Genomic DNA, 57671 nt, shown 5'->3' with positions numbered 1-57671 from the left:
GAGTGGGTTGGCTTGTGATGTGGATGAGTTTGATCTGCACTACTATCAGTTATTCGTTTGGAATCAAAAAGAAAAGGAGATTGTGGGTTCGTATCGAATGGGGTTGGTGGATGAACTCGTAGAACAACATGGTTTACAAAGTCTCTACTCTAGAAGCTTATTTCAGTACGACGAGAGCTTTATAGATTCGCTTGATAATAGCATTGAAATGGGACGCTCCGTGGTCGCTAAAAAATATCAACGAAATCTGAATTCCCTGCTGATGCTTTGGAAAGGGATTGCCACCTTCGTCTATCGAAATCCTCGCTATACCCACTTATTTGGTCCGGTTAGTATCAGCAATGATTACAGCCATGTAGCGCGTCAGCTGATGGCGGCAACGCTCTCTGTTCACCATTATGATCAAGAAAAAGCGACTCTTGTGAAAGCAAAGACGCCGCTACGTAGCAGCGGAAATGTTTTTTGGCAGACGAATTTACTCTCATCACTCGCGAGTGTTCCTCTACTTTCTAAGGTGTTAGCGCGCATGGAAAAAGGAAAAGGGCTACCCGTGTTACTTCGTCAATATTTGGGCATGAATGGCAAACTGGTGTGCTTTAATGTAGACCCTGCTTTTCAAGATGCGCTTGACGGTTTGATTGTCGTGAATATGAAAGCGGTTCCTCTCAAAACACTCAGTAAGTATATGGGTAAGACAGAGGCGATGGAGTATCTAGCGACTACTAGCGACGCAAAGGGTAGACCTTAATAAAGGGAGATTGACTGATTTCCTTCAAACTTTACACCGCCGACTATATTCATATCTATTTATGTTGTGACGTTATTAACTCACAGCACTTTCAATTGTTAAACCAAGTATGGCAAAAAGTGCAGTTCTCAAAATTGGGTTGAATTTGATATTCAATTTGGGAATTCCTCCCTTCTTTCTACTTTAAAGCTTTATATTAAGCAATATCAATTGCTTATATTCATCTGTTAACTGGCATAAGCCTTGCTCCCTTACTCTATTACGCCGTAATTTCCCATTATTATTCAGGCTTAAGTGAGGTCGCGATCATGACAAGTTTTCTAAAAATAAAAACAATACCAATCGTGCTGGTACTACTAGTGAGTGGTTGTGGAGGAGGTGATGGTGGTAGTGGCTCAAGCAGTGGTGGGTCAGGCAGCGGAACTGCGTCAACAGTCAATAGCCCAGATGAAGAGGTATCAAGCTCTTCTACAGAGACAGGCCCGACTCAGCAAGAAATAGAAGCAATGGCAACTAAGTCACTCACCTATTCAGGCTCTAGTGGCGATTTTAGTTTTTCTAATCAGCGACAAGTCAGTGTTCGCTTAAGTTTTGAGTATCTTCAGCCTCATACCACCATTGAAATATATATCAAAGCGGATGAGCAACAGGCAGTGTTGCTAGAAAAAGGTCAGATGCAAAACGCTGATCTTTACGTTACAGCCTTACCTATTCCAAGTGACATCAGTGAGCTTCATGTCAGCCTTGATGGCAGTGACCCTTCAGACTTTATTATTGCGATTAACAGTGCAAATGTCGCATACCATTCTTTTGATTATTAAGGAGCGAGTTATGAGATACATAACCACAGCAATTAGGGGGATGGTATTTACTCTGCTTCCATTTTGGGCATATTCCGCGCCTTTTTTAGCTCAGGACTTAAGTGAATTCAGCCAAGATCTTTATCATCAATTTGGTTATGACGTTGCGATAAATAAAGATCGCGCCATTGTTTCTGTACCAGGTTCTTCGGGGTCGGAGGGGCAAGTGTGTCTCTATTTAGTGAACGACGAATCTTGGTCTGAGGAGCAATGCTTATCACCGACAACAAGCCAAGGAAATAGCGTTACTCTATTTGGGCGTTCCATTGATATCTCTGACCAATACGTAGTGATAGGAGCTAAAAGACAAGGGGCGGTAAGTACTGGCGTGGCGTATGTGTTTGTAAATAACAATGGAACATGGCACCAAGAGGCTGAAATAACCCCGCCCAATGGGGGAAACAATACAATGTTTGGCATTACTGTCAGTGTTGATGGAGATTACCTAGTTGTGGGTTCTCCGAGTCAAGGCGCCAACAATAATGGTGTCGTATATTCTTACGTGAAAAGCGAGTCAGAATGGAAGTTTGACCGTAGCTTTGAACCTGACTCACCAAATAAAAGTCGGCACTTCGGTTCTTCTATCCATTTTTCTCGCAGCTATTTAGCCATTGGCGACTACGAACATGGAAGAAATAAAGAGGGATCGGTAACTGTTTACTATCAAGAAGACGGCATTTGGACCAAGCAGGCAAGGCTTACTGGTGGCGCTGTCACTAAAAGCAGTGAATTTGGAAAAGTAACCGCTATTTCAAAAGATTATCTATTAGTTGGTGCACCTCAAGAAAACCACCCATCGCTAAAAAATAAGAAAAAATGTGGAGCGGTGTATGTTTATAAACGTAGTCTGACTCAATGGCAGCCTTTGGCGAAACTGGTCTCGGATGATCTAGACCGTAATGACAATTTTGGTAGTGCAGTGGCCATTTTTGATGATCACTTAGTTATCGGAGCAAATGGTAAAGATTCACGCAAAGGAGCCACGTACACCTTTAAATTTAGCCATGGGGTATGGGAGCAGGTTGATAAAATTAGCTTAAATAATGCCAGCAATAACGATGATTTTGGCTCCTCGGTTGCTATATCGGAAGATTACCTAGTTTTGGGGGCTCATAATAGATCGACTGGTCTCAAGTATTCCGGGTCATCGTATATTTACGACTTAGACAAAGATACCTCACCAACAAGTTATGAACTGGCGACTCTTGCTCTATCGACACAATTAATCGCCAATACTGGTGATACAGTGATTGAAGAAACAGACAGTGATGGTGATGGTTTATCGAATATTGATGAAACGGCTATATTGAAAACGGATCCTAATAACCCTGATACTGACGGCGATGGTATCGATGACAGACAAGAAGCGTTACTTTATTTGTCCGATCCTCTTGAACCCGATACGGATTCTGACGGTCTATCCGATCTCGAAGAAATCATTACATACAACTCTGATCCGACAATGGCCGATACCGATGGTGATGGGTATTCTGATGCTACTGAAGCGTTAATACTCAATACTGAACCTTCTTTAGTTGATTCTGATTTTGATGGGCTAACCGATGAAGAAGAGCTAACAATGACGGGAACAAATCCATCTCTATCAGATACTGACGGTGATGGTTTGACTGATACCCAAGAATTGTATCTATTCCAAACCAACGAAGACAACGCCGACTCTGATTCAGATGGATTCAGTGATGGTAATGAAGTTAACTATTACGAAACCGACCCATTGGATTCAAGTAGCAAACCCGTTAGCACAACAATTAGTAGTACGTTTAGCCCTTCATCGAGTGAAGAAGGCACTATGGCGTTTGAAGATGAATGGCCAATAACAGGGGACTATGACTTTAACGATGCGGTTGTGAATTACAATATAGAAGAGACTAAAGTGAATGGTCTTGTAAAAATGATCACTTTTAGGGTCAGACCCGTTGCAAGAGGGGCAATCTATGATAATTCACTGCGTTTGGTCATCAACACACCGATCAGTAATGTCGAGAGTGCGACTTCAAAATCTAGGGGCGTTACCCGTTCTCTTATGCCCGTTGCTGATATCAATAAAACTCAATTCATGCTCATTGAAGATTTAAAAAGTGCGCTGCCTCCACCGACAGGACATAAGCTTTCAAACACACTAACAGGTTCACAAAAAATAAATGGTCACCAGTTTGTAGTTACGATTGAATTCAAGTATCCAATGGATCCTGAAATACTTGGAGCGCCGCCTTACAATACTTTTATTGCCAGAGAGCTAGAACATGGTGAAATCATAGAAGTTCATTTTCCCGGCTTCCCCCCAACACGTCATGCATCGAGACGAAAATTTGGGTCAATACATGATGATTCAGATCCATCAGAAGACAGGTTCTATCAAACAGAAGAAAACTTACCTTGGGCGATGCAAATGCCGAGTTCGTGGCACTCTCCGAAAGAGAAGGTCGATCTTTCCAATGCTTATCCAGACATTCTTAATTGGGCAAAAAGTAAAGGGAAGCAAAATAAGAACTGGTATAAGAGCAAAAGAAAGTCCCAATTTATATTTGATGAGGTGGAAGACTTATAGCTAACGCAGACCGAGTTTAAAGTGAAGAAGTAGAGTTTGGGCAGGGGACAGAGCTTAGAGAACTCAGAAGGATAATATTCATCAATCTGTGATGAAGTAATCTTCTATGTCGCCAACAATATGTGTCATGATGCTTGTACAAAAATAATACAATCATCAAGGACGATATAATGAAAGACGAAACGCTATCGATTCACTTTGGCTACGAAACCGATCCAACAACCAAGTCTGTGGCAACGCCTATCTATCAAACGGTCGCATACGAGTTTGATGATGCCCAGCACGGCGCTGATCTATTTAACTTAGCCGTGCCGGGAAATATCTACACGCGAATAATGAACCCGACTAATGACGTATTGGAAAAACGCATGGCCGCACTTGAAGGCGGAATCGCGGGATTAGTTGTCAGTGCGGGTAGCGCAGCTATCACTTATGCGATTCAAACACTTGCAGAATCGGGTGACAATATCGTTTCAACACCTCAGCTTTATGGCGGGACGTATACCCTGTTTGCACATATGCTGCCAAAGCAAGGCATCGAGGTTCGATTTGCCAAAGATGATAAACCAGAAAGCCTTGCAGAGCTTATTGATGAAAAGACGAAAGCTGTGTATTGCGAAACTATTGGTAACCCAGCCGGCAATATCATTGATCTAGAGCGTATTGCAGAACTTGCTCATGCGCAGGGAGTCCCTGTGGTGGTCGATAATACGGTTGCAACACCAGTATTATGTAAGCCTATTGATTTTGGCGCGGATATTGTTGTTCATTCATTGACAAAATATGTAGGTGGCCACGGAACGACTCTCGGGGGCGTGATTGTCGATTCAGGTAAGTTCCCATGGGCTGAACATAAAGAACGGTTCCCTGTATTCAACCAACCAGAGCCTTCTTATCATGGTGTTGTGTATACGGAAGCATTTGGTGACGCTGCATTCATTGGCCGAGCACGTACGGTACCACTGCGAAATACGGGAGCAGCGTTGTCACCGATGAATGCCTTTATGCTCATGCAGGGGCTAGAAACGCTATCACTTCGTATGGAGCGCCACACTGAGAACGCTCGAAAAGTTGCAGACTACTTAAGCCAACATAATAAAGTCAGTTGGGTAAGTTATGCCGGTTTACCAACATCTGAATATTTCCCGTTGGCTGAAAAATACATGAAAGGAAAACCATCAGCAATTCTATCATTTGGCTTGAAAGGTGGTTACGAAGCAGGTGTTCGTTTTTATGATGCTCTTGAGATCTTTAAGCGATTGGTGAACATTGGTGATGCTAAGTCATTGGCTTGCCACCCTGCCTCTACGACTCATCGCCAGATGGATGAACAAGAGCAAAAGCGCGCCGGTGTATTCCCTGAAATGATTCGTTTATCTGTAGGTATCGAGCACATTGAGGATATTCTTGCGGATCTTGATCAGGCACTCAACGCATAAACACATTCATATAAAGAGAGAGCCAGAGTAACGGGTTCTGGTTCCTCTTTACTGACACTCGACTTTTAACGGCAATGCTCCCATGCATTCGCATCAATTTCATCAGCTTTAAATTGATTAGAAAAATGCTCCAGTAGCGCTGCAAGGTTACTGCCGTTATCTAGGATGGGGTTGATCACCAAATCGGGGCTAACTTGAATATCGCACCCTTGTGGTTGTGCATTCGTTGCGATCACAACAGGAACAATGAATTTATCTTGGTTTAATGGATGGTGCTCTTTTAATTCCAGAGCTAGATTATGCGCCACAGCAATATCATCGCTACTATATTCACTTTCTCCTACCTTGAATACCACAACAAACACTAAGCCACGATACAAAAAGACCACATCAATTTTAGCCTCACTATTGCATGGCTGATAGTCAAATATTATGTGTCCTGCAAGGTGCAATAGTTCATTGATTTGTGCTTGAATTAACTCGATTTTCTCAATGAAACGAGTAGGCGGATTGCCCTGCAAAGCAGAGATTATCAACTCACTATTAGTGCGAGAAAAATCATACAGCGAAGCAGAATAGAGAGAAGGGGAGGTCATAGCCAATACTTTAATTTTGTTGTTTTTCTGATTGTATCGAGTTGCGGTCATTGACTCAAGGCTGTGAATCTGAAGATATAAGACCATCAGAATAAACTACGAATAGAGACGTAGTAAACGGGAAGGATCATCATAACCCAAACCGATTTAATGCTAGTTTAAAGTTGATACTTTCAGTATATCTAATTGTTTTTGCAGAGTTTTAATTCAATATGGCTGATTGGCGCTGTTCGTGTGAAAAACGTTCAAAACCTTTTGGGTTCCCATGTGCTAAATGAAAATGAGTCATTACGAAGATGCATTTGTAAGTGTATGATTTATCACCAACTAAAATAATATCTGCAATTACTATTCTATAACGCTATAAAGCTTACCAATAACAGCGTAGGATCAGGCCACTTTTGACTTCAAACTAGGCCTGCACTTTAGTGCTCTATCATCAAAAATTATGAAACTAACCGCTAAACCGTCACTGAATAACGCATTACTTATCTCTATCTGTACACCGAAGTTTAAAGGTGATGAGGCAGCAGAATCACTTGCAGAGTTAGCTCGCTTGGTGACTACGCTTGGGTTTAAAGTGGTTGGAACTCAGTCGCAAAAACAAAGCTCAACTCAAGGGCTGAATGTATTGGGTCTTGGAAAACTCGCTGAAATCGCTCACCTCACTGGTAATAAAGGGTCGATTGAAGAGGAAGAAGATGAGTTCGATGAGTTTTTTGATGAGACTGACTTTGATGATATTCCATCCGAGAACTTACCGCTCTCGTGCGCGGATGTGGTGGTGTTTGATTGTGATTTAACCGCATCACAAATGCGTAATGTTGAAAATCAACTTGGCGTAGAAGTGTATGATCGTACGGGTATCATCATTGAAATCTTTAGCCGACACGCTCGAACTCGAACCGCTCGTTTACAAGTGGAAATTGCTCGCCTTAATTATATGGTGCCACGACTAAGAGAGTCGATGCGTGGTGATAATGAGCGCCAAATGGGTGCGGGTTCCGGCGAAACAAACTTTGAGCTGGATCGCCGTAAAGTACGTGACCAAATCGCCGAGTTGAAGCGTGAGCTTGTTAGTGTTCAGGCTGAGCTTAAAGGCCGCCGTAAACAACGTGCCGAGCTGTTTAGTGTCGCTTTAGTCGGTTATACCAATGCGGGTAAATCTTCAATGATGCGCGCAATGACAGGCAGTGACGTATTATCGGAAGATAAGCTCTTCGCTACGCTTGATACAACCGTACGAGCGCTTTACCCGGAAACGCAACCACGTATATTGGTGTCTGATACCGTTGGCTTTATTAAAAAGCTGCCACATGATCTCGTTGCTTCATTCCACTCAACGCTGGCTGAAGCTCATGACGCATCGTTACTTCTATATGTTGTTGATGCATCAGACAAGACGTTCCGTGCTCAGCTCGATGTTGTGCATGAGGTGCTAGGGGAAGTGGGTGTTGAGGGTATTGAAAAACTGTTGGTGCTGAACAAATCTGATCGACTGAGTGAAGAGCAACAACAAGCGCTGATGGAAGAGTTTCCTGATGCGATGATGACATCCACCCGCAACCCACTTGATATCACCAAGCTGCATGAGTACATCGTCAATGTTGCGGAGAATGGCATGGTTGAAGATGAGATTATTGTCCCTTACACAGCAAACGGCATAATTGGTGAGATCCGTTCTAGTATGAGTGTTACCAAAGAAGAGTATGAATACGATCATATAAAGATTTCAGTACGTTCAAGCTCAATTGACTTAGCAAGATTGAAAAAGCGAATGCTGACCGTTTAAACAGGGATATTCCCTTATGTATTAGCGTGCCTAAAACCGTGTAGTTTTGTGGTTCTCTTTCAATCTGTCGACGGCATTTATTTCAGGCTCTAACATTCGTTAGGGCCTTTTTATTGATGAATAACTAGCCGTTTGGTTAGGTAAAAAAGGGATTGGATCATGGCAACCCAAACCGATTACAACCCGGTTTATTAGAAGGTGACCTCTAGTTAACCTATTGTTTATACGTTATTTTATTGCTGCTAGTCCTTTTTTCGTCAGCTCACTAGCAAAACGCTCTTTAGCTTTAGGTTCACCATGTATCAAATGGATGCTCTTCGGCGAAGGTGATATCCCGTTAATGAATTTTAATAGATCACATCTATCCGCATGCGCAGAGTAACCAGACATGGTGTGTATCTGTGCATTGACTTCAATGACCTCATCATCAATATTGACGGTGTTACTGCAATCTTTACTTTGATTTTGAAGTTCACGCCCTAATGTTCCTTTCGCTTGGTAACCTGCAAAAATTACGTCAGTACGGCTATCCGGTAGTAAGGCTTTTAAGTAATTCATGATTCTTCCACCTTGGCACATCCCCGACGCTGCAACGACAATTGCAGGCTCTCCGGTAGATTTCAATCTGTTGACGATTCGTTGGTGGCTTCGATGATCGTTAATCGTAATACACTGCTCAAAGGCGAGTGGGTGACGGTTTGATTGCAGGTGTTGTTTCGCTTCATCTCCCCAAAGCTGTTTAAATCTTCGATAAGACTCAGTGACTCTTTGGGCCATAGGGGAGTCGAGGATAATCGGGATGTCGATATCTATCTGATGAGAGTTAATGAGCTGTTCAATATCAAACAGTAGCTCTTGAGTTCGCCCCACGCTAAACGCAGGAATGAGTATTGTGCCCCCATCTCTTAATGAGCGTTCAATGATCTCCCTGAGCCGACTTGATCTTGTGCTGATATCTTCGTGCTTAGAATCACCGTACGTCGTTTCAATCAAAAGGTGATCAGCACGCTCAGGAGGAACGGGATCGGGTAACAACGGAGTATTGGTTGGCCCTAAGTCGCCAGAAAAGACCACGACCTCTTGGTTGGAAAGGCGAACCTCAATATAAGCCGAACCGAGAATATGCCCAGCTTGTTGGAATCGAGCGTAAAGCCCGTTCGTCACATAGTTGGTAATCGGAAACCACTGATCGTATTCATGAGGGTGCAACATTCGGCGTATTTGATTGAGAACTTGTTCTGTTTTTCTGTTCGATAGACCAAGCTGAAGCTTTAAGCTGTCTTCGAGCATCAAAGGAACAAGCACCGATGTTGCTTCACTGCAATAAATAGGCTTGTTAAACCCAGAAGCAAGTAACCATGGTAGACGGCCGATATGATCGATATGAGAATGAGTCAGCAATAGTGCATCGAGATGTTTGGTTTCAAACTCAATCTCTAAAGGGCGAGAATCTGAACCTTGAAACAGCCCACAATCAACGAGAATAGCCTGAGCATCGGATCTTAGTTCATGGCAAGAACCAGTGATGGTGTCCTTTCCTCCGTGATGAATGATTTCCATAGTTCACTCCCCAAATGGATACTCAATCACTGTGCCTGTAGTTTCGGCCTCAAACAATGGGTGGAAAAAGAATTGCGACTATTAAGAGATTTTCTAGTGACGAGATAACTTGTGGAGCGTGAAAAAACTGAAGGTTTCACGCAAATAAAAAGGGCCAACTCTTTCGAGTTGGCCCTTTCCAAACGTTTGGTGGAGCTGGCGGGAGTTGAACCCGCGTCCAAAAATCATTCATCATTGGTACTACATGCTTAGTCGATCTTTAAATTCACCAAGTACCTGCGAACCGACACGCTAGTAAATGACTATCCTGAATTAAATTTCGAACTTCATCTCTCAGGCGGGAGAATCCGATCTAGCTAGTTTGGGTTTGACTCTCTGTTATTCCCCGTCTTACAAGCGGAAGCTAGGGCAGAAAGGCTCTCAACAGGTTATTAAGCTGCTAGTGCGTAGTTTTCGTCGTTTGCGACTATATTTTGCGGCTTTTAACGTGGCCAACCGCCCCACGGCATGCACCTCAGACTTCAAAATTCTTGTCGAATCCTAAATCAGCCCCAAGTGTTATTTGCATAGTACCAGAAAAGCTTTGCCTGTCTAGACTTGTGCGTTTAAGTGCTCAATATTAACGCAGATTACTCTTCATAATCCGTGCTTTATCGCGAGCCCAGTCTTTTTCTTTCATATCAGTACGTTTATCGTGCAGTTTTTTACCTTTCGCGACACCTACTTTTAGTTTCACCCAAGAGCGAGACCAGTAGAGAGCAGTAGCGATCAGTGTCATACCTTCACGGTTAATACGACCAATTAGGTTGTCGAGTTCTTTACGAGAGAGTAGTAGCTTACGTATGCGTGTCGGGTTAGCGACAACGTGCGTTGATGCTTGAGTCAATGGTGTGATTGTCATACCACTAATAAATGCTTCGCCGTCACGAACATACACATAGCTTTCTGCGATATTAGTTTTACCTTCGCGCAGAGATTTTACTTCCCAGCCTTGTAGCTCCAAGCCAGCTTCAATTTCATCATCAATGAAATATTCGTGGCGAGCTTTTTTGTTTTGAGCGATGGTATTGCTACCCGCTTTATTCTTTGATTTCTTTGCCATAGTGCCTGCATTATACGGCTTGGATTTCGGTTAGGAAATCCTTATTTGCTCTAAGAGAGAATAAACGTAGAATTACAGCTATAAATGATTATGTAAAGCAGTACTGGAGTTAACATGAAACAAGTGAGTCGTTCGGCATTAGTCTCGTTTAGTGCTGAGCAGATGTACGCATTAGTGAATGATGTCTCAAGCTATCCTCAATTTTTACCCGGATGTTCAGGCTCTCAGGTTCTTGAATCAACCGAAACGTCAATGGTTGCATCTGTTGATGTGTCAAAGGCAGGTATCAGCAAAACATTCACCACATCGAATCAGTTGAATCATGGCCAATCAATAATAATGAATTTGGTGGACGGTCCATTTAGCTCGTTAACCGGCGGCTGGTATTTTACTCCGCTAGATGAAAGCGCTTGTAAGGTTGAGCTTAAGCTAGAGTTTGAATTTTCTAGCAAAATGATTGAGCTAGCGTTTGGTAAAATCTTTAGTGATTTGACTAGCAATATGGTCAGTTCTTTCACTAAGCGAGCTAAAGAGGTCTATAGCTGTTATGAGTATTGAATCTGAGATGATCCATGTAGAAGTGGTGTATGCGCTTCCTCAAGAGCAACGCGTGTTTACTTTGGTTGTAAATAAATCAATGAGCGTGGAAGAGATTATTGTTCAATCAGGCGTGTTGGCGCTGTATCCCGAGATTGATTTAAAGCAGAACAAAGTAGGAGTGTTCAGTCGAAATATCAAACTTGATGCAACGATTCAAGATAAAGATAGAATTGAGATTTACCGCCCGTTATTGGCTGATCCAAAAGAGATCCGAAGAAAAAGAGCTGAGCAAGCCAGCAAAGCAGCCAAAGTGAAGGCCGCTAAAGAGAAGGCTAACAGTTGACGAAAGGCGTCAGTTCAATAAGTGCTTTGCGCATGAATAACACCAATAAAAATGGCCCGTATTTCTACGAGCCATTTTTTGTATTCTATGTATGTAGTCGTTAGCTATTGCAACTAACTAGTTAATACTTTCGAAAAACTGATCCCCGGCTGGAAACTCACCGGCAATATCAACCAGTGTGCCTGAAGGGTCAAAGTTAACAACTAGGTTTTGTTGAACTGAGTCTTTGTGGCCAGCGGTATGGTGATAAATATAGTACCAAGTATCTGGGTAACCATTTTCAATCAGCATTGGAGAGCCCATTACGTAGCGCACTTGCTCTTTAGTCATACCAAATTTAAGTTGGTCGACGGCTTCTTGTTCTACGTAATTGCCCTGATTAATGTCAATTCTATAAACAAGTTTCTCTAACACAGAACAACCAGTTAGCATTGTTATTGCTAGCGGTGCGATGACTAACCATTTTTTAAACTGCATATCTTCTTTCTTTACAAATGAACATTAAACTGCGGTGATAATAAACAACCTAGGCGAAGAAGTAAAAAACTCCTTCACCTTTGGACTGTTTCAGACCGTGAATTTAGAGATAGGTTGCAAAGAAAGTTCAAATAGAACGAAAAGTGGAACTTATTGGGCCTAGTGCACCTCTAGGCCTATATATTAAATCGGTTGTTTATGCGGCAATTAATAGTTCTTTCGCATTTGCCAAAGTCGATTGAGTAATCTCACTGCCGCCGAGTAGGCGAGCAAGTTCAGTGATTCGCTCTTCAGTACCCAGACTGTGCATCTTAGTTTCTGTCTTTCCTGCCTTCGTTGCTTTAGCAACAAACAGCTGTTGATGGCCGCAGCCTGCAACTTGAGGTAAGTGGGTGACACAAAGAACCTGTGTCGATTGCCCCAGTGTTCTTAGCATCTTTCCGACTACGGCTGCAGTTGGGCCACTGATACCGACATCAACTTCATCAAAGATCAAACTAGGAGTCTCAACCTTTTGCGCCGTGATAACTTGAATCGCAAGTGAAATTCGAGACAGCTCACCACCTGATGCGACTTTAGCGATTGGTTGTAATGGTTGACCTGGGTTTGTTGAAACAAGGAAGCAGACAGAATCCATACCTAGTGGAGAAGGATGCGCACCTTCACTGTCGACCGAGATTTGGAACTTTGCTTTCTCCATGCTGAGTTCATGCATGCTTTGGCTGATAAGTTTATTTAGTTCTTTAGCGTAACGACAGCGAGACTTATTGAGCTTTTCGGAGGCAGATAAGAATGTTTGGTACTTACCTTCTAACTCTTGTTCTAGTTCATCGAGGCGTTCATCAGAACAATCTAACGCTTCGATCTGCGCTAGTAGATCTTGGTGGTGCTGATAGAGTCCGTCGGCCATAACATGATGTTTACGAGCGATCAACATCACTTTCGAAAAACGCTCTTCAACATACGCCATGCGCGCAGGGTCAACATCGATATTATCAAGATAACCACGTAGCTCCGCATTGACTTCTTCGATCTGAATTATCGCTTCTGCAACCATACTTGGTAACTCAGTAAGTGTTTCGTCAAGCTCAGCAAGTTGTACTAAGGACTGATTGGCCGATTGCAAAATACTAAGCGCATTAACTTCTTCACCTTCGTAGATAAGCTCGATAGCCTGTTGGCAGGTTGAGGCAAGCTCTCCACTGTTGGATAGGCGTTTGTGTTCTTGTTCGAGTTGTTCATATTCGTCCTCGCCAAGAGAGAGCTCATTTAGCTCTTTGATTTGATATTCAAGAAGTTGTTTTTGCGCTTGGTTTTGCTGACTGTTTTCTTTGAGTTTTTTAAGTAAGTTATCAGCCTGACGCCATTGTTGATAGGTATTGCGTGTGTTCTTTAGCAGGTTCAAATGCCCAGCATATTGATCGAGCATTGCCATTTGGTAGTCACTTTTCATCAATTGATGGTGTGCATGCTGACCGTGGATGTTGATCAGTAGCTGGCTGAGTGACTTTAATTGGGAAAGCGGAACAGGGCTGCCATTAATGAAGGCTCGCGAACGGCCCTCTTTTGTAATGGTACGACGCAAAATACACTCACTGCCATCAAGTAGATCGTTGTCTTCAAGCCAGCGAGAAGCAAGTAAGTTATTGTCTAATAAAAATGCTGCGCTTACTTCGGTTTTTTCTTCGCCTTGTCTCACCATTCCGGCTTCAGCACGCCCACCTAAACAAAGACCGAGTGCGTCAATAGCAATTGATTTACCCGCACCGGTTTCGCCAGTAATACTGGTCATCCCTTTTGAGAGCTCGAGCTGCAAAGATTTAACGATAGCGAAGTTGTTTACACTTAGGTGAGCTAGCATTTTATTTACCTGTACAATTAAACAATACTGTATAAGAAAACAGTATATACTGTTTCTTTATACAGTAAAGTTACAGAGGTAAGTTATTTTTGCTTATTGATTACTATGTGAGCAAGATCGACTGAGCAGGTAATGTCTAATGATCTAGCAATACGTACCGAGCTATCAACATTCCACGTGTGACCAAATCAAAACAGCTTACTAGACCATCCAAGCTTATTCCGTAGTACGTGGTAGTAGCTATAGTCTTTTGGGTGGATCAGCTTTAGAGCTGTAGGGCTTTGATAGATATGAATTTCATCACCTGGTGAAACAGGCAGGGATATTTGTCCATCACAGCTTACTTCTTGTGTTCCTCTGTTGTCTGGAGAGACAATAAGTTTGATTCGGCTATTCCCGTCCACAACTAATGGGCGGCTAGATAACGTGTGGGGAAACATTGGCACTAAGCTAATCGCGTTCAAACTAGGAGATAGAATTGGACCACCACCTGACAACGAATAAGCGGTTGAGCCTGTAGGTGTTGCCACGATAAGCCCGTCAGATCGTTGAGAGAACGCAAACGTATCATCAATATAGACTTCAAACTCAATCATGTGTGCAACTTGCCCTGGGTGTAATACGGCTTCGTTAAGTGCGGAGTTATGGCTCTTTACTTGCCCATGGCGATGAATTTCGGTTTCTAATAAGAAGCGGTTTTCTATTCGGTACTCACCGTTAAGAACGCCGAGTAAGTCGCCTTGAAAGTTGTCTGGGTCTAAATCAGTTAGGAAACCTAGGTTGCCTCGGTTCACACCGATAACGCAGATATCAAATCGAGAGAGCACTCTTGCGGCGCCAAGCATGTTGCCATCACCACCAACAACAATGGCAAGATCGGCTTTTTTGCCCAGATCAATTAGACTAGAAAAATTCTCTTTAGGGATATCATCAAGAATATCGCATAAACGGTCATCAATAAAAACTTGGTAACCTTCTGCGGTTAGCCATAAATAGAGCTCTTTATGTGTTTGTATTGCTTGCTGATCTCGCGGTTTTCCGATGATAGCAATCACTTCAAAGCATTTTTTCATAGGTTTTCCAGACTAATTAGACTTGAATCAAGAATCTTCATCCCCATAATAATGGCAAGTCACCCCTTTATGCGAATTTTTGTGCCCCTAATTGAGTAACAAATAGTATAGGTGCACGTTGGAATGAATTCTGGAGATATCATGAGCAACGAAGAAAACAAAATGAAAGAAGAAGAACTAAAGAATACAGAAAGCACAGAGCAACAAGCTGATGTTGTTGGAAGCGATGCTGATATCGAATGGAATGAAGAGTTACAAGTTGATGAGCAAGAAGCAAAGATCGCTCAACTTGAAGCTGCTCTACTAACAAGTGAAGCAAAAGTTCAAGATCAGAAAGACTCGGTATTACGCGCGAAAGCAGAAGTAGAAAACATGCGCCGTCGTACTGAAGTTGAAGTTGATAAAGCGCGTAAGTATGCCTTGAACAAGTTTGCTGAAGAGCTGCTACCTGTTATTGATAACCTTGAGCGTGCAATTCAATCTGCTGATACTGAAAATGAAGCGGTTAAGCCGGTTCTTGAAGGTGTTGAAATGACGCACAAGTCTTTTGTCGATGTGGTTGCTAAGTTTGGTTTAAAAGAGATTAACCCTGAAGGTGAAACTTTTAACCCTGAATTACACCAAGCGATGTCTATTCAAGAAAGCGCCGATCACGAGCCTAATTCAGTGATGTTCGTAATGCAAAAAGGTTATGAGCTAAATGGCCGAGTTATTCGCCCAGCAATGGTAATGGTGTCTAAATAATACCCATTATTTATAGGTTTTTCTGAAGAGGAGCTGATGCTCCTCTTTTTTTTTCCTAGTTGTAAACATTTCTGTTACTCAATTATTAAATCTTATCCACTGCCAATCTCTTACTAAGCTAGTTTTAAATTCCTTATGTTTATGTTTCATCGATATTTATCTCTGTTGTGGTGATCTATATGAAAGGTTGTTGGTGCTTTCCTTTGTGTCTTCACTGTGTATTATGACTGCCTTCTCGGCATTAGACCGAGTTTTTAACTAATAATTAACACATATGCACACACAACAACTGGAGTTGAACGATGGATAAGTCGCTCTCAAGCAAAATATTTATAGGACTTTTCACTGGTCTTATTTTAGGTACTGCAATTCAATATTTGTTTAGCGGTGTAACGTTCATGGATACATACCTGTTAGGTCTCGCTAACGGTGTTGGAACCATGTTTGTTGAAATGATCAAATTAATGGTTGTCCCATTGGTTTTCTTCTCAATCGTCTGCGGTATCGTTGATCTAAAAGATCTCTCATCGTTTGGTCGTTTAGGCAGTAAAACTTTTTCTTTGTACATTCTAAATACTGTTATCGCGATTATTCTAGCCCTTACTATTGGTATGATCTTTCAGCCAGGTGCTGGCGCTAACCTAGCGGGTACGGTTTCAGAATCTGTAGAGTTTGCGACAACTGACACGCCTGATATCTTCTCGTTGATTGTTAATATCGTACCAAGTAACCCAGCAGCAGCGTTTGCTAGTGGCGATATGCTTCAGATTATCTTCATGGCTATTCTGGTTGGTATTGGTATTCAAGCGATGAAAGAGCGCGGTGCACCAATCGCTAACGCTTTCAAACTTGGCAATGAGCTGATGATGAAGCTGATTGGTCTTGTAATGGGGCTTGCGCCATACGGTGTGTTTGCGTTGATGATTAATCTAGGTGCAACACTAGAAGCGGGTACATTAATGTCAGTGGCAGGTTATGTCGCTCTTGTTATCGCAATGCTTCTGTTCCAGATTTTTATCTTCTACCCAACAGTCGTTGCACTTACTACGCGTTGTTCTTCAAAAACGTTCCTACGTGCCGTTCGTGAGCAAATATTATTCTCACTTTCTACAGCAAGTTCAAACGCAACGATTCCTGTAACGATGCGTACGTTGACTGAAAAACTCGGTGTATCGAAATCGGTAGCGGGTTTTGGTGTTCCTCTAGGCGCAACGATGAACATGGCGGGTGTATCTGTTTACATCGCACTGGCAACTATCTTCGTCGCTAACGCATTTGGTCAGCCAATTGTAACCGCTGATCTGTTCATGCTTGGTTTCACTATCTTACTTCTTTCCATTGGCGCTGGTGGCGTACCTGGTGGAGGTGTTGTAATGGTCGGTGTTCTATTGCATCAACTAGGGTTACCACCTGAAGGTTTGGCAATCATTGCTGCCGTTGACCGTATCAATGATATGTTCTGCACATCATCTAATGTTGTCGGTGACACAGCAGTGAATACCATTGTTGCTCAATCGGAAGGTGAAGTTGCTGAAGATGCAGTAACAGCTGAGCCTTCACGCGCAACCGCTTAAATGACTAGTCATAATTGAATAAAAAAGCAGAGCTCGTTAGCTCTGCTTTTTTATGCGAGAAATATAAGAACTTTTTTACGATTAACCCTTGAAAAGGAATTTGACGCCCTTATCTATGGTGCATACAAAACAAAGATTAAATTTTTGTTTATTCGCAAGGGTTGAAAGCCCACTATACGCCCCCCACATAGGGGATATAGAAAATCTAAATAGAATTAATTCGGAGATCGCCTGATGGGTAAAATCATTGGTATTGACTTAGGTACTACTAACTCTTGTGTTGCTGTTCTAGACGGTGACAAACCACGCGTATTAGAAAATGCAGAAGGCGAGCGCACAACCGCTTCCGTTGTTGCATACACCGACGGTGAAACGCTAGTAGGTCAGCCTGCAAAACGTCAAGCGGTAACTAACCCAACTAACACGCTATTTGCAATCAAGCGTCTTATTGGTCGTCGTTTTGAAGACGAAGAAGTACAACGCGACATCGAAATCATGCCATTTAACATTGTTAAAGCTGATAACGGTGATGCTTGGGTTGAAGCGCAAGGCGAAAAAATGGCTGCTCCTCAAGTTTCTGCTGAAGTTCTTAAGAAAATGAAGAAAACAGCTGAAGACTTCCTAGGTGAAGAAGTGACTGGCGCTGTTATCACAGTTCCTGCTTACTTTAACGATGCACAACGTCAAGCTACAAAAGATGCTGGTCGTATCGCTGGTCTTGAAGTTAAACGTATCATCAATGAACCAACAGCTGCTGCACTAGCTTACGGTCTTGATAAGAAAGGCGGCGACCGCACTATTGCCGTTTATGACCTTGGTGGTGGTACATTCGATATCTCAATCATCGAGATTGATGAAGTTGAAGGCGAGAAGACATTTGAAGTACTAGCAACTAACGGTGACACTCACCTAGGTGGCGAAGACTTTGATAACCGTCTAATCAACTACCTAGTAGATGAATTCAAAAAAGAGCAAGGTCTAGACCTTAAAGCTGATCCTCTAGCGATGCAGCGTGTTAAAGAAGCAGCAGAGAAAGCGAAAATCGAACTTTCTTCAGCACAGCAAACTGACGTAAACCTACCTTACGTAACTGCTGATGCAACTGGTCCTAAGCACATGAACGTTAAAGTGACTCGCGCGAAACTAGAATCTCTAGTTGAAGACCTAGTACAACGTTCTCTTGAGCCTCTTAAAGTTGCTCTAGCGGATGCTGACCTATCTGTTGGTGACATCGACGATGTTATCCTAGTTGGTGGTCAAACACGTATGCCAATGGTTCAAGCTAAAGTTACAGATTTCTTCGGCAAAGAGCCGCGTAAAGATGTAAACGCTGATGAAGCTGTTGCAATGGGTGCTGCTGTTCAAGGTGGTGTTCTAGCTGGTGACGTTACAGATGTACTTCTTCTAGATGTAACTCCTCTATCTCTTGGTATCGAGACGATGGGCGGCGTAATGACTAAGCTAGTTGAGAAGAACACGACTATCCCAACTAAAGCGAACCAAACGTTCTCTACAGCAGAAGACAACCAGAATGCGGTAACTATCCACGTTCTTCAAGGTGAGCGTAAGCAAGCGACTTACAACAAGTCTCTTGGTCAGTTCAACCTAGAAGGCATTCAAGCTGCACCACGTGGCATGCCTCAAATCGAAGTAACTTTCGACCTTGATGCGGATGGTATCCTACACGTTTCTGCTAAAGACAAGCAGACGGGTAAAGAACAGAAGATCACTATCCAAGCTTCTGGTGGCCTAAGCGACGACGAAATCGAAAAAATGGTTCAAGAAGCGGAAGCGAACAAAGAAGCAGATAAGAAGTTCGAAGAACTTGTTACTGCACGCAACCAAGCTGACCAAATGATTCACGGAACTCAGAAGCAAGTAGAAGAAGCTGGTGAAGCTCTACCTGCAGAAGACAAAGAGAAAATTGAAGCAGCAATCAAAGAACTAGAAGAAGCGAAGAAAGGCGACGACAAAGAAGCTATCGACGCGAAAGTTCAAGCTCTTATGGAAGCATCTCAAAAGCTAATGGAGATTGCTCAGCAGAAAGCTCAAGCTGAACAAGCTCAAGGCGGCGAAGAAGCTGGCCAACAGCAAGCTCAAGACGAAGACGTTGTTGACGCTGAGTTTGAAGAAGTTAAAGAAGATAAGAAGTAATCTTATCGTTAGAGGGCAAAGCACTGAACCAGTGTTAACCCTCTAATTTAGAAGTATTTTCTATAACTGAAGATATTTCTAAACTATCGATGCGGGCGTTTGAGGAAACTCATACGCCCGTATGCTTGTCCATGACGTATCAATATAGCTAAATGTTTTTAATTGAATGAAGACACAATAGTTTTAATTAAAGCCTTTAGCTATATCGATACAACCGCAAGCGGAGCATAGCCGCTTGTTGCATTAATTTGGTGATCAATAGCATGTCAAAACGTGATTTTTATGAAGTATTAGGCGTCAGTCGTGACGCATCTGAACGTGATATTAAAAAAGCGTACAAGCGCTTAGCGATGAAATACCACCCGGACCGTAATCAGGGTGATGACACTTCAGATGAAAAATTTAAAGAAGTAAAAGAAGCGTACGAAATTCTGACCGATTCTCAAAAGAAAGCGGCTTATGACCAATACGGCCATGCAGCATTTGAGCAAGGCGGAATGGGTGGCGGCGGCTTTGGCGGTGGTGGCCAAGGTGACTTCGGTGATATTTTCGGTGATGTCTTTGGTGATATCTTCGGTGGCGGTCGTCGCGGTGGCGGCGGTGGTGGCCATCGTGCCCAACGTGGTTCAGATTTGCGTTACAACATGGAATTGTCTTTAGAAGAAGCGGTGAAAGGCGTTTCTAAAGAGATTGAAATCCCAACACTTGTTCACTGTGATACTTGTGACGGCAATGGCGCGAAAAAAGGCTCATCTCCAGAGACTTGTGGCACTTGTCACGGTCATGGTCAGGTTCAAATGCGTCAGGGTTTCTTTGCTGTTCAGCAAACTTGTCCTAGCTGTAACGGTAAAGGCAAGATCATCAAAGATCCTTGTAACTCTTGTCATGGTCAAGGCCGCAAGCAGAAAACGAAGACGCTTAACGTTAAGATCCCATCAGGCGTTGATACTGGCGATCGTATTCGCTTATCTGGCGAAGGTGAAGCCGGAGATATGGGCGCACCAGCAGGCGACCTTTACGTACAAGTACATGTGAAAGAGCACAATATCTTTGAGCGTGACGGAAACAACCTTTACTGTGAAGTACCTGTGAGCTTTACAATGGCTGCACTTGGCGGTGAAGTTGAAGTACCAACATTAGATGGTCGCGTTAATCTTAAAGTGCCAGATGAAACTCAAACGGGTCGTATGTTCCGTATGCGTGGTAAAGGCGTGAAAGGTGTTCGTGGCGGCGGTGTAGGCGATTTGATCGTTAAGTTAGTGGTTGAAACGCCAGTTAAGCTAAGCTCTCGTCAAAAAGAACTACTACGTGAGTTTGAAGACACTTGTGGTGGTGAAGCGGCGAATAAGCACAAGCCTAAATCAGAAGGCTTCTTTAACGGTGTTAAGAAGTTTTTTGATGACCTAACCAGCTAGAATAATTAAACGTTCTAGACAGTATGTTTTTAAAGACCAGCTTAATCGCTGGTCTTTTTGTATCTGTTCTTTTAAACATAAGATTTAATCTGAACCAAAAAAATCATCCCAACCTAACGTTGAACGACAAAAATAACAAAGTTGCTGTTAATCTAACGTCATAACTTTGAATGCTTTTTCAGCAGCTGTAAAAGCTACGTCAATAATCCCTATGATTAACAAAATCATGATCTAGCCCTGATAGTCTCGCCTGCTTTTGAATACGCTATAAAAAGGTGTAACGTGAATATAGTTAGAAAAAGCGCATTGGTTATTGCTCTGTGTATCACAAGCATTGGGGCACAAGCTGGTACTGCAGTGGGATTGTTTGTTGGGGAACCGTTCTGGGGACTAGAATTCAAACACAACGATATAAGATTTAACGTCAGCCTTGATGACCAATTTGGACTTGGGGCAAATAAATCATTTCAGGTATCAAATACTCCCCTGTATCTTTTTGTTGGCGGCCAGTACATAGATAGAAATACAAACTATATGGCGGTGACATCAGGGATAGGGGCAGAGCTTCGGGTAAAGCCGATGGGGTTCTATATCGATGTGGGGCCGAATCTATACCTTGATGAAATGCAGTTCGAGTTAGAAGCAAAAGCGGGTTTGAGAGTCTATTTTTAATTATCTCTTTTAAGATCTAAACCTATTCGGTCTTCACTTAAAAAGCGTAATCTGTTGTTTCAGGTTACGCTTTTTAGCTTCAGATTGAGTGCTCGCTTACCAACACTCAATAGGGGACCTCTGTCCCTTTGCATTGAGCGTCATCTTATTATCATTGGATAAACAGCTATCGTTTGTTTGCCCTTTTGTGGTTTGTGCCAGAGCCATGATGGTATAAGGCGTCGTTGATGAACTCGCAATTGAGAATTGATATCTGTCAGTATCACTATCGCAAATCGTGCAACTCCCTCCTGAAATGATGTTCGACCAATCATAGCTGCCTTGGTAACCCTCCTCTAGTATCAGTTGCATTCTGAGCATGTCTGTTTTGGCTGCTGTTCTATGCGCTTTTAACACATGGTCGGTATAACTGGGGTAAGCAATCGCTGCGAGAACCGCAATGATGGCGACTGTGAACAATAATTCGATCAGTGTCATTCCAACCTCTCTTTTTTTGTAGCGGTTACAGTTAAATAATTGAATCATTACGAGTTGTCCTTACTTATTTTCCTCCTATTTTTATTAGCTGTTAGCATCGGCGCAAGTGGATTAATTTATAAACAATAAGTTTCATAGGAAGTTGAGAAATGACTCGCGGGTTTACTTTATTAGAACTGGTAATCACGATTAGTATTTGTGGGGTTGCTCTAGCTTTTGCTGCGCCAAGTTTTAGCAATATGGTGGCGGACAGCAAAATGAAGCGATTAGCGACCGAGTTTAATGGCTTTATTATCCAAGCTAAATCAGAAGCAGTAATGAGAAATAAAAAGCTCTACGCTCATTTCTCCTTTCCGGAAAACACTGAAAATTCATTAGGCACTTGGAATGTCATTTTGGCGGATTCAGATACCCTACCGGGCGCCGATAATATCGCCTACTTTGATGGTCAGCCTTTCTATGGATTAACGGTCAAGCATACTTATAGCTCTCAACAGATCGCGTTTGATGCGATACGAGGTAGGCCTAAATCGGGTAGTTTTATTTTCCAACCTGTATCGAGTAATTCCAACCAATTAGCCATAAAAACATCGAACCCTCCGGGGAGAGTTAAGGTTTGTAGCCTCGAGGGGGATCATTATGGCTATAAAACTTGTTAGAAAGCAGCAGGGCATTGCACTAATCGAAGTTATGATCTCAGCACTTATTGGGATTATTGCTATAGGGATTATTGGTTCAGTCTTTCTGACTGGACAACGCATTGCCAAAGAGCGTTCTCTTGAATTACTCGTTTTACAAAGTTTGATGAGCACCAGTTCGATGATGAGAGCCGATATTCAAAGAGCGGGCTTTGATGGAGGGTCGGGTAACTCATTAACACTTCAAGGCTCGACAAGTACAGTTGCAGTGAGTGGCGCGAGTATGGGTTTTGTCTATTATTTACCTGATATTAATAAATACCAAAATATCAAATATAAGCTTAGTGAAGGCCAGCTTTATAGCTGTGAAAGGAAAGATACAGCCACCGCCTCGTTAAACAACTTAACAGGGTGTGCAAACTTACTTGATCAAAATATCATCAATGTCGTCTCTATGGCGATATCAACTACACCACTTGTTACCAGTAGTGCAACCAATCTATTGACTCATGTTTACTTAGAAGCCGAACTGCATGATGGCAGTTATAACCAATCGGTTTCGATGGCAATAAAGCAAAGGAACTGGCTATGAAGAAGAGATTCGTTAGTCGTGGCACTTACAGTAAGCAGCGAGGAGTCACTGCGCTATTGGTTACTGCATTATTATTAATGGGGACGCTAGCCTTTGCGCTAGGGTCTTATCGAGGCGTTTTTTATCAGATAAAAGTCGCGAACAATCAGATTGATGATCGTAAAGCACATTGGCGCGCAGAAGGCGGTCTTGAGTGTGGATTTAGCTCTATGGTCTTTAATAATGACAGCACAATTCCTAGCAACTTAAATGGCGTTTGCTCTGATATGGATCTAGATTACCTGCAAGCAAGCAGTAGTGATCCAGAGCGATTAATTGCAAAACATGGTAATAGAGAACTGAGTAAGAGTCTGACTTTTTCTGGTAGCTCAGGGGCAGGTGCAATTAAGTCGACTTCAGATTTGATTGTCTTTGGCAATGCGGAATTTCCACCGCCTGACCCAGGCCTAAAAAATAGTGACGGTTTGTATGAATGTGTTGCGGTGGTTGTACGCAGCAACATCGTTATTAATGGGAATATTAGTAATCAAGGTGTAGGGAGTACAATATCTAAACCAAGTGAAGACTTTGATAATAGCTCTGATTGCGCACCTTCTCATAAGACAACTACCGGAGGGGTCAACGGTATATGGCGCAATGCGAGTAATAACTACGTATCAACAGGTGTTGAGCTAGATTTCCAACGTGATGAAACACTTAATCCATTTAAAACATTATTTGAAGTTGAACGAGGAGATTGGGAGCAGATTCGAGATAACCCAGACTTTGAGTTTATTAATTACACTATGCTAGGCAATGATGTTGATTGCGTGGCTAGATTTAAAGACGACTTAGTGAGCGGTCAGCCTAATCAAGTTTGGATTGATGGTAGTTGTGAACTTGATCAAGCTGCTATCGATGTGATTACCAATATTCAATCAAGTCACTCAGGAACGTATCTGTTCTTGCTAGTTCATAATGGCGTGTTAGGTATTAGAGGTTCTGGTTCAATTGAAGGTGTGGTATTTCACTTTAACGAAAACTTTGCTTCAAATCCCGCCTATTGGGACTCGTTCTCCACAGTTCTTCAAGCAGACCTTAATGCAAACTTTACTTTACCGATTGAAACGGCTTATGGGGCTAATACTGCATTGACCCCTAAACATGCAACGTACCTTCAGTCGGGTTCATTTAAGTTCACTGGTGGAATGCTGTTCGATACACAGGGGCAAATGGCTCTTTTCAATAACTCAATGCGACTTCAATACAATAGCGACATCATAAATAGTTTTCAGTTTTCAGCAAAACCCAAATGGAAAAAGGGGTCTTGGAGTGACCACTAAACAGAAAGGCTTTAGCCTGATAGAAGTAATGATTGCGTTTATTCTTATTGGTGTAGCATCTCTTGGTTTAGTTATGTTGCAGACCTATGTGGAAGCGAGAGCAGGGCATGCAAAAACCAGCTTAACAGCTTTGTATGTCATTGAGTCTCAGTTGGAATTGTTTCGCCAAAGAGGTATATCGTCAGCAGGTGCTAGCTATTCTCTGAATGATGTACACAGTGAATGTAATGCAATGACGGAAAATGGTGCGACCTTAGATGTCCAACTAACTTGCGAGTCAACGTTGATCTTAAGTGATAGTGTTAGTTCTATATCAATGAAAGCGTACTGGAGCGATCGTTATCAACAAGATCAAGAAGTAAAGATTGTGACCATGCTGTCCAAGTATAGCGAGTTCGATTAAATATCGAACTTTTTGGTAAAGTTAGTGTTATATATCGAGTTGATATAGTAATTGCAGTGATAGTTACTGCGTGAATGTGTTTTATTTAGGTTTAAATGTTGTTCTATTCTCGTATGTGGTGTTGTTTGTTTTTTGTTGCACGTTGATTGTGTTTTTGCAAAATATGTCCCTGTTTAAGAAAAATGTCATAGAACCTTGTGCTTTTATGGTGTGAATTTTATAAAATAGACAGTGATATATAGACCATTCATATTATTTCAAAGGTCTATGGCAACCACACACACATACGGAGTTACCATGAGTAACCAAGCTACGAAACAAGCACCATCGCCGAAGCCGAGCGGTATGGATCGCTTTTTAAACGCCATCGAAACAGCAGGTAATAAGATTCCAGATCCTGCGATTTTATTCTTCTGGGCACTTGTTATTGTTTGGGTTTCATCTGCAATTTTATCTAACGTCTCTTTTGATCTGATAAACCCTCGTACTGGTGATGCACTAGAAGTAAATAACTTACTTACAGGTGAAGCGCTCGCAAGTTTCATGGCGAACATGGTAACGACGTTTACTGGTTTTGCTCCTTTAGGTATCGTATTGGTTGCTATGCTAGGTGTTGGTGTTGCTGACGCTTCTGGCTTCATCCAAACTGGCCTTAAGAAGATGCTTAACTTCACGCCAGCTAAGCTTCTAACTCCAATGCTAATCTTGGTTGCTATCGTATCTCATACGGCAGCGGATGCAGGTTACGTACTGGTTATTCCACTAGGTGGCATCATCTTCCACGCAGCGGGTCGTCACCCTCTAGCGGGTATCGCAGCAGCGTTTGCTGGTGTATCAGGTGGTTTCTCTGCAAACTTTATTCCTTCAGGTATCGATCCTCTACTAGCTGGCTTCACACAAACAGCAGCGAACGTTCTTGATCCTGAATACGTTATCAACCCATTAGCGAACATCTTCTTTACTGGTCTGTCTTCGTTCCTAATCGTTGGTATCGGTTGGTGGGTAACTGAGAAAATCATCGAACCACGCCTTTCTAATACACCAGTAGATGAAGATGCTGAAGAAGCTCCAGATCTAGGTACGTTCACTGAAATCGAATCAAAAGCATTCCGTTGGGCTGGTTGGGCAATGGTTGCTGGTATTGCAGCACTTGTGTTCGCTCTTATGCCTGAAGATTCAGCACTGCGTTCTCCAGAAGGTGAACTAACTGCATTCTCTGCGCCTCTAATGCAGTCAATTGTTCCGCTTATCTTTATTCTATTCGTTATTCCTGGCATCGTTTACGGTCGCATCTCAGGTAAATTCAATAGTAACAACGATATTATTAAATCAATGTCAGAGACTATGTCTACGATGGGCGCATACATTGTAATGTCGTTCTTCTGTGCTCAGTTCCTATCTGCATTTGGTCAATCAAACATTGGTACTATGCTTGCGCTTTACGGCGCTGAAGGTCTGAAAGCAATGGACCTTGCTGGTGAAATGACAATCGTTGGTATGATTCTTCTTACTGCGTTTGTTAACTTACTAGTTGGTTCTGCATCGGCTAAATGGGCTCTAATTGGTCCAATCCTAGTTCCTATGCTGATGGTTGTTGGTATCTCTCCTGAGCTATCTCAAGCGGCTTACCGTGTTGGTGATTCTGTATCTAACATTATCTCTCCACTAATGGTGTTCTTCCCACTTGTGGTTGTTTACTGTCAACGTTACGTTAAGTCGACAGGTATCGGTACACTAGCTGCTCTTATGATGCCGTTCTCTATCGCAATGCTAATTGGTTGGACTATCTTCCTACTAGCTTACTGGGCACTTGGTATCCCTCTAGGTATCAACGCTCCTTACACTTACACAATGTAAGTGTGCATTAAGGCTTCACTATTGGTGTTTTCTTAACGTAATATCAGATAACAAAGCCCGCGATAACCTTCGCGGGCTTTTTCTTATCAGCACATTCAAGGTAGACTTCTGATATCTTTCTTAGTAGCTCAATCATTGTCATGATGTGCTTTCAGCATTACGTTTTTTATTATTTCGGAGTTTGATCGTGTCTCTTTCTCAATTTACTTCACAAGATGAATTCTTCATGCGGCGCGCCCTTGAGTTAGCTTCAGTTGCAGAAAGTGAAGGCGAAGTGCCTATCGGTGCTGTTTTAGTTCGTGATGGTGAGATTATTTCTGAAGGATGGAACCGCTCAATTGGTCAGCATGATGCGACGGCTCATGCCGAAGTTGAAGCGTTGCGAAAAGCCGGACAGGTATTAGAGAATTATCGTTTATTAGACACCACCTTATATGTCACGTTAGAGCCGTGCCCTATGTGTGCTGGTGCGCTTTTACACAGCCGAGTTAAACGTGTTGTGTTTGGTGTCACCGATCTTAAAGCGGGCGCAGCAGGTACCGTTTTAGACTTGTTTGAAAGCCAAGCTGCGTATCACTACGCAGAGGTTGAAAAAGGGTTGCTCGAAGATGAGTGTAAAGTCGTATTACAAGCATTTTTCAAACGTAGACGAAAAGAGATAAAGGAAAAAAAGCGGAAGTTGAAGCTAGATCTAGAAGGAAAGTCAGAAGAGTAGATAAGTTAGACGTAGAGTCTTAGTAGGGGGTATTTCAGCAAACATCTATGCTTGGATATATTGTCTTTACTTGAATATATCGCTACTGATAGATGCTTGCCTGTTTGATTAATCCATCTGTAATTGAGTATAAGTTCGGTTTCGCCAAATAATTTTCTTCTTATTATTTGATAACATACGCTTTCTACGCGTCGCTGAAACCGTTTTACTCAAACGTTTGGATTGCATTTTACGTTTCATCATAAAATACTCCTTTAAAGGTTCTTACTATTATCGTCTCAAACACGTTGGCTTGAGTCATTCAAACTTGATTACCTTACCTTTATAAAAAGTAAATGTTACGGCAATATGAATGTGTCTGAACTAAATAATATATGGGGTTTGTTCGGGTAAAATACAAGGAACCTGTAATATAAAAAGCGCACTAACTGATTAAGTTAATGCGCTTAGATAGTGAGAGTATTATTCGTTCTCTTTACTGCTCTATTACTCCGCTGATGATGTCACTTCGGTATTGGAAGTATCCGAAGCTTCAGAGCCTTCACCTGTATCAACACCTTCTGATGTTTCAAGCTCAGCGCTTTCAGCACCCGAAACAAGCGGTGTTTCTGGTTGAATAACCGTAAGGTCATCAATATTAGATTCTGATGAAGCACTTCTTTGCTCTACGTGGCCAATAATACTTTGATAATAGCGACGTATATTTTCAACGTAATTTCTTGCTTCATCACCACGAGCGAACCCGTAATAGGTCTGGCTATAATACTTCTTCTGCCTTAGCAGTGGTAAGCGGTCTTTAACATCGGCCCAAGCGTCTGGGTTGCCACCTTGTCGCTTGGTTAAGCGTCTAGCATCCATCACATGGCCAAAGCCAACGTTGTAAGAGGCCAGAGCAAACCAGATTTTCTCATGATCTGAAATACTATCAGGAATGCGATCGACCATTTTTCTTAGGTACCTCACTCCCCCCCAAACCGACTGTTCTGGGTCCAAGCGGTCAGTCACACCAACACTTTTGGCGGTAGGAAGGGTAAGCATCATCATGCCACGTACACCCGTTGGCGATCTTGCGGTTGGATTCCAGTGAGACTCCTGATAAGCCAATGCTGCGATTAAGCGCCAATCAAACTCTTCAGAGTATTGCTTAAATAGAGGTGACCATTCGGGCAGTTTGCTATCGAGGGCTCGAATAAAAGCGCGAGTATCGACATAATCAAAACTGCCAATATGACCAATGTATTTCTCTTCGAGAGCAGCAAGCTGCCCCGATTGCTTGAGTGAGCCAAAGAATTCGATCAAGAGGGCATATAGGCTTTCATCTTCAGAGCGATTGATAAACCAAGAGATGGGTTGGTCTTCTGTGAGTTCAAAAGCGATCGCGATATCAGGGTAAATACGTTGAGAGAGAGAGATCTCAATGGAGTCAGCAACACTGAATCGTTGCTTCCCTTCAGACACCTGCTTTAGTAGTTCGTTGATATCGGCATCAATATCGACCGAGTATTCAAAGGTTTCATGCTGAGCTTTTAACTGGGCAAGGGTGTTTTTAAAGTGCGAATCGTCAACGATACTGACGATAGGGTTGCCATCGTTACCTTCAATTAACTTTTCTTGCCTCGCGAGTAACTGCTCAAAATTTCTTGGACGCCATTGCCCTTTTTTATACACCAACTGTTGGCTGACGTAATAATAGGCGGGTCCTGCTCTAAACTCTTTCAGGCGTTTCTCTGATTGGCTGAGACCTGCGGCTATTATGTCAATTTCACCATTTTTGAGAGCGGGGTACAGGCTAGACATCCGGTAGGCAGGTTTCATTTCAAGCTTAACTCCAAGCTCATTAGCAAACTCTCTGACCAATTCGTAATCAAGCCCGGCTGGACCATCGGGCCCAATATAGTAAGAAAGCTGATTGTTTAGCGTGCCAACGCGTAAAACGCCACGATCGAGAATCTGTTGAAGCTCGCTTTTTGGCTCTGATTCTATTTGGCAGCCTGTAAGTATTACCAATGCAAATATAAAGGCGGCAGTCAGTTTTAGTTTCGACAGTGTGCTGTTCAACATTTTTAAGTTCTCATACATCTAGTATCGCTTTTATATCAAAGCCTAACGGTATGGAAAAGCAGAGTTATAAAAGAATGAGCGGACCGAGTATTAATTCATCAATTACGGTGTATTCTGAAATTGACAAAAAAAATGACGCAAACGGTTGCTTTTGGTGTTACATCACAAAAGTAATTGCTTTATAATGCGCTCGCAACGGAGAGGGGAAATCGGCATAAGTTTCAAGATTATCTTTATTATACAAAGGTAACTTGTTGAATTTATACCAATATCACCTTAATCAATTGCATAAAGAGACCTAAGCACATGAGAATTTTGCGTGGCTCCCCAGCCTTTTCTGAGTTTCGTGTTAACAAGCTTTTAGAGCTTTGTCGTGAATTAAGCTTACCAGTAACTGGTATTTATGCTGAATTTACCCACTTTGCTGATCTAACGGCAGACCTTGACGCGTCTGATGTTGAAAAATTAGAAAAGCTGCTGACTTACGGTCCTACGATTGAAGAGCATGAACCAACAGGTTTGTTGCTACTTGTAACGCCTCGTCCGGGTACCATTTCTCCTTGGTCTTCTAAATCGACCGATATCGCTAATAACTGTGGCTTAGATAAAGTCGCACGTTTAGAGCGCGGTACGGCTTATTATGTAGAGTCTTCTTCTGAGTTGACTGAACTTCAACTTGTTGAGCTTAAAGCTGTCTTGCACGATCGCATGATGGAAGTCGTGTTTACTGACTTCGACGCCGCAAATGCATTGTTCCAAGTTGCAGAGCCTGCTCCTTATGCAGAAGTTGATCTTATCTCTGGTGGCCGTAAAGCCCTTGAAGTTGCGAACGTGACTCTTGGTCTTGCACTTGCTGAAGATGAAATTGATTACCTACTTGAAAGCTTTACAGAAAAGCTTGGTCGTAACCCAACTGATATTGAACTAATGATGTTTGCCCAAGCAAACTCAGAGCACTGTCGTCACAAGATTTTCAATGCAGATTGGACAATCGATGGTGTTAAGCAAGATAAATCATTGTTCAAAATGATCAAAAACACCTTCGAAGTGACGCCTGAAAACGTACTGTCGGCATATAAAGACAATGCAGCAGTAATGACTGGCTCAACTGTTGGTCGCTTCTTCCCTGATCCAGAAACGCGTGAATATAACTACCACCAAGAGAAAACACACATCTTGATGAAAGTTGAAACGCATAACCACCCAACGGCAATCTCTCCTTGGCCGGGTGCTTCAACGGGTTCAGGCGGTGAAATCCGTGATGAAGGCGCAACAGGTATTGGCGGAAAACCAAAAGCGGGTTTAGTGGCGTTCTCAGTATCAAACCTTAAGATCCCGAACTTTGTTCAACCTTGGGAAACAGATTTTGGTAAGCCAAGCCGTATCGTTACTGCTTTGGATATTATGCTTGAAGGCCCTCTAGGTGGCGCAGCATTCAATAACGAATTTGGTCGTCCTAACCTTCTTGGTTACTTCCGTACTTACGAAGAGAAAGTAAACTCTCATGCAGGTGAAGAAGTACGTGGTTACCACAAGCCAATCATGCTGGCTGGTGGTCTAGGTAATATTCGTGACGACCATGTTCAGAAAAAAGAGATCCCAGTTGGCGCAAGCTTAATTGTGCTTGGTGGTCCTGCAATGAACATCGGCCTTGGTGGCGGTGCTGCTTCTTCAATGGACTCTGGTTCTTCTTCTGAAGATTTAGATTTTGCTTCAGTACAACGAGAAAACCCAGAGATGGAACGTCGTTGTCAGGAAGTGATCGACCGTTGTTGGCAACTAGGTGATGCGAACCCAATCGCATTCATTCACGATGTAGGCGCGGGTGGTATCTCTAACGCACTTCCTGAGCTAGTAGACGATGGTGAGCGTGGTGGTATCTTTAACCTACGTGACGTGCCAAACGATGAGCCGGGCATGAGCCCTCTTGAAATTTGGTGTAACGAATCTCAAGAACGTTACGTAATGGCCGTTGCTGACAAAGACATGGCAACATTTGAAGCGATTTGTAAGCGTGAACGTGCACCGTTCGCTGTGGTTGGTAAAGCAACAGAAGAGCGTGACCTTAAGCTAGAAGATTCGCACTTCGACAATACGCCAATCGATATGCCAATGGACATCTTATTAGGTAAAACACCTAAGATGCACCGTGATGCGAAAACGCTGAAAGTAAATAACCCAGCAATTGATCGTTCTGGTATCGAGATGAACGAAGCGGTAGAGCGTATTTTACGTCTTCCTACTGTTGCTGAGAAAACATTCCTTATCACTATCGGTGACCGTTCAGTAACAGGTCTTGTTGCTCGTGACCAAATGGTTGGCCCTTGGCAGGTTCCTGTTGCTAACTGCGCAGTTACTGCCGCAAGTTACGATACTTACCACGGTGAGGCGATGTCTCTTGGTGAGCGCACGCCAGTTGCTCTGTTAGATTTCGGCGCATCAGCTCGCTTAGCTGTTGGTGAAGCAATTACAAACATTGCTGCGACCAACATTGGTGATATCAAAAACATTAAGCTATCGGCTAACTGGATGTCTCCAGCGGGTCACCCGGGTGAAGACGCAGGTCTTTACGAAGCGGTTAAAGCCGTTGGTGAAGAGCTATGTCCTGCGCTTGGCCTAACTATTCCAGTTGGTAAAGACTCTATGTCGATGAAGACCAAATGGGAACAAGATGGCGAGCAGAAAGAAGTAACGTCTCCGCTTTCTCTAGTTATTACTGCGTTTGCTCGTGTTGAAGATGTTCGTAAGACGATCACTCCTCAACTGCGTACAGACAAAGGAGCTTCAAGCTTAGTACTTATCGATCTAGGCAACGGCAAAAACCGTCTAGGCGCAACAGCATTGGCACAAGTTTATAAGCAGCTTGGCGATAAACCGGCAGACGTAGACAACGCAGAGCAGCTAAAAGGCTTCTACGACGGCGTTCAAGCACTGGTTGCAAACGACCATGTTGTCGCTTACCACGATAAAGGCGATGGCGGCCTATTCGTTACGCTAGCTGAAATGGCATTTGCTGGTCACTGTGGTGTTCAAGCGAACATTGAAGCATTAGGTGAAGATACGTTAGCAGCACTATTCAACGAAGAGTTAGGTGCAGTGATTCAGGTTCGCAATGAAGAACTTGATGCAGTGAAAGCGATTCTTGCAGATAACGGCCTAGCGGCATGTTCACATGTTATTGGCTCTGTTGAAGCTTCTGACGAGTTAGTGATTAAGTCTGGCGAGCAAGCCATTGTTGAGCGTAACCGTACTGAACTACGTACTATCTGGGCTGAAACAACGCATAAGATGCAAGGCTTACGTGACAACCCAGTATGTGCAGACCAAGAGCACGAAGCGAAGAAAGACAACTCAGACCCAGGTCTAAACGTTAATCTAAGCTTTGATGTGAACGAAGATATTGCTGCTCCTTATATCAACAAGGGCGCTAAACCTAAGATGGCGATTCTTCGTGAGCAAGGCGTTAACTCTCACGTTGAGATGGCAGCGGCATTTGACCGAGCAGGCTTTGAAGCAACCGATATCCACATGAGCGATATCCTAACGGGGTCTGCAGTACTTGAAGAGTATAACGGTCTTGTTGCTTGTGGCGGTTTCTCTTACGGTGACGTACTAGGTGCTGGTGAAGGTTGGGCGAAGTCAGTTCTATTTAATGAACAAGCTCGTAACCAGTTCGAAGGTTTCTTTAAGCGTGACGATACATTCTCTCTAGGTGTATGTAACGGTTGTCAGATGCTTTCTAATCTGAAAGAGCTTATTCCTGGTGCAAACAACTGGCCACGTTTTGTTCGTAACGAATCAGAGCGCTTTGAAGCTCGTTTCAGCCTAGTTGAAGTTCAGAAGTCAGACTCTGTTTTCTTTGATGGTATGGAAGGCTCTCGTATGCCAATCGCTGTTTCACACGGTGAAGGCCGCGTAGAAGTACGTGATGGTGAGCACTTAGCTGCGATTGAAAACTCAGGTACTGTTGCTCTACGTTACGTTGATAACAACGGCAACCAAACACAACAATACCCAAGTAACCCGAATGGTTCACCAAACGCTATCACAGGCTTAACAACCACCGATGGCCGAGTAACGATTATGATGCCTCACCCAGAGCGTGTTTTCCGTACGGTTGCAAACTCATGGGCTCCAGAAGGTTGGGGTGAAAATGGTGCTTGGATGCGTATGTTCCAAAACGCACGTAAGAATGTAGGCTAATGTTTAGCTAACACAGTTCAAATCTTTATTAGAATCGTCACTCATTGAGTGGCGATTTTTTTGTGCTCTTAAAAAATAGTAGTAGATATCGTTGTATAAATTTGGGAGGTTTACGCACAAGTTGGAGTGGTTAAAGATACTTCCTGATGTTGGCTAAAGCTTGTTACCTTAACTAAGCTTAAGGCCTTGATTAAAGGAATAAGAGCACGCCACCGAGGAGCACCGTCATAATGTCCGTTTCCAACTGGAGTATGAGAACTCTCTCAGGTTTTATGTCCTTTCTAATTGTTGTGATGTTTCTATGCGCTTATTTCGCTTTTAAGTTCTTATGGTCTTATGACAAGGCGTTAGAGCAGGTAGAGAATATTCATGAAAGAGAGCTTCAACAGGTCAATACGATGTTGGATCTCGCTAAAGACGACTTGGAAGGGAAGCTTTCCGACTATGCTGCATGGGATTCTATGGCGCAATTTGCTAGTGACGGTAATGACGAGTTTCGACAAGATGATCTCAATATTCATACGCTTGTATCTATGGGTTTGGAAGGTGTGTTTGTTTTTAATAAGGAGAAGGAATCAGTCTATTCAAAGCGTTATGATCATATTCAAGAAAAAGAAGTGGTGGTGGGAAGTGAACTTCCAAGTTACTTTAATAGATTGCTGCGCAAGGCTGAAGAAAGCTCCACAGAGGAGCTTAATGCAATTACCGGGCTTATTGCGTTTGAAACGCATGCGTACATCTACTCATTATCTCGGATCTGCAATAGTGAAGCACTTGAGTGTGACAATGGCTTCGTTATATTTGTAAGCCCACTAGAGCCCGACTATTTAGAGCTTGTAGAGAAAACAACCGGGCTAAGTGTTTCTATCAAAACATTAAAAACAATACCTATTATTCATCATGAACATGGAACTTCAGCTGAGAGTTACCTTAATTATTTGGATCCGATCTCTCTTTTAAATATCAACATTCAGATAACGCACAGCATAGTACGGCCGAAGTTTATAGAAGCAGATGAATTGAGTGTTGTCGTTGGTTTCGCATTCACGCTGTTTTTTATGAATACACTACTGGTTCACAAGTTAACAGAACCGATCAATCAAGCCCGAAAAGCCTTTATTGAATTTGCACAGCAAGGTAAAGCCTTGCCAGAAGAGAACCAATTTGTTTCGAAAGAGATGAAGCAGTTTTCCAATACAATTAATCGTCTAATTCATGAACTAGATGCAAACCGGAACGAATTAAAGTGGCAATCTGAACATGACTTTTTAACGGGGCTCGCCAATAAACGTTTACTGGAAAAATTAACCACAAGGTGGATAGATGATCCTAAGATCGCTCATTTAACGCTTTTTATGATCGATATCGATTATTTTAAACCCTATAACGACCATTATGGTCACTTAGCCGGTGACCAAGCCTTAGAGCGGGTAGCAAAGAAATTAGACAAGTCTATCCTTATAGAGAATCAGGTGTTAGCACGATTTGGTGGTGAAGAGTTTTGCTTAGTGCTCGCTGCATCGACACCATTTGATAGTCAAGCTATAGCGAAGCAGGTTCATAATAATATGAGAACATTGGGCATATTACATGAACATTCAAAAGTGGCTGAAACGTTAACGGTGAGTGTAGGCGGGGTACATTGTGTAAGAGGCTCTAAAGAAACGTATCAAAGCTTGGTCCATAAAGCCGATCTTGAACTATATAAAGTGAAGGATAATGGACGCAATGGCACCAGTGTAATAGAAGGAAGCTAGGTATTTACTGAGTTCATGAGCATTTGAGTTATGTTTTGATGAAAATGAATAGATAAAACAGCGGAAAATTGAATGCATTTGTGCTCTAATACCGCGCTTACCAAGGGATGGTTTTAAACGCGCTCAATATAGATAGAATTCTTAGCGTTGGGCAATCCCTGATTAATCCCTTAGGAATACGAAAATGGCTTCAAATAAAAAATTTGCTATCCGCTTAGTTGAAAAGCGTACCGGCTGGGCTGCTGAAATTACGCGCCAAGTAACATCTCGTAAAGTTGTAGTTTCAAAGCGTGAACTAGGCTTTGAAACAGAAGCTGAAGCACAAGCTTGGGCTGAGAAAGAGCTAGCAGGTTTTGTGAAAAACCAAGCTGAGCGTAACGAGCGTAAAGGCCAGCAGCGACAAGAGCGTGAAGAACGCGAAGCCGCAGCTGCACGTGAAGCAGAGCAACGCAGAGAAGCTCGCCTTGCTGCTGAAGACGCAGAAGAAGAGTAACGACTCTTTTTGAAATGAAAAAACCGCCTATTGAATTGGCGGTTTTTTGCTTTTAAGAGGTAACTAGCTTTTAGAAGGCCATAAGTTGAATTAACGAAACTGACCCGCATCAGGTAAGAAATCAAACCCAGCAGTAGCTAATTTAGCTTCCAATGCTGTTTTATTAATATCGAAATAGACCGCCAGTTTATCAAGGTCACCACCAAATTCATCACGAAGCTTCATATTGACGATGCTCATAAGCATAATCGGGTCCATCGTTTCAAAATTTGAAAGATTCATTACTTGTCCTCAAAATCCGAAATCAAAAGATTTGCTGCTGCAAACGCTGCTTTTTCTCGTGTATCTTTCGATAACGTTTCATCTGCTGCAATGTCATTAAGCGCTTTAACTGCACACGAAATAGCCTTTGGTATGTATCCTTGATCTCCACTGCCAATTTGAGCGTAAAGTTCACGAACTAAGTCACAGCAACCGTATACTTGCATGTTAATTTCCTATAAATGATAGCTGCTCTCAATATACACACTGGCTAAAGCAAAAACAAAGCAGGAGTTTGTTTTAGCGCAAGGTGTGTCGGTGTCTGGTTGAAAGTTAACCTTGTACCTGCTGCTCTAATTGACAAGTCACCTCAGGATCGAGGTTTAGTTGCTTACTCAACTCTTGCAAATAACTCTTTTCCATAAAGTTCTGCTCATCAACAATGAGTAGCGAAGCTAGGTAAATCTCGCTTGCTTGTTGTGGCGAATTTGCAAGTTGTGCGATGTCACTTGGGTCGAGTGGTTTATTCAATTCTTGGTGAATCAATTGCTGTACAGAGTTGTCAGCGCCCATTTCTGCCACGGCTTGCTCAATGCGCTGCATTTCCTGTTCGTCAACGTGACCATCAGATTTTGCAGCGGCAATCATAGCTTTCAGAATGAGGGTTTGGTGACTGCTGTCCGTTTCATCAAAGGTCGATGATGGAGAGTTACTAGGGGAGTTGGTCGGTTGCTTAGCTTGCCAATCATTGTAAACCTTGTATGCCAAAGTCCCTAAGGCCGCTGCACCGCCAACGACGGCAATTTTAGTCCCCATTTTACGTGCTTTTTTTGATCCCATGAGAGCACCAATTAAACCGCCGCCAACGGCTCCAGCTCCTAACGTTTTTAGCTTACTGTTACTTGAGCTCATTGAGCTAAGACCTGATGCGTGTTTGGTTAACTTTTCTGAACCCTGTTTAAGGATGTCAGATTTAAGCGCTTGATTGAGAAGACCCGTTAGATTCATAAATACCTCCAGTAGATATAGCTGAAGTCTAAAGTGGTATGAATGAACACAGGATTAATATTTTAGAAATTAATAACTGAGATTTCTTAGGATGAGCTTTTGGATACTCGAAAAACAAAAAGGGCTGGCATATTGCCAACCCTTTAAAGCTAGGTAACCGTTGCTTATTTAAGTCGTTACTTACTTAAGCTGTGATTTTACATGCTCTACAATGTCCGTCATTGGGATTGCTGATTTCTCTCCAGCACGACGGTTTTTATATTCGAAGTTGCCTTCATCCATGCTGCGGTCGCCGATAACGATAGTGTGTGGAATGCCCACAAGTTCGATATCTTTAAACATAACACCCGGACGCTCTTTACGATCATCGAATAGAACTTCAATACCCATTGCTGTTAGTTCAGCGTATAACTTTTCAGCCGCTTCTTTAACGCGCTCAGATTTGTGCATGTTCATTGGAACAATAGCCACTTGGAATGGTGCGATAGCTTCTGGCCAGATGATGCCGAACTTATCATGGTTTTGCTCAATTGCTGAAGCAACAACACGTGATACACCGATACCGTAACAACCCATCTCTAGAGTTGCGCTCTTACCGTTCGGGCCAAGAACATTACAGTTCATCTTCTCTGAGTAGTTTGTACCCAGTTGGAAGATGTGACCTACTTCAATACCGCGTTTCAGTTGAAGCGTACCTTGGCCACATGGGCTCAGATCGCCTTCAATAACGTTACGTAAGTCTTCTACTTGACCAAGTTCTACGTCACGTCCCCAGTTGATACCAAAGTAGTGTTTGTCATCGACGTTTGCACCAGCACCGAAGTCACTCATTACCGCAACAGTGCGATCTACGATGAACGGCAGTTCAAGGCTAACAGGACCAAGTGAACCCGGACCCGCCCCAATTAGTGCACGAATCTCTTCTTCCGTTGCCATCTCTAGTGGAGCAGCAACCTCTTTAAGGTTCTCTGCTTTCACTTCATTAAGTTCGTGGTCGCCACGGATAATCAGCGCAATGATATCAGCATCAACGTCGTCTGAAGCTTTAACAAAAAGCGTTTTCACTGTTTTTTCAATCGCTAAGCCGTGTTGCTCAACCAGTTCTGCAATCGTTTTTGCATTTGGCGTATCGACCAGTTTCATCTCTTGAGTTGGTTCAGAACGTTCAGCCGTTGGTGCAAGTGCTTCTGCTTTTTCGATGTTAGCAGCGTAATCAGACTCAGAAGAGAATGCGATCAGATCTTCACCGCTTTCTGCTAATACGTGGAATTCGTGTGAAGCGCTACCGCCGATGGCACCGGTATCTGCCAGAACTGGGCGGTAATTAAGGCCCATGCGGTCGAATGCTTTACAGTATGCATCATGCATTGCGTCGTAAGAGTTTTGTAGACCTTCTTTGTCGATGTCGAAGCTGTATGCATCCATCATCGAGAATTCACGGGCACGCATCACACCAAAACGAGGGCGTCTTTCGTCACGGAATTTAGTTTGGATTTGGTACAAGTTTAATGGAAGCTGCTTGTAAGAGTTCACTTCGTTACGTACAAGGCTAGTGATCACTTCTTCAGCTGTTGGGCTTAGGATAAACGGACGCTCATGGCGATCAGTGAAGCGAAGCAGTTCTGCGCCCATCTTTTCAGCACGGCCAGTCTCTTCCCAAAGTTCAAAGGGTTGAACAACGGGCATCAAAGTTTCAACTGCACCTGCATTATCGATCTCTTGGCGAACGATGTTTTCAACTTTACGTAGCACACGTAGACCAGTAGGTAGCCACGTGTATAGACCTGAAGCAAGTTTACGGACCATACCTGCACGTAGCATCAGCTGGTGGCTAATGACTTCTGCGTCGTTTGGGGTCTCTTTCAGAGTGGCAAGAAGATAGTTACTGGTGCGCATTATTATATCCGTTCATCTTAGTTGAATGCCTTTGCATAAAGCTCGCTAATTACGTGCTTTATGGTGACATTGGAAAAAGTGTTAGCCCGCAATAATAGCAGCCAAACGAGTTTGTCAAAAGTCTTCTATTGCAGTAACGGTCACTAAGTTAGCCGAAACGGTAAATTTCACATTTAAGTCGAATAGATTGACGGCGTATTCTTTATTATCAGGCTTTTTCTTTTTGTAGGCAGGGCGAGGATCTTGTGACAGCACTTGCTCGATGACCGCTGTTTTCATCTCTGAGTCTTCGAGTACTAACAGTGCTGCTTGAGCCTCTGAGCCGAATATGACTGCTACAGTCTCAGGCTCTTGTTCTGCATAACTACCAGTTGCCTCAGTAATAGCGTCAGAATAGGGGATATAAGGTTTGATATCGACGATGGGGGTTCCGTCAACAAGATCGACTCCGCCTAGGTCGATATAGACTTGATTACCTTCTTGAACAACACCGCGTATGGATGCTGCCGACATACCGATTCCATTGGGGCGAAAGGTTGAGCGAGAAGCAAAGACGCCAATACGTTCATTGCCACCTAATCGAGGTGGTCGAACGGTAGGTTTCCAACCAGCAGCGAGATTTTTATCAAAGAGAAAAAGTAACCATAGGTGGCTAAAGTCGCTAAGCCCACGAACAGATTCCATGCAGTTAGCGTCGTTAAGAAGCTTTATGCGAGACGTTGCGCTCGGTACTAGCCTTGGTTGTCTTGGTACAGCAAATTTTTCGTTATAAGGCGTCTGAATAACACCGATAGGATCAATAGAATACACGCGTGACCTCACAACTTTGTCTTTTTAGTCATTCAATTGAATTTTATATGAACGCCTAATGGTTCAGGTTTATTGATGTGATGGCAGTTTAACAAAAATCCACCAAGAATAAGCAGTTAGAGTGGGCTCCATGAGTGTTAATTACCTTTTTTTAGATAATTCATTGTGATTTTTTAGTTATAAGCTCTGTGTTGGTGTTAATTTATAGTTAATAGGGCTGGTTTTTGATATTTTTTGTTACATGTTGAGCTTCAGTTTTTACAATCTGTAAAGTAATGTGCTGAATCCCTGCGTATTGACAGCGTAAGGTCAGGAAACAAAAACAAACTATAAATTACAAGCAAACACAATGGAGGGACAGATGAGTTCATCTGCTTCGATTAAACAAAACTCACCAAAAAAGCCGATCTTTACGCGCTTTCTTGATGCCGTAGAATACTTGGGGAATCTATTACCTCATCCTATTACTCTTTTTGCTATTTTCTGTGTAGCGATTCTCGTTACGTCAGGTATTGCCGGCTATTTTGAAGTGTCAGTAATAGACCCTCGCCCTGAAGGCGCAAGCGGTCGTGCTGCTGATGGTATGATTCATGTCGTAAGTTTATTGAATGCTGAAGGATTACAGCGCATTGTCACTAGCTTAGTTAGTAACTTTGTTGGCTTTGCTCCACTAGGTACGGTACTTGTTGCGCTACTAGGTGTTGCTATTGCTGAGCACTCTGGTCTTCTATCTGCTGCTATGCGCGGTATGGTAATGGGCGCTTCGAAGCGTATGGTAACGGTAGCTATCGTATTCGCTGGTATCATTTCAAATACAGCATCTGAGCTTGGTTACGTTGTTCTTATTCCTTTAGCCGCGATGATGTTCCACTCGTTAGGTCGTCACCCTCTAGCTGGTCTTGCAGCAGCGTTTGCAGGCGTATCTGGTGGTTACTCAGCTAACCTTCTTATCGGTACGGTCGATCCTCTACTGTCGGGTATTACAGAGACAGCGGCACAGATGCTAGATCCTAGCTACTCTGTAGGTCCTGAGGCGAACTGGTACTTCATGTTTGTTTCTACTTTCTTTATTACAATTGCGGGTGCATTTGTTACTGAGAAAATTGTTGAGCCTAAACTAGGTAAATACAACGAAGAAGAAGCTGCCGAAGACTTATCTAACGATTCAGTTGGTAAACTAACAGATATTGAAAAGAAAGGTCTTAAGTTTGCAGGTGTTGCTGTTCTATTAGTAAGTGCGGTACTCGCTTGGACAGTTGTTCCTGCTGATGGCATTTTACGTCACCCAGTAACAGGTGAAATTGCAGGTTCTCCATTCCTAAGAAGCATCGTAGCTTTCATCTTTGTCTTCTTTGCTATTCCGGGTTTTGTTTACGGCAGAATTGTTGGAACAATGAAGAACGACCGTGACGTTATTGATGCAATGGCTAAGTCAATGTCTTCAATGGGTCTATACATCGTTCTTGTATTCTTCGCAGCTCAGTTCGTTGCATTCTTCAGCTGGACTAACTTTGGCCAAGTATTCGCGGTTGGTGGTGCAAGCTTCCTACAGAACATCGGCCTAACGGGTCCAATGCTGTTTTTCGCATTTATCCTAATGTGTGGCTTCATTAACCTAATGATTGGTTCAGCTTCTGCACAATGGGCAGTAACAGCACCTATCTTTGTTCCAATGTTAATGCTGGTTGGTTACGCGCCTGAGACAATTCAAGCGGCTTACCGTATCGGTGATTCAACAACTAACATTATTACTCCAATGATGAGTTACTTCGGTCTAATTCTTGCGGTTGCTACTCGCTACATGAAGAACCTAGGTATCGGTACGCTTATCTCAACCATGCTGCCTTACTCAGTAGTCTTCATGGTTGGTTGGAGCTTCATGTTCTACGTATGGGTGTTCCTACTAGGTCTACCGGTTGGTCCTGGCGCGGCGACTTACTACACGCCTTAGTCCATGATTAAGATATAAATAAAAAACCTGCGAACTTCGCAGGTTTTTTTATGCTTTCTATGTAATCCAAATAACATCTAGTCTATAGAAGTAGATGTTTAAGCAGAGGCTTAGCGGCGTTTGGCTAGAATACGGTCTAAGTGATTCGCAAACTCACGTCGGTCTGTTTGAGATAGTGTCGCAGGTCCGCCAGTCTGAACACCGCTTGAACGCAGTGTATCCATAAAATCACGCATATTCAGGCGAGCTTTGATGGTCTCCGTCGTATAGAGTTCACCACGAGTATTCAGTGCTAAAGCACCTTTAGTGATCACTTCATCGGCAAGCGGGATGTCAGAGGTAATGACTAAGTCCCCAGCGTTGGTTCGACGTACAATTTCATTGTCAGCAATATCGAAACCTGCAGGCACTTGAATAGAGTGTATATTGGCACGCTTAGGTACGGGTACTACGTGGTTGGCAACGAAAGTACACTCAACGCCTGTTCGTTCAGCTGCGCGTACGATAGTTTCGCGGATCACTTTTGGACACGCGTCTGCATCAACCCAAATCTTCATCATTATTCTTTCTCGTTTAATTTAGCTCGTTTAATTTAGCTTCTAAAGATTCAACACGTTTGAGAAGCTGTGAAACTTGCTGCTCTAGATTTGTTATTTTATCTAGCTCTGAAGTGGCGGCAGTTGCGACTTCGACCTTTGGTACTCGATTCGACGCTTTCCAGCTTTTAATCGCGGTGATCAGCGCAGGCATAGGGACTGAAGTACTCAGGCGTGCTTTGACTAACGCAACAGTCGGTTCTTTTCCTTCTTGAGTAAGGCTCGATAAAACCTTGGTCAGCTCATCGGTGACATTTTGAGTTAACATCATTTTCTCCTTCCTAACTCTCTGCGGGCATCATACTTTTTATTCTCAATTTTGGCGAATCTCAAAATAGGCGCTGCCATGTGAGAGATCTCTTACAAAGCGCGTGAGATAACAGCATTTTGACTCTGCATATATGCGATGTGTTTTATTTAAGTTGTTGATTTTAAATCGATTGTGTTTTTTTTGTCGTGAGGGAAAAAATAATTAATATTTGGGTATATTGTCTAAAAATAGAAATCGCGTAAATTAGAACTTGTCGGAAGGAGTTTGACACGGAATAGGATACAACCAAGGACTTGGTTATCTTCAGGATGAAGATGTGACGGCTAGGATAGCGGTCAGCAGGAAGCGAAGGACATTGTACGGATACAACAGTTGCTAGGATGGTAACTGCGAAGGAACGACAATGGACACCTCTAGGAAGAGGCTAGGACAGCATCAGGATGATGCAAAGGACACCGCTCAAGGAACAAGTGATGAGTGCTGACGAGGATAGTTAGCGATCAGGATGATTAGGACACCGCTAGGACGGCGACGTATGGAAATGCTGATGGATTCAGCCACTATTATGGATGATGCATGGAGCACTAACGAGTAGCCGGACTGCTGCGAGTAAGACTATAACCCCGATACGCAAGTGTCGGGGTTTTTCTTTTTTGCAGATAGGCTCTTTCCTTTGACAGAAAACTCAATAACAATGCTAAAAACAAACCTAGATCAATGCTCCCTATTGGTAGTTGGTTTATTTTTCGCTTCTTCAAATATGGCGTTACACGAACACCTCGAATAGTCGTTATCAAGGAATAGATATGACCATAGTAACTCGACGATTAATGTTACTTCCCTACAGCGAATCTTTGCAGTCAGAATTTCTGATGTTGAATTGCTGTGTGAAGAATCGTGAGGAAATGAACGGTCCACATACTGTTTCATCCGCAAGAGAGTTATTTGAAAGAGTTTTAAATGATTCGTCTATGTACTGTATGGCGGTTTTAGATAATTACAATCGCGAATACATCGGCCATATCTTTATTTCTCAATTAGATTCAACTCCAGAGCTTGGCTTTATTTTAGATAAGGCGTATTGGGGAAAGGGATTGGCAAGTGAGGCTTTAAAGGCATTTATCCCTAAAGCGTATAGAGAGTTGTCCCTGAAAAAAGTGATAGCAACCGCCAATACTCATCATGTCGCCTCGATCAAATTACTCGAAATGCTTGGTTTCCAACGTACAGGCGAAAACCAAGACTTTCATGGGCCATATTATGAGTATGAGCTTACAGCCGATGTGGTGGCAGGTGAAAGTTCATTGGCCTAAAGCCACTCATCATTAACTCTCCTTGGTAACAATCGTCTCCGAGTGATGAAAACTCAAAGTGATAGACAGTATACCAACGCCAATCTCCTTTAGGTGTTCTAACCTTATGTTGACCTAAAGCGACAGACACTAACTGTAAATCGAGCTGTTTGCATTTTCTCTCAATTGCCACTTTCGCTAGTTCGCCCTGTCTTCGTTGCTGCCAAAAAATGAAGCAAACTAAACTTAGGCCGACAATAGCCATCAAATCACCAATCATACGCTATCCTTTCGCAGAGCTAATCAATCAAAATCATGAAGAACGAGCTGATTTTTGTAATAGAAGCAGCGCGTTAGCCAATTCTTTTGATGGGTTTGAGTGTAACAGCGGCAAGATCACTAGACGCAGTTCCGGTAGCATGACTAAGTCTGAAAATAGTTGATTAAACAGATCCTGATTACCCGTCTGTGCCAGTCTTAGTAAAAACAGCTCAGCGACTTTTGGTTCAGCCAGTAAATGCCATGAGCGACCCGCAATGCCGATCAGAACTTCTTGATGGCTTAAGCGAGGGCTTGCTAAAACCGCTTCAACCACGGGTAATGAAATGGAACGATCTGCGCCTGATAGTGCTCGGCATAGAGCAGAGAGTAAAAACAGGTCGGGCTCATCTTTCTCAAGTTGCTTTGTCGTTAGATCGACAATGTGCGTTGCAAGTTTGTCTGATATATCTGTGTGCTCAAGTGCGCCTAGTAGAGCGTAAAGCGGTTCATTGGGTAGATGACGCAAAGCCTTACGAACCATGGTTGCATTTTGTGACTGACCGAGACGGGCACAAAGATCGGTGATGCCTTGAAGCCCAACAGTCTGCCAGTGGTCCCAACCAATATCACCGGTGAAGTAGTGCTGAGCGTGCTCATAATATTGGCTACTAGGAAGATCCAAATCAGAACGAATCTGACTATTAAATACCGCCATTTTGTCTTCACTTGGCTTATAGGTATATGGATTATTTGCAAGCTTCTCTTGTTGTTCTTCACTCATATCTTGGCTGATTCTAGAACCCATAGCCTCTAATACAAACTTTAAGAAATTACCGATTTCCGCTTGCTTGAGCAATCCTCGTTCATCGAGTTCAAACTTTAAAAACCAGATCCACGGTTGTTGCTTTTCATTCCAATACGCGATCGCTAAATGTGCTTTTCGTTGTAGTGGGTAAGGGTAGGGTTGTTGCCCTTTTTCTACACGAGAGAAAGTCGTGTTCTCTATTGTTTTGATTCGGCGACCTAGATCAAAAATCTTGTATTCGCAGCCACTATTTTCAAGTAGCTCGGTAAGTGTATGAATAAGTTCCATGGAAAAATTGACCTTAAGTTTCTTTGCTTATTACATGGTATCCTAGCTCGTAATTTCAAGGTCCCAACGTAAAATTCAGAGTGATTAATGACCCAATCTGCACAACTTCTTCTGTTGCTTGACGAGTTACAGCGAGAGCTTTCGGAAAAACAGCTTTGGCAAGGTGAAATGCCGAGTCAAACAGCGTTAGAAAGTCAGCAACCTTTTGCCTTAGATACACTTGAGCCTGAGCAGTGGTTACAGTGGATTTTTATCCCTAAAATAAAAATGCTGATGCAGAAAGGTAGTGCATTGCCAAAGGGCTTCTCCATTGCGCCTTATTTTGAGCAAGCGTGGCAAGACAAACCACAATTTCAAGCCATTATTCGAGTGACACAAAAAATAGATAAGGTGTGCCAGTAATGTTAGAGGTAATCTTTCAAGATGAGTATTTGGTTGCGGTTAATAAGCCCGCCGGAATGTTGGTGCACAGAAGTTGGTTAGATAAACACGAAACACAGTTTGTGATGCAAACATTGCGCGACCAAATTGGTCAGCATGTATTCCCACTGCACCGCTTAGACAGACCGACTTCCGGCGTTTTAGTCTTTGCGTTATCAAGTGAAGTGGCTTCGCAGGTGATGCCGATGTTTGCGAATCACGAGATGGAAAAGACTTATCACGCTATCGTTCGTGGTTGGATAGAAGAAGGTGGCGTTTTAGATTACCCGCTTAAAGTTGAACTCGATAAAATAGCCGATAAATTTGCAGCGAAAGACAAAGAGCCTCAAGAAGCGGTCACTGGCTACCAGCCAATTGCAAAAGTAGAAGTACCATTCTCTACTGGGAAGTTCCCCACAAGCCGCTACTGCTTAATGGAGATGAAGCCACAAACAGGACGAAAACATCAGCTGCGTCGCCACATGGCTCACCTTAGGCATCCAATTGTAGGTGACACGAGCCATGGTGATGGGAAACACAATCGACTGTTTAGAGAAAACTATGATGCGTATCAATTGATGCTACACGCTTCTGAGTTGAGCTTTATTCACCCATTTACAAAAAAAGAGTTAGTGCTCAAAGCGAGATTTGATGAAACTTGGCAAGGGCTGATGTCTAAGTTTGGTTGGGAAGTTGGAAGATAAATTCTCTGTATAAAAGTGCGCCACTGATCGCAAGCTAATCATTCTGCCACAAGAAGCTATAATATTTGTGTTTAACTCATGAAAAATAAGGGGTTAAGCACATGCGAAAAACTTATCTCTATCTGATTTTTGTTCTTTTTCTTTCCGGCTGTGAACCCGCAGATATTCATATTGAGTCTCTATCCGAACCATTTAAACATGTAGTGGAGGATCTTGATGCGAATAAAGCCAATAATCTTCATAGCTTGATAATTTGGCAAGACGGTCAGACACTGGTTGAGCTATATAGAACCGCACCGGGCAGAGAGCGTGACTATAAAACGCCGGCGCTAAAGGTTGGCGTTGATGAACTTCATAATCTCCATTCAGTGACGAAATCGTTTGTCGCTACGCTGGTTTTTATTGCCATCGACGAAGGAAAGATAGCTGGATTAGATCAAGCTGCATTTTCATTTTATCCTGAGTACCAAGAGTTAGACCTTGAGAAAAAAATGACGATTACGATCGGTGATTTACTCAATATGTCATCGGGGTTTCCACTGAATGAGCTCATTTCTGAAAGCTACCAAACAACGGCTAATCATTTTAATCGTCACTATTTAGCAAAAGACCTCGATCAATTGATGTTTAACCTTAATGTAGTTTTCGATCCCGGTAGCAAGTTTTCTTATAGTGGTTTTTCTACAGTGATGTTATCTAGGATTGTAGAGAGAGTGTATGACGGGGAAGCTTTTAATAAATTAATGAAAAAAAAGCTGTTTGATCCACTGGGCATAACACAATATGAGTGGATGAGCCAACATGGCAGTAATGTTGCTGGTGCGGACTGGGGACTTCGTTTGACGTCTAGAGATTTATTGAAATTTGGTCAGTTATATCTAAATCAAGGTAAGTGGGATGGTCATACGATATTTTCTGATCAATGGATAAGCCGCGTGGAATCGCCAGTATTTGGCTTGTATCCAAGTAGTTATGGTATGCACTTTTGGCAGCCTAGTTTGATCCCTAATTCCTATGCCGCTATTGGTATTGGAGAGCAATATGTCATCATCATTCCATCTAAAAAATCAGTGATTATTGCCACTGGAGGGAATTATGATGTGGGCGGCCCAACATTGAAATACTTATCTAAATTAGCGTCGGTACTGTAGCCCTTCTTTACTGAAACCAAAGGGCTATAAAACAAAAAACGGAGCACAAAGCTCCGTTTTCAAATTGGCCTAGCGGTGCTGATTACTTTTCTAAGTAATTGCCGATCGATTTCTCAATGCCATCTGCATCTAACCCAAGATCAGCATAGAGTTCTTGCTGTGAACCCTGTGGAATAAACTTATCAGGAATACCAAGGTTTAATACTGGCTTGATGATTTTCTCGCTCATCATGTATTCAATTACACCAGCACCAGCACCACCGGCAATAGCATTTTCTTCAAGAGTAACGAGCACGTCATGATTTGCTGCTAGTTCGGTGATCAAAGCTTCATCAAGAGGCTTAACAAAACGCATATCAGCAACTGTTGCATTGAGTTTGTCTGCAGCTACTAACGCTTCAGGTAGAAAGGTTCCGAAGTTTAGAATCGCTACTTTCTCACCTTGACGGAGCATGCGGCCTTTGCCTATTTCAAGCGTAGTAAATTCAGATTGAATATCGCTCCCCATGCCACTGCCACGAGGGTAGCGCACAGCACTTGGACCCGTATGTTGATGACCGGTGTATAGCATTTGACGACATTCATTTTCGTCACCTGGCGTCATGATAGTCATATTAGGGATACAACGCATAAAGCTTAAATCAAATGCACCTTGGTGAGTTTGACCGTCGGCACCGACCAGTCCAGCACGGTCAATGGCAAACATGACTGGAAGATCCATGATTGCGACATCGTGAATCAGTTGATCATAACCGCGTTGTAAGAATGTGGAGTAGATAGCCACAATCGGCTTATCACCCGCAATCGCCATTCCTGTCGCAAGAGTTACAGCATGTTGCTCTGCGATGGCTACATCAAAGAACTGTTCCGGATACTCTTTAGCAAAGCGCACCATACCAGAACCTTCTCTCATTGCTGGCGTAATCGCCATCAATTTAGGGTCTTGCGCGGCCATATCACACAGGAAGTCACCAAATATCTTAGAGAATGTTGGTTTTGAACTGTTGCTCTTAGGCAAGCTTGAGTGACTAGGGTCGAACTTAGGCACACCATGATAGCCAATTGGATCTTTTTCAGCAGGCTCATAGCCTTTGCCTTTTTTGGTCATTATGTGCAGGAACTGCGGGCCTTTAAGTCCACGCATGTTTTTCAGTGTTTTGATTAGCTCGTTAACGTCATGTCCATCAACTGGGCCAATATAATTAAAGCCAAGCTCTTCAAACAGCGTGCCAGGAACCACCATTCCTTTTAGGTGTTCTTCAGTACGACGAACAAGCTCTTTGATTGGCGGAACACCAGAAAGCACCTTCTTGCCACCTTCACGAATAGAGGTGTAAAGGCTACCAGATAGAACTTGAGCGAGATGGTTATTAAGAGCGCCAACGTTCTCGGAGATCGACATTTCATTGTCATTTAGTACAACAAGCATATCGGAATGAACATCACCTGCGTGGTTCATCGCTTCAAAAGCCATGCCTGCGGTAATGGCACCATCACCAATAACACTAACGACTTTACGGCCTTTGTTCTCTTTTTCTGCACTAATTGCCATCCCTAAGGCGGCGCTGATAGAGGTTGAAGAGTGACCGACTGAAAGCGTGTCGAACTCACTCTCTTCACGCCAAGGGAATGGGTGTAGTCCATCTTTTTGGCGGATAGTTGAAAGCTGATCACGACGACCGGTAAGAATCTTATGCGGATAAGCTTGATGGCCAACATCCCAGATCAGCTGATCAAATGGAGTGTTGTAGACATAGTGCAATGCAACCGTTAACTCAACAGTACCAAGGCCTGATGCTAAATGGCCACTAGATTGGCTCACTGAGTTCAATAGGTAAGTACGAAGCTCATCACACAGCTTTGGCAGTGTTTCGCGTGGAAGGCTACGTAGTTCATCTGGCATATCTGCCAGTGATAATGTTGGATATTTTGAAATATCAAGAGTCATAGTATTGCGTGCTTATTATGTTTAGTTCTTGCGTTCGATGACGTATCGGGCGAACTCTTCAAGTGATTTTGTATTGTATGGAATCGCTTCGAGTGCTTGAAGGGCTTCATTCAATAGAGTGTGAGCTTTATTTATCGCACCGTCTAATCCTAGTAAAGAAGGATAGGTGCTTTTATTTAATTCTTGGTCAGAGCCTTGTGGTTTTCCAAGTGTTTCCGTGTCGCCAATAACATCTAATATGTCATCTTGAACTTGGAAGGCAAGACCAATAGCATCTGCGAATTTATCGAGCTGAGGCTGAACCTGAAGACCTTTTTCGCCAGCGGCTAATGCCCCTAAGCGGACTGCACATTTGATTAATGCACCGGTTTTATTACGGTGAACTTCTTCAAGTTCTTCTAGAGTCACTTGTCGGTTTTCTGCTTCTAAATCCAGAGACTGCCCAATACACATGCCTTGTGCGCCAGACGCCTGAGCTAATGATTGAACCATTTTGATTCGCATCACTTCCGCTTCTGCCGCTAATTCACCTTCAGCGAGAATAGAAAATGCCAGAGTTTGCAGAGCATCTCCGGTTAAAATAGCAGTCGCTTCGTCGAATTTAATGTGGCAAGTCAGTTGCCCCCGACGTAGTTCATCGTCATCCATTGCAGGAAGATCATCGTGAATCAATGAATAGGCGTGAATACATTCGATAGCCGCAGCCGGGGTGTCTAATTCATTTTGCACACAACCGAGCATTTGCCCTGTTGCGTAAACCAAAAATGGTCTTGCGCGTTTACCACCGAGTAGTAGCCCGTAACGCATAGCGTCAACGAGAGTCTGTTCTTGGTGTGGCAAGCGATCTAACCATGCGTTTAGAACGCGGTTATTCTGTTGTTGATAAGCGGTTAACGCTTCAATCATAACGGATCTTCACTATTATTCCGATGGAGACTCAAACGAGCTAAGTGGTGCTTCGTCGTCATTTTGCAGCAAGATACTGACGCGTTGTTCAGCATCGCTTAATTTTGTCTGGCCAGAACGAGCTAAGGCAATCCCACGCTCAAATTTCTTCAAAGCGTCATCAAGGGCTAAATCGCCATTTTCTAACTGATCAACTAAGGTATCGAGTTCGTCAATGGTCGCTTCGAACGACATATTTTCAGGTTTTTTGCTCGCCATAATCTGTCTAGTTTAGCTGTCTAGTTTGGAAATATGGACGAAAGTTACCTTAGGGCGTGGTGATGGTCAAATTTAACCAAAAGAAATTGTTAGAAAAGTGGAGCTAAAACGGTCTCTTTCCTATACCTAAATGACAGTATGCTGTGTTTATTAAAGCTTATGTTGATCAAGTGAGTAAAATACTGTGACGCAATATTGATACATTTAACGGCTGTTGTGATAAAAATGCATCGTTTTCACCTTGATATATTGATCTGTGTGGCGAAATACTTTGAAAGGAATTCCAATAATTTAGTTAAAGATCTTATGATCGGGCCGATAACTAATTTAACTGGCGAAATAATACCAATTTCTCTTATTCTTAAATAACATCAATTTGATCAGTCGCATTGTGTATTGTTGGATTGGTATCAATCTCATATTCGCTGAAAATAGCATGAGGAGTGCTTTGTGGATTTAGCAACGCTGTTAGGACTCATCGGTGGTTTTGCCTTTGTCATCATGGCGATGATTCTTGGTGGAAGCATCATGATGTTCGTCGATGTCACCTCGGTTTTGATTGTTGTCGGTGGTTCCACCTTTGTCGTATTGATGAAGTTCACTGTGGGACAGTTTTTCGGTGCAGCGAAAATTGCCGGTAAAGCTTTCATGTTCAAAACGGACGAGCCAGAAGATTTGATTGCGAAAGTGGTTGAAATGGCCGATGCAGCTCGTAAAGGTGGCTTCCTTGCTCTAGAAGAGATGGAAATTACTAATGGTTTTATGCAAAAGGGCATAGACTTATTAGTAGATGGTCACGATGCGGATGTTGTTCGCGCTGCGCTGCAAAAAGATATTGCCTTAACCGATGAACGACACGATTTTGGTGCCAGTGTTTTTAGAGCTTTTGGTGATGTATCGCCCGCAATGGGAATGATCGGTACATTGGTTGGTCTGGTTGCGATGCTTTCAAACATGGATGATCCTAAGTCGATTGGACCCGCGATGGCGGTTGCCTTGTTAACTACTCTTTACGGTGCGATTTTATCCAACATGGTGTTTTTCCCAATTGCCGATAAATTGTCAATGAGGCGTGAACAAGAGAAGCTAAATCGTCGTTTAATTATGGATGGCGTGCTTGCCATTCAAGATGGTCAAAATCCACGAGTTATCGACAGTTACCTCAAGAACTACCTTCATGAAGGTAAACGTGCTCTTGATGTAGATAACGAGTAAGGAACGCAGTATGGATGATGAAGAAAGCTGTAAATGTCCACCACCGGGGCTCCCCCTCTGGATGGGAACATTTGCTGATTTAATGTCACTACTTATGTGTTTCTTTGTACTACTGCTCTCATTTTCTGAGATGGATGTACTGAAATTTAAGCAAATTGCGGGTTCGATGAAATTCGCTTTTGGTGTACAAAACCGTCTAGAAGTGAAAGATATCCCGAAAGGCACCAGTATCATCGCTCAGGAGTTTAGACCGGGGCGACCAGAGCCAACACCCATTGACGTTATCATGCAGCAAACCATTGATATTACTCAGCAGACCCTAGAGTTCCATGAAGGCGAGTCTGACAGAGCGGGTGGTAATCAGCGAGATAAAGGTAAGCAGACTGGTGGTAAGTCTCCGGAAACATCGACCAAAGATAATCAGAATACCGATCCTCAAGAGCAGCAACAACAGTCTCAGGCGCAAGCAAAAGAGCTAGAGATATTAGAAGAGGCGATTAAAAAAGCTTTAGAGCGAGAGATTGCAGAAGGGGCCATTGAAGTTGAGAATCTTGGGCAGCAAATAGTTATTCGGATTCGAGAAAAAGGTGCTTTCCCTGAGGGTTCTGCCTTCTTGCAACCGAAGTTTAGACCTTTAGTTCGTCAAATTGCAGAATTGGTCAAAGATGTTCCCGGAATCGTGCGTATCTCAGGCCATACCGACGATCAACGTTTGGATTCTGAACTGTATCGTTCTAACTGGGATCTTTCATCACAACGTGCTGTTTCGGTAGCTCAAGAGATGGAAAAAGTACGTGGGTTCTCTCATCAACGCCTAAGAGTAAGAGGGATGGCTGATACTGCGCCTCTTGGCGATAATGATACCGCAGCTCAACGCTCTCGAAATCGACGCGTAGAGATAAGTATTATGCAAGGTGAGCCTCTCTACAGTGATGAGGTTCCATCGGCACCACAAGACCCTTAATGCTTGGTTTGTTTAATTAATTTGTCTTAAAGCAATAGCTTTGAAAAGGTGAGTGTGATGCTCACCTTTTTTATGTCTGTTACCTCGTGTATAATCTTGCGCCCTTATAGAGCGGTTATTCGATCAATCTGCTTAATTGAAGATTTGAAAGAGGGTAACCACGTTGCGAAAGCGTTCAACCTGTGAAGTGAAGTATGAAATTTATTGTTAAGCCCCATCCAGAGATTTTTGTAAAAAGTGATTCGGTGCGTAAGCGCTTCACAAGGATTCTAGAATGCAATATTCGCAACGTTTTACAAAGTCGCACTGAGTCTGTTGCAGTCTTTAACCGTCGTGACCACATTGAAGTGACTGCGCAAAGCGATGAATTTTATAAAGAGACGCTTGAAGTACTGACGCACACACCGGGTATTCATCACTCGCTTGAAGTTCAGCAGTCTGAGTTTAAAGACCTGCATGATATCTACGAGCAAGTGCTAGAGTTAAATCGCCCCAATATCGAAGGTAAGACCTTTTCAGTACGTGCGAAGCGCCGTGGAAAGCATGACTTTACCTCTATAGAACTTGAGCGTTACGTTGGCGGCGGTCTAAACCAAGCGGTTGAGAGTGCGAAAGTAAAACTGACTAAACCAGAAGTAACGGTCAAAGTTGAAATTGCTAACGAGAAGTTAAACCAAGTTATATCACGTCATAAAGGTTTAGGTGGCTTCCCTCTAGGCACTCAAGAAGACTTGTTAAGCCTTATTTCAGGTGGGTTTGACTCAGGTGTTTCAAGTTACCTGCACATCAAGCGTGGCTCTAAAGTGCATTACTGCTTCTTTAATCTAGGTGGTCCTGCGCACGAGATTGGCGTTAAGCAAGTTGCTCACTTTTTGTGGAACAAGTACGGCTCGTCAGCAAAAGTGAAATTCATCTCTGTTGATTTTGATCCTGTTGTCGCTGAGATTTTAGAAAAAGTCGACGATGGCCAGATGGGCGTTGTGCTAAAACGTATGTTTATGCGTGCAGCCGGTCAAGTTGCTGAGAAGTTTGGTATTCAAGCTCTGGTAACAGGTGAAGCACTGGGTCAAGTATCAAGCCAAACGCTGACGAATCTTCGTCATATTGATAATGTGACAGATTCTTTGATTCTTCGCCCTCTGATAAACTGGGATAAAGAAGACATCATTGATGTTGCTCGTGCTATCGGAACTGAAGACTTTGCGAAAACAATGCCTGAATACTGTGGCGTGATTTCTAAGAAGCCAACCGTTAAAGCGGTAAAAGCGAAACTAGAAAAAGAGGAAGCGAAGTTTGATTTTGCTATTCTCGATGGTGTGGTGACCAATGCGCGTGTGATGGACATTCGTGACATCGCAAAAGAAAGTGAAGAAGCTGCGCCTGAAGTTGAGCATGTTCAGCAAGCTGATAGTCACGCAATCGTACTGGATATCCGTAGCCCTGATGAAGAAGATGGTAATCCATTAGAGGTTGATGGCGTTGAAGTGAAGCATATTCCTTTCTACAAACTAGGCACACAGTTTGGCGACTTGGCACAAGATAAAGAGTACCTACTTTATTGTGACCGAGGCGTAATGAGCCGCTTACAAGCGCTGTATCTGCAAGAGCAAGGCTTTAACAACGTAAAAGTATATCGCCCTTAGCTTTTGGTTTGATTGGCTATAGAATCAATCGTAAGCCTTTTGAAAGATAATAGAGAGCGTGAATCGTGAAAACGGTTCGCGTTTTTTTATACCTATGAATTCTTGAAGTGATGATTAGTCAAATAATTGATTGTTGTGCTCGTAAAGGAACATAAGTGTAGATGAGTTGAAATGATCGTTGGATAGATAAAAAAACACCGCCATAAAGGCGGTGCAAAATAATTTGACAGACAGGTCAAAAATACAGGAAGTTGATTTTACCTTTAGGATATCAAGGGAAAATATTGGTAGAAATCTACCTAACTCGAAAATCGAGTCTGCAAACACAACATTGCAACAACTAACCAATTAATTCTGGAGAGAATTAAGCCGTTCAGGCTAGCGCTGCGGGATGAAATATAGAATTTCTCTGGCCGCTAAGCAATCGACAATTTATAATGTTTCAGATTAAAAAAACTAATCCATATTATTGAGTGTCCCTATGTCTAGAAGATTGCCACCACTTAATTCGCTGAAAGTGTTTGAAGCCGCCGCCCGACACCTAAGTTTTACACGCGCAGCCGAGGAATTATTTGTTACTCAGGCTGCGGTCAGCCATCAGATAAAAGCATTAGAAGAATTTTTGAGTCTAAAACTTTTTCGTCGTCGTAACCGTTCGTTACTATTAACCGAAGAAGGGCAGAGCTATTTCCTCGATATCAAAGATATTTTTTCATCGCTTGCCGAGGCAACGGACAAAGTTCTAGAGCGAAGTGAGAAGGGCGCATTAACCATCAGTTTGCAACCTAGCTTCGCAATTCAGTGGCTCGTACCTCGTTTAGCGGATTTCAATCAGCAGCAGCCGGATATTGACGTAAGAATTAAAGCTGTGGATATGGATGATGGCTCGCTCACGGATGATGTTGATGTTGCGATTTATTATGGTCGCGGGAACTGGCCAGGTTTACGTGCTGATAAGTTGTATCAAGAATACTTGGTCCCTTTATGTTCTCCAGCATTGTTACTGGGAAATAAGCCATTAGAAACTCTTGAAGATTTAAAGTCTCACACGTTATTGCACGATACATCTCGTAAGGACTGGAAACAGTTTACTAAGCAATACGAGTTAGAGGGAGTGAATGTTAATCATGGTCCTATTTTTAGCCACTCAACCATGGTGCTGCAAGCGGCTGCGCATGGGCAAGGCATCGCTCTTGGGAATAACGTACTAGCACAACCTGAGCTAGAAGCAGGGCGCCTGATTGCACCATTTGACGAGAAGTTCGTCACTAAGAATGCGTTCTATGTGGTGTGCCATGACAAGCAGGCAGATATGGGACGAATTGCGACATTTAGAGATTGGATGTTGGCCAAAGCACAAAGTGAACAAGAGGTGTTTTTAGATGAGTAACTATATTATCGATGGGCAGCTTGATGATGCAATGAAGGAACAGCCATTGTTTATCTTTGCTCATGGTGCCGGGGCTGGTATGGATCATCCGTTTATGCAGCAAGTCGCCTCTGGTTTAGCTAAAAAAGGAATTAAAGTGATTCGCTTTAATTTCCCTTACATGGTCATTCGAGCTAAAGAGGGCACTAAGCGTCCACCAGATCGCGCACCAAAGCTTTTGGAAGCCTACAAGCAGGTTATAGCAGATGTGGCCGATAAGCCTGTTGTTATAGGTGGTAAGTCAATGGGAGGGCGTATGGCTAGCTTACTGGCTGAAGAAGAGTTGGTGGCAGGAGTTGCATGTTTAGGCTACCCATTTCACCCTCCCGGTAAGCCAGAAAAGTACAAAGGCGAACATTTGGCCACGCTTGATAAGCCGTGTCTCATTTTACAAGGAGAGCGTGACACTATGGGGAAAAGAGAAGAGTTGCCAGAGTTCGCTTTATCAAAAAATATCAGAGTTGAGTTTATTCCTGATGGTGATCATAGCTTTAAGCCTAGAGTCCGCTCGGGCTTTACCGAAGCGCAAAATATTGCCTTAACGGTAGAGAAACTTAGCGAATTCATTTTTGAGGTTTACAATGAGAAGTAAGTCATTACTCACGTTCTGCGGTTTGTCTGGTGGGCTATCAGTCGTGTTAGGGGCATTTGCAGCTCATGGTTTAAAGGCCATGTTATCGCCTCAGTTATTAAGCGCGTTCGAAACGGGTGTGCAGTATCAGTTTATTCATACCGTCGCGATTGCGTTATGCGCTATTTTAATTCGGATAAATATTGACTCAAAAGCACGAAAGTATTTTTTCCTTGCCGCGATTTGCTTTATCATCGGCATCCTTTGTTTTAGTGGCAGCCTTTATGCACTCGCTCTGACCGGAATTAAATGGTTCGGACCTATCACTCCGTTTGGTGGTCTACTCTTTATTTTTGGGTGGGGATTGTTTACTGCCGCAGCACTACAGTTAAAAGAGGTTAACAAGTGAAACACGTCATGCTCTATTGCCGCTCTGGTTTTGAAAAAGAGTGCGCAGGTGAAATTCAAGATAAAGCGAATCACTTAGAGGTGTTTGGCTTCCCTCGTGTAAAGAAAAATACCGGCTATGTGCTGTTTGAGTGCTACCAAGAAGGTGATGCAGCCAAATTGATTAAAGCTGTTGATTTTCAGTCCCTTATTTTTGCTCGTCAAATGTTTGCCGTTGCTGTGGAAGTAAGCGAACTACCATCAGAAGATCGTATCTCACCCATTTTACAACAATTGAGTGAAGTGGACGGTTTTCCTCGTTGTGGCGATATTCGTATCGAAACACCAGATACCAACGAAGCAAAAGAGCTGCTCAAGTTTTGTCGTAAGTTTACCGTACCGATGCGTCAAGCGATGCGTGGTAAAGACTTGCTGTTTAGCAAAGATAGCCCGAAAAAGCCTGTGCTACATGTCTGTTTCGTAGCTCCGGGCCACTGTTATGTGGGTTTCTCTTATCCTAATAACAACTCAAAATTCTTTATGGGTATCCCGCGTTTAAAATTCCCATCAGATGCGCCAAGCCGTTCGACACTAAAACT

Annotated in this window: 54 protein-coding genes and 1 other RNA gene (2 of these 55 running past the window's edge); 33 read left to right on the top strand and 22 right to left on the bottom strand. The window is 42.9% G+C overall.

The features are described from left to right. The 4 genes from L4C54_RS05415 to L4C54_RS05400 all read left to right on the top strand — a co-directional run. Positions 1-748 carry the 3' end of a bifunctional lysophospholipid acyltransferase family protein/GNAT family N-acetyltransferase gene (locus L4C54_RS05415; RefSeq protein ID WP_428803622.1) on the top strand. The gene continues 1034 nt to the left of window position 1, outside the view, so only the last 748 of its 1782 coding nucleotides appear in the window; the start codon falls outside the window, past its left edge; the stop codon is at positions 746-748. A gap of 308 nt (positions 749-1056) precedes the next feature. Continuing rightward, positions 1057-1569, top strand: a complete 513-nt coding sequence (locus tag L4C54_RS05410; protein WP_428807349.1) for a hypothetical protein — start codon at positions 1057-1059, stop codon at positions 1567-1569. A gap of 10 nt (positions 1570-1579) precedes the next feature. Next, complete coding sequence (locus L4C54_RS05405) at positions 1580-4177, top strand: LruC domain-containing protein (protein WP_428807348.1); 2598 nt, start codon at positions 1580-1582, stop codon at positions 4175-4177. A gap of 170 nt (positions 4178-4347) precedes the next feature. Then, entirely contained in the window at positions 4348-5616 is a 1269-nt protein-coding gene (locus tag L4C54_RS05400) for an O-acetylhomoserine aminocarboxypropyltransferase/cysteine synthase family protein (protein WP_428807347.1), read from the top strand. A 65-nt stretch (positions 5617-5681) separates the two neighbouring features. Here the strand turns inward: L4C54_RS05400 and L4C54_RS05395 are convergent, their stop codons facing one another. Further along, positions 5682-6263: a hypothetical protein gene (locus tag L4C54_RS05395; RefSeq protein ID WP_428807346.1), complete on the bottom strand. Its 582-nt coding sequence runs from the start codon at positions 6261-6263 to the stop codon at positions 5682-5684. Between the two features lie 397 nt (positions 6264-6660). Here L4C54_RS05395 and hflX point away from each other — a divergent pair, with 397 nt between their 5' ends. Beyond that, the gene (gene hflX, locus L4C54_RS05390) at positions 6661-8004 is read left to right on the top strand and encodes a GTPase HflX (protein ID WP_428807345.1); all 1344 of its coding nucleotides are present in this window, start codon (positions 6661-6663) and stop codon (positions 8002-8004) included. 228 nt (positions 8005-8232) lie between these two features. Here the strand turns inward: hflX and L4C54_RS05385 are convergent, their stop codons facing one another. The 3 genes from L4C54_RS05385 to smpB all read right to left on the bottom strand — a co-directional run bounded on the left by L4C54_RS05385 (position 8233) and on the right by smpB (position 10666). After that, positions 8233-9564, bottom strand: a complete 1332-nt coding sequence (locus tag L4C54_RS05385; protein WP_428807344.1) for an MBL fold metallo-hydrolase — start codon at positions 9562-9564, stop codon at positions 8233-8235. A 187-nt stretch (positions 9565-9751) separates the two neighbouring features. Further along, positions 9752-10117, bottom strand: a transfer-messenger RNA (tmRNA) gene (ssrA, locus tag L4C54_RS05380). 66 nt (positions 10118-10183) lie between these two features. Next, positions 10184-10666: an SsrA-binding protein SmpB gene (smpB, locus tag L4C54_RS05375; protein WP_428803613.1), complete on the bottom strand. Its 483-nt coding sequence runs from the start codon at positions 10664-10666 to the stop codon at positions 10184-10186. Positions 10667-10780: 114 nt separating this feature from the next. Here smpB and L4C54_RS05370 point away from each other — a divergent pair, with 114 nt between their 5' ends. Both L4C54_RS05370 and L4C54_RS05365 read left to right on the top strand, forming a co-directional pair. Beyond that, positions 10781-11224, top strand: a complete 444-nt coding sequence (locus tag L4C54_RS05370; protein WP_428807343.1) for an SRPBCC family protein — start codon at positions 10781-10783, stop codon at positions 11222-11224. Then, positions 11214-11549: an RnfH family protein gene (locus L4C54_RS05365; protein ID WP_428807342.1), complete on the top strand. Its 336-nt coding sequence runs from the start codon at positions 11214-11216 to the stop codon at positions 11547-11549. Before L4C54_RS05370 ends, L4C54_RS05365 begins: the two co-directional genes overlap by 11 nt. Positions 11550-11666: 117 nt before the next feature. Here L4C54_RS05365 and bamE read toward each other — a convergent pair whose 3' ends face one another. The 3 genes from bamE to nadK all read right to left on the bottom strand — a co-directional run bounded on the left by bamE (position 11667) and on the right by nadK (position 14960). Then, a complete protein-coding gene (gene bamE / locus L4C54_RS05360) occupies positions 11667-12026 on the bottom strand; it encodes an outer membrane protein assembly factor BamE (RefSeq protein WP_428803610.1) in 360 nt (119 codons plus the stop codon). 196 nt (positions 12027-12222) lie between these two features. After that, positions 12223-13887, bottom strand: coding sequence for a DNA repair protein RecN (gene recN, locus L4C54_RS05355; RefSeq protein ID WP_428807341.1), 1665 nt, complete (start codon positions 13885-13887; stop codon positions 12223-12225). 188 nt (positions 13888-14075) lie between these two features. Continuing rightward, positions 14076-14960 carry an NAD(+) kinase gene (nadK, locus tag L4C54_RS05350; protein ID WP_428803608.1) on the bottom strand — a complete coding sequence of 295 codons (885 nt, stop codon included), beginning with the start codon at positions 14958-14960 and terminating at the stop codon, positions 14076-14078. A 141-nt stretch (positions 14961-15101) separates the two neighbouring features. On the opposite strand from nadK, the gene grpE reads away from it, so the two are divergent. The 5 genes from grpE (at position 15102) to L4C54_RS05325 (ending at position 21519) form a co-directional block, all read left to right on the top strand. Then, complete coding sequence (gene grpE / locus L4C54_RS05345) at positions 15102-15704, top strand: nucleotide exchange factor GrpE (protein WP_428803607.1); 603 nt, start codon at positions 15102-15104, stop codon at positions 15702-15704. Positions 15705-16006: 302 nt separating this feature from the next. Continuing rightward, positions 16007-17278 carry a dicarboxylate/amino acid:cation symporter gene (locus L4C54_RS05340; RefSeq protein ID WP_428803606.1) on the top strand — a complete coding sequence of 424 codons (1272 nt, stop codon included), beginning with the start codon at positions 16007-16009 and terminating at the stop codon, positions 17276-17278. A gap of 234 nt (positions 17279-17512) precedes the next feature. Continuing rightward, positions 17513-19432 (top strand): molecular chaperone DnaK, encoded by a 1920-nt coding sequence (gene dnaK / locus L4C54_RS05335; RefSeq protein ID WP_428803605.1) that lies wholly within the window; start codon positions 17513-17515, stop codon positions 19430-19432. Positions 19433-19695: 263 nt separating this feature from the next. Continuing rightward, entirely contained in the window at positions 19696-20847 is a 1152-nt protein-coding gene (gene dnaJ, locus L4C54_RS05330) for a molecular chaperone DnaJ (RefSeq protein ID WP_428803604.1), read from the top strand. Between the two features lie 282 nt (positions 20848-21129). After that, positions 21130-21519, top strand: a complete 390-nt coding sequence (locus tag L4C54_RS05325; RefSeq protein ID WP_428803603.1) for a hypothetical protein — start codon at positions 21130-21132, stop codon at positions 21517-21519. A 96-nt stretch (positions 21520-21615) separates the two neighbouring features. Here the strand turns inward: L4C54_RS05325 and L4C54_RS05320 are convergent, their stop codons facing one another. Further along, positions 21616-22044, bottom strand: coding sequence for a type IV pilin protein (locus L4C54_RS05320; RefSeq protein WP_428807340.1), 429 nt, complete (start codon positions 22042-22044; stop codon positions 21616-21618). A gap of 101 nt (positions 22045-22145) precedes the next feature. On the opposite strand from L4C54_RS05320, the gene L4C54_RS05315 reads away from it, so the two are divergent. The 6 genes from L4C54_RS05315 (at position 22146) to tadA (ending at position 27523) form a co-directional block, all read left to right on the top strand. Beyond that, complete coding sequence (locus L4C54_RS05315) at positions 22146-22655, top strand: GspH/FimT family pseudopilin (RefSeq protein ID WP_428803601.1); 510 nt, start codon at positions 22146-22148, stop codon at positions 22653-22655. Then, positions 22636-23226: a PilW family protein gene (locus tag L4C54_RS05310; protein WP_428807339.1), complete on the top strand. Its 591-nt coding sequence runs from the start codon at positions 22636-22638 to the stop codon at positions 23224-23226. The genes L4C54_RS05315 and L4C54_RS05310 overlap by 20 nt, the downstream gene beginning before the upstream one ends. Next, positions 23223-24548 (top strand): hypothetical protein, encoded by a 1326-nt coding sequence (locus L4C54_RS05305; RefSeq protein ID WP_428807338.1) that lies wholly within the window; start codon positions 23223-23225, stop codon positions 24546-24548. Before L4C54_RS05310 ends, L4C54_RS05305 begins: the two co-directional genes overlap by 4 nt. After that, positions 24538-24951 (top strand): type IV pilus modification PilV family protein, encoded by a 414-nt coding sequence (locus L4C54_RS05300; protein WP_428807337.1) that lies wholly within the window; start codon positions 24538-24540, stop codon positions 24949-24951. Before L4C54_RS05305 ends, L4C54_RS05300 begins: the two co-directional genes overlap by 11 nt. Positions 24952-25248: 297 nt before the next feature. Further along, complete coding sequence (locus L4C54_RS05295; RefSeq protein ID WP_428803597.1) at positions 25249-26808, top strand: AbgT family transporter; 1560 nt, start codon at positions 25249-25251, stop codon at positions 26806-26808. Between the two features lie 187 nt (positions 26809-26995). Then, positions 26996-27523, top strand: coding sequence for a tRNA adenosine(34) deaminase TadA (tadA, locus tag L4C54_RS05290; protein WP_428807336.1), 528 nt, complete (start codon positions 26996-26998; stop codon positions 27521-27523). 108 nt (positions 27524-27631) lie between these two features. On the opposite strand, the gene L4C54_RS05285 is transcribed toward tadA, so the two are convergent. Next, positions 27632-27766, bottom strand: a complete 135-nt coding sequence (locus L4C54_RS05285) for a hypothetical protein (protein WP_428803595.1) — start codon at positions 27764-27766, stop codon at positions 27632-27634. A gap of 243 nt (positions 27767-28009) precedes the next feature. Continuing rightward, entirely contained in the window at positions 28010-29584 is a 1575-nt protein-coding gene (gene mltF, locus L4C54_RS05280; RefSeq protein WP_428807335.1) for a membrane-bound lytic murein transglycosylase MltF, read from the bottom strand. A 306-nt stretch (positions 29585-29890) separates the two neighbouring features. On the opposite strand from mltF, the gene purL reads away from it, so the two are divergent. The 3 genes from purL (at position 29891) to L4C54_RS05265 (ending at position 36037) form a co-directional block, all read left to right on the top strand. Further along, a complete protein-coding gene (purL, locus tag L4C54_RS05275; protein WP_428807334.1) occupies positions 29891-33787 on the top strand; it encodes a phosphoribosylformylglycinamidine synthase in 3897 nt (1298 codons plus the stop codon). A 230-nt stretch (positions 33788-34017) separates the two neighbouring features. After that, positions 34018-35544, top strand: coding sequence for a sensor domain-containing diguanylate cyclase (locus L4C54_RS05270; protein WP_428807333.1), 1527 nt, complete (start codon positions 34018-34020; stop codon positions 35542-35544). Positions 35545-35728: 184 nt separating this feature from the next. Next, on the top strand, positions 35729-36037 hold the full coding sequence (locus L4C54_RS05265; protein ID WP_428807332.1) for a DUF3622 domain-containing protein: 309 nt from the start codon (positions 35729-35731) through the stop codon (positions 36035-36037). Between the two features lie 90 nt (positions 36038-36127). On the opposite strand, the gene L4C54_RS05260 is transcribed toward L4C54_RS05265, so the two are convergent. The 5 genes from L4C54_RS05260 to tsaA form a co-directional block, all read right to left on the bottom strand. Then, entirely contained in the window at positions 36128-36319 is a 192-nt protein-coding gene (locus L4C54_RS05260; RefSeq protein ID WP_428807331.1) for a DUF4250 domain-containing protein, read from the bottom strand. Further along, positions 36319-36525 carry a YaeP family protein gene (locus L4C54_RS05255; protein ID WP_428803589.1) on the bottom strand — a complete coding sequence of 69 codons (207 nt, stop codon included), beginning with the start codon at positions 36523-36525 and terminating at the stop codon, positions 36319-36321. The genes L4C54_RS05260 and L4C54_RS05255 overlap by 1 nt, the downstream gene beginning before the upstream one ends. 106 nt (positions 36526-36631) lie before the next feature. After that, positions 36632-37306: a tellurite resistance TerB family protein gene (locus L4C54_RS05250; RefSeq protein WP_428807330.1), complete on the bottom strand. Its 675-nt coding sequence runs from the start codon at positions 37304-37306 to the stop codon at positions 36632-36634. 180 nt (positions 37307-37486) lie between these two features. Beyond that, a complete protein-coding gene (locus L4C54_RS05245) occupies positions 37487-39202 on the bottom strand; it encodes a proline--tRNA ligase (protein WP_428807329.1) in 1716 nt (571 codons plus the stop codon). Positions 39203-39316: 114 nt separating this feature from the next. Then, positions 39317-40012: a tRNA (N6-threonylcarbamoyladenosine(37)-N6)-methyltransferase TrmO gene (gene tsaA, locus L4C54_RS05240; protein WP_428807406.1), complete on the bottom strand. Its 696-nt coding sequence runs from the start codon at positions 40010-40012 to the stop codon at positions 39317-39319. Positions 40013-40373: 361 nt separating this feature from the next. Here tsaA and L4C54_RS05235 point away from each other — a divergent pair, with 361 nt between their 5' ends. Next, complete coding sequence (locus L4C54_RS05235) at positions 40374-41963, top strand: AbgT family transporter (protein ID WP_428803585.1); 1590 nt, start codon at positions 40374-40376, stop codon at positions 41961-41963. Positions 41964-42073: 110 nt separating this feature from the next. On the opposite strand, the gene L4C54_RS05230 is transcribed toward L4C54_RS05235, so the two are convergent. Both L4C54_RS05230 and L4C54_RS05225 read right to left on the bottom strand, forming a co-directional pair. Further along, positions 42074-42520: a YaiI/YqxD family protein gene (locus tag L4C54_RS05230; RefSeq protein ID WP_428803658.1), complete on the bottom strand. Its 447-nt coding sequence runs from the start codon at positions 42518-42520 to the stop codon at positions 42074-42076. A 16-nt stretch (positions 42521-42536) separates the two neighbouring features. Further along, positions 42537-42827, bottom strand: a complete 291-nt coding sequence (locus L4C54_RS05225) for a hypothetical protein (RefSeq protein ID WP_428807405.1) — start codon at positions 42825-42827, stop codon at positions 42537-42539. Positions 42828-43636: 809 nt separating this feature from the next. Between L4C54_RS05225 and L4C54_RS05220 the strand changes: the two genes are divergently transcribed. Further along, a complete protein-coding gene (locus tag L4C54_RS05220) occupies positions 43637-44143 on the top strand; it encodes a GNAT family N-acetyltransferase (protein WP_428807328.1) in 507 nt (168 codons plus the stop codon). On the opposite strand, the gene L4C54_RS05215 is transcribed toward L4C54_RS05220, so the two are convergent. Together L4C54_RS05215 and L4C54_RS05210 are read right to left on the bottom strand one after the other, a co-directional pair. Beyond that, a complete protein-coding gene (locus L4C54_RS05215) occupies positions 44103-44402 on the bottom strand; it encodes a DUF3301 domain-containing protein (protein WP_428807327.1) in 300 nt (99 codons plus the stop codon). The two genes, L4C54_RS05220 and L4C54_RS05215, sit on opposite strands and share 41 nt — an antisense overlap. Positions 44403-44435: 33 nt before the next feature. Then, positions 44436-45476, bottom strand: coding sequence for a DUF3549 family protein (locus L4C54_RS05210; protein ID WP_428807326.1), 1041 nt, complete (start codon positions 45474-45476; stop codon positions 44436-44438). An 87-nt stretch (positions 45477-45563) separates the two neighbouring features. Between L4C54_RS05210 and L4C54_RS05205 the strand changes: the two genes are divergently transcribed. The 3 genes from L4C54_RS05205 to L4C54_RS05195 all read left to right on the top strand — a co-directional run bounded on the left by L4C54_RS05205 (position 45564) and on the right by L4C54_RS05195 (position 47751). Next, a complete protein-coding gene (locus L4C54_RS05205) occupies positions 45564-45878 on the top strand; it encodes a YqcC family protein (protein ID WP_428807325.1) in 315 nt (104 codons plus the stop codon). Next, positions 45878-46600 carry a tRNA pseudouridine(65) synthase TruC gene (gene truC, locus L4C54_RS05200; RefSeq protein WP_428807324.1) on the top strand — a complete coding sequence of 241 codons (723 nt, stop codon included), beginning with the start codon at positions 45878-45880 and terminating at the stop codon, positions 46598-46600. The genes L4C54_RS05205 and truC overlap by 1 nt, the downstream gene beginning before the upstream one ends. 101 nt (positions 46601-46701) lie before the next feature. Beyond that, the gene (locus L4C54_RS05195; protein WP_428807323.1) at positions 46702-47751 is read left to right on the top strand and encodes a serine hydrolase domain-containing protein; all 1050 of its coding nucleotides are present in this window, start codon (positions 46702-46704) and stop codon (positions 47749-47751) included. An 82-nt stretch (positions 47752-47833) separates the two neighbouring features. Here the strand turns inward: L4C54_RS05195 and dxs are convergent, their stop codons facing one another. Genes dxs through xseB form a run of 3 tightly spaced genes read right to left on the bottom strand, consistent with a single transcriptional unit; the run spans position 47834 to position 50863 of the window. Beyond that, positions 47834-49699 carry a 1-deoxy-D-xylulose-5-phosphate synthase gene (gene dxs / locus L4C54_RS05190; RefSeq protein WP_428807322.1) on the bottom strand — a complete coding sequence of 622 codons (1866 nt, stop codon included), beginning with the start codon at positions 49697-49699 and terminating at the stop codon, positions 47834-47836. 21 nt (positions 49700-49720) lie between these two features. Further along, complete coding sequence (gene ispA / locus L4C54_RS05185) at positions 49721-50605, bottom strand: (2E,6E)-farnesyl diphosphate synthase (protein WP_428807321.1); 885 nt, start codon at positions 50603-50605, stop codon at positions 49721-49723. A gap of 15 nt (positions 50606-50620) precedes the next feature. Beyond that, positions 50621-50863: an exodeoxyribonuclease VII small subunit gene (xseB, locus tag L4C54_RS05180; protein ID WP_428803576.1), complete on the bottom strand. Its 243-nt coding sequence runs from the start codon at positions 50861-50863 to the stop codon at positions 50621-50623. 450 nt (positions 50864-51313) lie between these two features. Here xseB and pomA point away from each other — a divergent pair, with 450 nt between their 5' ends. From pomA to rlmM, 7 genes are all read left to right on the top strand, one after another. Next, on the top strand, positions 51314-52078 hold the full coding sequence (gene pomA / locus L4C54_RS05175) for a flagellar motor protein PomA (protein ID WP_428803575.1): 765 nt from the start codon (positions 51314-51316) through the stop codon (positions 52076-52078). Between the two features lie 10 nt (positions 52079-52088). Beyond that, positions 52089-53042: a flagellar motor protein MotB gene (locus L4C54_RS05170; RefSeq protein WP_428803574.1), complete on the top strand. Its 954-nt coding sequence runs from the start codon at positions 52089-52091 to the stop codon at positions 53040-53042. A 194-nt stretch (positions 53043-53236) separates the two neighbouring features. Next, positions 53237-54685: a tRNA uracil 4-sulfurtransferase ThiI gene (thiI, locus tag L4C54_RS05165; protein ID WP_428807320.1), complete on the top strand. Its 1449-nt coding sequence runs from the start codon at positions 53237-53239 to the stop codon at positions 54683-54685. A gap of 481 nt (positions 54686-55166) precedes the next feature. Beyond that, a complete protein-coding gene (locus L4C54_RS05160; protein ID WP_428807319.1) occupies positions 55167-56075 on the top strand; it encodes a transcriptional regulator GcvA in 909 nt (302 codons plus the stop codon). Beyond that, a complete protein-coding gene (locus L4C54_RS05155) occupies positions 56068-56706 on the top strand; it encodes an alpha/beta fold hydrolase (RefSeq protein WP_428807318.1) in 639 nt (212 codons plus the stop codon). The genes L4C54_RS05160 and L4C54_RS05155 overlap by 8 nt, the downstream gene beginning before the upstream one ends. Further along, positions 56696-57094, top strand: coding sequence for a DUF423 domain-containing protein (locus tag L4C54_RS05150; RefSeq protein WP_428807317.1), 399 nt, complete (start codon positions 56696-56698; stop codon positions 57092-57094). Before L4C54_RS05155 ends, L4C54_RS05150 begins: the two co-directional genes overlap by 11 nt. Continuing rightward, positions 57091-57671, top strand: the 5' portion of a protein-coding gene (gene rlmM, locus L4C54_RS05145) for a 23S rRNA (cytidine(2498)-2'-O)-methyltransferase RlmM (protein WP_428807316.1). It continues 511 nt past the right edge of the window; the window shows 581 of its 1092 coding nt (coding positions 1-581); its start codon is at positions 57091-57093; the stop codon falls past the right edge of the window. The genes L4C54_RS05150 and rlmM overlap by 4 nt, the downstream gene beginning before the upstream one ends.

This window comes from Vibrio lamellibrachiae (assembly GCF_050337265.1).
Lineage (GTDB): Bacteria > Pseudomonadota > Gammaproteobacteria > Enterobacterales > Vibrionaceae > Vibrio > Vibrio kyushuensis.
The sequence above is the reverse complement of the archived record's forward strand: the minus strand, read 5'-3'. Positions and strand labels throughout refer to the sequence as shown.

Bases quoted from the DNA above. Each gene is read 5' to 3' on its own strand.
- L4C54_RS05410 (WP_428807349.1), top strand. From the start codon at position 1,057: ATGACAAGTTTTCTAAAAATAAAAACAATACCAATCGTGCTGGTACTA.
- L4C54_RS05405 (WP_428807348.1), top strand. From the start codon at position 1,580: ATGAGATACATAACCACAGCAATTAGGGGGATGGTATTTACTCTGCTT.
- L4C54_RS05400 (WP_428807347.1), top strand. From the start codon at position 4,348: ATGAAAGACGAAACGCTATCGATTCACTTTGGCTACGAAACCGATCCA.
- L4C54_RS05395 (WP_428807346.1), bottom strand. From the start codon at position 6,263: ATGACCGCAACTCGATACAATCAGAAAAACAACAAAATTAAAGTATTG.
- hflX (WP_428807345.1), top strand. From the start codon at position 6,661: ATGAAACTAACCGCTAAACCGTCACTGAATAACGCATTACTTATCTCT.
- L4C54_RS05385 (WP_428807344.1), bottom strand. From the start codon at position 9,564: ATGGAAATCATTCATCACGGAGGAAAGGACACCATCACTGGTTCTTGC.
- smpB (WP_428803613.1), bottom strand. From the start codon at position 10,666: ATGGCAAAGAAATCAAAGAATAAAGCGGGTAGCAATACCATCGCTCAA.
- L4C54_RS05370 (WP_428807343.1), top strand. From the start codon at position 10,781: ATGAAACAAGTGAGTCGTTCGGCATTAGTCTCGTTTAGTGCTGAGCAG.
- L4C54_RS05365 (WP_428807342.1), top strand. From the start codon at position 11,214: ATGAGTATTGAATCTGAGATGATCCATGTAGAAGTGGTGTATGCGCTT.
- bamE (WP_428803610.1), bottom strand. From the start codon at position 12,026: ATGCAGTTTAAAAAATGGTTAGTCATCGCACCGCTAGCAATAACAATG.
- recN (WP_428807341.1), bottom strand. From the start codon at position 13,887: ATGCTAGCTCACCTAAGTGTAAACAACTTCGCTATCGTTAAATCTTTG.
- nadK (WP_428803608.1), bottom strand. From the start codon at position 14,960: ATGAAAAAATGCTTTGAAGTGATTGCTATCATCGGAAAACCGCGAGAT.
- grpE (WP_428803607.1), top strand. From the start codon at position 15,102: ATGAGCAACGAAGAAAACAAAATGAAAGAAGAAGAACTAAAGAATACA.
- L4C54_RS05340 (WP_428803606.1), top strand. From the start codon at position 16,007: ATGGATAAGTCGCTCTCAAGCAAAATATTTATAGGACTTTTCACTGGT.
- dnaK (WP_428803605.1), top strand. From the start codon at position 17,513: ATGGGTAAAATCATTGGTATTGACTTAGGTACTACTAACTCTTGTGTT.
- dnaJ (WP_428803604.1), top strand. From the start codon at position 19,696: ATGTCAAAACGTGATTTTTATGAAGTATTAGGCGTCAGTCGTGACGCA.
- L4C54_RS05320 (WP_428807340.1), bottom strand. From the start codon at position 22,044: ATGATTCAATTATTTAACTGTAACCGCTACAAAAAAAGAGAGGTTGGA.
- L4C54_RS05315 (WP_428803601.1), top strand. From the start codon at position 22,146: ATGACTCGCGGGTTTACTTTATTAGAACTGGTAATCACGATTAGTATT.
- L4C54_RS05310 (WP_428807339.1), top strand. From the start codon at position 22,636: ATGGCTATAAAACTTGTTAGAAAGCAGCAGGGCATTGCACTAATCGAA.
- L4C54_RS05305 (WP_428807338.1), top strand. From the start codon at position 23,223: ATGAAGAAGAGATTCGTTAGTCGTGGCACTTACAGTAAGCAGCGAGGA.
- L4C54_RS05295 (WP_428803597.1), top strand. From the start codon at position 25,249: ATGAGTAACCAAGCTACGAAACAAGCACCATCGCCGAAGCCGAGCGGT.
- L4C54_RS05285 (WP_428803595.1), bottom strand. From the start codon at position 27,766: ATGATGAAACGTAAAATGCAATCCAAACGTTTGAGTAAAACGGTTTCA.
- mltF (WP_428807335.1), bottom strand. From the start codon at position 29,584: ATGTTGAACAGCACACTGTCGAAACTAAAACTGACTGCCGCCTTTATA.
- purL (WP_428807334.1), top strand. From the start codon at position 29,891: ATGAGAATTTTGCGTGGCTCCCCAGCCTTTTCTGAGTTTCGTGTTAAC.
- L4C54_RS05270 (WP_428807333.1), top strand. From the start codon at position 34,018: ATGTCCGTTTCCAACTGGAGTATGAGAACTCTCTCAGGTTTTATGTCC.
- L4C54_RS05265 (WP_428807332.1), top strand. From the start codon at position 35,729: ATGGCTTCAAATAAAAAATTTGCTATCCGCTTAGTTGAAAAGCGTACC.
- L4C54_RS05260 (WP_428807331.1), bottom strand. From the start codon at position 36,319: ATGAATCTTTCAAATTTTGAAACGATGGACCCGATTATGCTTATGAGC.
- L4C54_RS05255 (WP_428803589.1), bottom strand. From the start codon at position 36,525: ATGCAAGTATACGGTTGCTGTGACTTAGTTCGTGAACTTTACGCTCAA.
- L4C54_RS05250 (WP_428807330.1), bottom strand. From the start codon at position 37,306: ATGAATCTAACGGGTCTTCTCAATCAAGCGCTTAAATCTGACATCCTT.
- L4C54_RS05245 (WP_428807329.1), bottom strand. From the start codon at position 39,202: ATGCGCACCAGTAACTATCTTCTTGCCACTCTGAAAGAGACCCCAAAC.
- L4C54_RS05235 (WP_428803585.1), top strand. From the start codon at position 40,374: ATGAGTTCATCTGCTTCGATTAAACAAAACTCACCAAAAAAGCCGATC.
- L4C54_RS05230 (WP_428803658.1), bottom strand. From the start codon at position 42,520: ATGAAGATTTGGGTTGATGCAGACGCGTGTCCAAAAGTGATCCGCGAA.
- L4C54_RS05225 (WP_428807405.1), bottom strand. From the start codon at position 42,827: ATGTTAACTCAAAATGTCACCGATGAGCTGACCAAGGTTTTATCGAGC.
- L4C54_RS05220 (WP_428807328.1), top strand. From the start codon at position 43,637: ATGACCATAGTAACTCGACGATTAATGTTACTTCCCTACAGCGAATCT.
- L4C54_RS05215 (WP_428807327.1), bottom strand. From the start codon at position 44,402: ATGATTGGTGATTTGATGGCTATTGTCGGCCTAAGTTTAGTTTGCTTC.
- L4C54_RS05210 (WP_428807326.1), bottom strand. From the start codon at position 45,476: ATGGAACTTATTCATACACTTACCGAGCTACTTGAAAATAGTGGCTGC.
- L4C54_RS05205 (WP_428807325.1), top strand. From the start codon at position 45,564: ATGACCCAATCTGCACAACTTCTTCTGTTGCTTGACGAGTTACAGCGA.
- truC (WP_428807324.1), top strand. From the start codon at position 45,878: ATGTTAGAGGTAATCTTTCAAGATGAGTATTTGGTTGCGGTTAATAAG.
- L4C54_RS05195 (WP_428807323.1), top strand. From the start codon at position 46,702: ATGCGAAAAACTTATCTCTATCTGATTTTTGTTCTTTTTCTTTCCGGC.
- dxs (WP_428807322.1), bottom strand. From the start codon at position 49,699: ATGACTCTTGATATTTCAAAATATCCAACATTATCACTGGCAGATATG.
- ispA (WP_428807321.1), bottom strand. From the start codon at position 50,605: ATGATTGAAGCGTTAACCGCTTATCAACAACAGAATAACCGCGTTCTA.
- xseB (WP_428803576.1), bottom strand. From the start codon at position 50,863: ATGGCGAGCAAAAAACCTGAAAATATGTCGTTCGAAGCGACCATTGAC.
- L4C54_RS05170 (WP_428803574.1), top strand. From the start codon at position 52,089: ATGGATGATGAAGAAAGCTGTAAATGTCCACCACCGGGGCTCCCCCTC.
- thiI (WP_428807320.1), top strand. From the start codon at position 53,237: ATGAAATTTATTGTTAAGCCCCATCCAGAGATTTTTGTAAAAAGTGAT.
- L4C54_RS05160 (WP_428807319.1), top strand. From the start codon at position 55,167: ATGTCTAGAAGATTGCCACCACTTAATTCGCTGAAAGTGTTTGAAGCC.
- L4C54_RS05155 (WP_428807318.1), top strand. From the start codon at position 56,068: ATGAGTAACTATATTATCGATGGGCAGCTTGATGATGCAATGAAGGAA.
- L4C54_RS05150 (WP_428807317.1), top strand. From the start codon at position 56,696: ATGAGAAGTAAGTCATTACTCACGTTCTGCGGTTTGTCTGGTGGGCTA.